57 protein-coding genes and 4 tRNA genes (2 of these 61 cut by a window edge) are annotated in these 56,514 nt (G+C 68.6%); 48 read left to right on the forward strand and 13 right to left on the reverse strand.

The genetic code is table 11. The annotated features are described in order from the left end of the window. From ABQ271_RS06890 to ABQ271_RS06900, 3 genes are all read right to left on the reverse strand, one after another. Positions 1-559, reverse strand: the 5' end (the start) of a protein-coding gene (locus ABQ271_RS06890) for a thiolase family protein (protein ID WP_349310730.1). The gene continues 644 nt to the left of window position 1, outside the view; only the first 559 of its 1,203 coding nucleotides appear in the window; its start codon is at positions 557-559; its stop codon lies beyond the left edge, outside the window. A gap of 72 nt (positions 560-631) precedes the next feature. Next, the gene (locus ABQ271_RS06895) at positions 632-1,828 is read right to left on the reverse strand and encodes a ribonuclease D (protein ID WP_349310731.1); all 1,197 of its coding nucleotides are present in this window, start codon (positions 1,826-1,828) and stop codon (positions 632-634) included. Further along, a complete protein-coding gene (locus ABQ271_RS06900) occupies positions 1,821-2,402 on the reverse strand; it encodes a DUF3000 domain-containing protein (RefSeq protein ID WP_349310732.1) in 582 nt (193 codons plus the stop codon). The genes ABQ271_RS06895 and ABQ271_RS06900 overlap by 8 nt, the downstream gene beginning before the upstream one ends. Before the next feature lie 25 nt (positions 2,403-2,427). Between ABQ271_RS06900 and ABQ271_RS06905 the strand changes: the two genes are divergently transcribed. Next, positions 2,428-3,648, forward strand: coding sequence for an alpha/beta fold hydrolase (locus ABQ271_RS06905; RefSeq protein ID WP_349310733.1), 1,221 nt, complete (start codon positions 2,428-2,430; stop codon positions 3,646-3,648). Here the strand turns inward: ABQ271_RS06905 and ABQ271_RS06910 are convergent. Further along, complete coding sequence (locus ABQ271_RS06910) at positions 3,620-4,324, reverse strand: dihydrofolate reductase family protein (protein WP_349310734.1); 705 nt, start codon at positions 4,322-4,324, stop codon at positions 3,620-3,622. The two genes, ABQ271_RS06905 and ABQ271_RS06910, sit on opposite strands and share 29 nt — an antisense overlap. Before the next feature lie 67 nt (positions 4,325-4,391). Here ABQ271_RS06910 and zapE point away from each other — a divergent pair, with 67 nt between their 5' ends. From zapE to ABQ271_RS06930, 4 genes are all read left to right on the forward strand, one after another. After that, positions 4,392-5,423, forward strand: coding sequence for a cell division protein ZapE (gene zapE, locus ABQ271_RS06915; protein WP_349310735.1), 1,032 nt, complete (start codon positions 4,392-4,394; stop codon positions 5,421-5,423). 165 nt (positions 5,424-5,588) lie between these two features. Next, positions 5,589-6,857 carry an ammonium transporter gene (locus tag ABQ271_RS06920; RefSeq protein WP_349310736.1) on the forward strand — a complete coding sequence of 423 codons (1,269 nt, stop codon included), beginning with the start codon at positions 5,589-5,591 and terminating at the stop codon, positions 6,855-6,857. 168 nt (positions 6,858-7,025) lie between these two features. Beyond that, a complete protein-coding gene (locus ABQ271_RS06925; protein ID WP_349310737.1) occupies positions 7,026-8,309 on the forward strand; it encodes an ABC transporter substrate-binding protein in 1,284 nt (427 codons plus the stop codon). 30 nt (positions 8,310-8,339) lie between these two features. Continuing rightward, positions 8,340-8,810, forward strand: a complete 471-nt coding sequence (locus tag ABQ271_RS06930) for a type II toxin-antitoxin system PemK/MazF family toxin (protein ID WP_349310738.1) — start codon at positions 8,340-8,342, stop codon at positions 8,808-8,810. A gap of 44 nt (positions 8,811-8,854) precedes the next feature. On the opposite strand, the gene ABQ271_RS06935 is transcribed toward ABQ271_RS06930, so the two are convergent. Beyond that, a tRNA-Val gene (locus tag ABQ271_RS06935) sits at positions 8,855-8,927 on the reverse strand. Between the two features lie 160 nt (positions 8,928-9,087). Between ABQ271_RS06935 and ABQ271_RS06940 the strand changes: the two genes are divergently transcribed. The 3 genes from ABQ271_RS06940 to ABQ271_RS06950 all read left to right on the forward strand — a co-directional run bounded on the left by ABQ271_RS06940 (position 9,088) and on the right by ABQ271_RS06950 (position 9,384). Continuing rightward, positions 9,088-9,159, forward strand: a tRNA-Gly gene (locus ABQ271_RS06940). Between the two features lie 55 nt (positions 9,160-9,214). Continuing rightward, a tRNA-Cys gene (locus tag ABQ271_RS06945) sits at positions 9,215-9,288 on the forward strand. 24 nt (positions 9,289-9,312) lie between these two features. Beyond that, positions 9,313-9,384: transfer RNA gene (locus ABQ271_RS06950), tRNA-Val, on the forward strand. 67 nt (positions 9,385-9,451) lie between these two features. Here the strand turns inward: ABQ271_RS06950 and ABQ271_RS06955 are convergent. Then, the gene (locus ABQ271_RS06955) at positions 9,452-9,766 is read right to left on the reverse strand and encodes a hypothetical protein (protein ID WP_349310739.1); all 315 of its coding nucleotides are present in this window, start codon (positions 9,764-9,766) and stop codon (positions 9,452-9,454) included. Positions 9,767-9,903: 137 nt separating this feature from the next. On the opposite strand from ABQ271_RS06955, the gene ABQ271_RS06960 reads away from it, so the two are divergent. Next, a complete protein-coding gene (locus ABQ271_RS06960; RefSeq protein ID WP_349310740.1) occupies positions 9,904-10,254 on the forward strand; it encodes a YnfA family protein in 351 nt (116 codons plus the stop codon). Positions 10,255-10,269: 15 nt separating this feature from the next. Here ABQ271_RS06960 and ABQ271_RS06965 read toward each other — a convergent pair whose 3' ends face one another. Next, positions 10,270-11,313 (reverse strand): NAD(P)-dependent alcohol dehydrogenase, encoded by a 1,044-nt coding sequence (locus ABQ271_RS06965; RefSeq protein ID WP_349310741.1) that lies wholly within the window; start codon positions 11,311-11,313, stop codon positions 10,270-10,272. Positions 11,314-11,389: 76 nt separating this feature from the next. Between ABQ271_RS06965 and ABQ271_RS06970 the strand changes: the two genes are divergently transcribed. Both ABQ271_RS06970 and ABQ271_RS06975 read left to right on the forward strand, forming a co-directional pair. Then, complete coding sequence (locus tag ABQ271_RS06970; RefSeq protein ID WP_349310742.1) at positions 11,390-11,902, forward strand: ACT domain-containing protein; 513 nt, start codon at positions 11,390-11,392, stop codon at positions 11,900-11,902. 1 nt (position 11,903) lies between these two features. Continuing rightward, a complete protein-coding gene (locus tag ABQ271_RS06975) occupies positions 11,904-12,560 on the forward strand; it encodes a DNA alkylation repair protein (protein ID WP_349310743.1) in 657 nt (218 codons plus the stop codon). A gap of 4 nt (positions 12,561-12,564) precedes the next feature. On the opposite strand, the gene ABQ271_RS06980 is transcribed toward ABQ271_RS06975, so the two are convergent. Beyond that, on the reverse strand, positions 12,565-13,731 hold the full coding sequence (locus ABQ271_RS06980; protein WP_349310744.1) for an SLC13 family permease: 1,167 nt from the start codon (positions 13,729-13,731) through the stop codon (positions 12,565-12,567). A gap of 154 nt (positions 13,732-13,885) precedes the next feature. Between ABQ271_RS06980 and thrS the strand changes: the two genes are divergently transcribed. Further along, positions 13,886-15,895: a threonine--tRNA ligase gene (gene thrS / locus ABQ271_RS06985; RefSeq protein ID WP_349310745.1), complete on the forward strand. Its 2,010-nt coding sequence runs from the start codon at positions 13,886-13,888 to the stop codon at positions 15,893-15,895. Beyond that, a complete protein-coding gene (locus tag ABQ271_RS06990; protein WP_349310746.1) occupies positions 15,892-16,440 on the forward strand; it encodes an HIT domain-containing protein in 549 nt (182 codons plus the stop codon). The genes thrS and ABQ271_RS06990 overlap by 4 nt, the downstream gene beginning before the upstream one ends. Positions 16,441-16,459: 19 nt before the next feature. Here the strand turns inward: ABQ271_RS06990 and pdxY are convergent, their stop codons facing one another. Together pdxY and ABQ271_RS07000 are read right to left on the reverse strand one after the other, a co-directional pair. After that, positions 16,460-17,311, reverse strand: coding sequence for a pyridoxal kinase PdxY (pdxY, locus tag ABQ271_RS06995; protein WP_349310747.1), 852 nt, complete (start codon positions 17,309-17,311; stop codon positions 16,460-16,462). Then, positions 17,308-18,660, reverse strand: coding sequence for an aminotransferase class I/II-fold pyridoxal phosphate-dependent enzyme (locus tag ABQ271_RS07000; protein ID WP_349310748.1), 1,353 nt, complete (start codon positions 18,658-18,660; stop codon positions 17,308-17,310). The genes pdxY and ABQ271_RS07000 overlap by 4 nt, the downstream gene beginning before the upstream one ends. A gap of 40 nt (positions 18,661-18,700) precedes the next feature. Here ABQ271_RS07000 and pdxS point away from each other — a divergent pair, with 40 nt between their 5' ends. From pdxS to ABQ271_RS07050, 10 genes are all read left to right on the forward strand, one after another. Beyond that, positions 18,701-19,591, forward strand: coding sequence for a pyridoxal 5'-phosphate synthase lyase subunit PdxS (gene pdxS / locus ABQ271_RS07005; RefSeq protein WP_349310749.1), 891 nt, complete (start codon positions 18,701-18,703; stop codon positions 19,589-19,591). Next, the gene (gene pdxT / locus ABQ271_RS07010; RefSeq protein ID WP_349310869.1) at positions 19,585-20,175 is read left to right on the forward strand and encodes a pyridoxal 5'-phosphate synthase glutaminase subunit PdxT; all 591 of its coding nucleotides are present in this window, start codon (positions 19,585-19,587) and stop codon (positions 20,173-20,175) included. The genes pdxS and pdxT overlap by 7 nt, the downstream gene beginning before the upstream one ends. Before the next feature lie 58 nt (positions 20,176-20,233). Beyond that, positions 20,234-20,992 carry a YebC/PmpR family DNA-binding transcriptional regulator gene (locus ABQ271_RS07015; protein ID WP_349310750.1) on the forward strand — a complete coding sequence of 253 codons (759 nt, stop codon included), beginning with the start codon at positions 20,234-20,236 and terminating at the stop codon, positions 20,990-20,992. A 55-nt stretch (positions 20,993-21,047) separates the two neighbouring features. Next, positions 21,048-21,608, forward strand: coding sequence for a crossover junction endodeoxyribonuclease RuvC (gene ruvC, locus ABQ271_RS07020; protein WP_349310751.1), 561 nt, complete (start codon positions 21,048-21,050; stop codon positions 21,606-21,608). A gap of 47 nt (positions 21,609-21,655) precedes the next feature. Further along, entirely contained in the window at positions 21,656-22,267 is a 612-nt protein-coding gene (gene ruvA / locus ABQ271_RS07025; RefSeq protein WP_349310752.1) for a Holliday junction branch migration protein RuvA, read from the forward strand. After that, entirely contained in the window at positions 22,260-23,291 is a 1,032-nt protein-coding gene (gene ruvB, locus ABQ271_RS07030) for a Holliday junction branch migration DNA helicase RuvB (protein WP_036308922.1), read from the forward strand. Before ruvA ends, ruvB begins: the two co-directional genes overlap by 8 nt. 76 nt (positions 23,292-23,367) lie before the next feature. Continuing rightward, positions 23,368-23,817 (forward strand): preprotein translocase subunit YajC, encoded by a 450-nt coding sequence (locus ABQ271_RS07035; protein WP_349310753.1) that lies wholly within the window; start codon positions 23,368-23,370, stop codon positions 23,815-23,817. Positions 23,818-23,856: 39 nt separating this feature from the next. Next, entirely contained in the window at positions 23,857-25,572 is a 1,716-nt protein-coding gene (secD, locus tag ABQ271_RS07040) for a protein translocase subunit SecD (RefSeq protein ID WP_349310754.1), read from the forward strand. Continuing rightward, positions 25,572-26,561 carry a protein translocase subunit SecF gene (gene secF, locus ABQ271_RS07045; RefSeq protein ID WP_349310755.1) on the forward strand — a complete coding sequence of 330 codons (990 nt, stop codon included), beginning with the start codon at positions 25,572-25,574 and terminating at the stop codon, positions 26,559-26,561. The genes secD and secF overlap by 1 nt, the downstream gene beginning before the upstream one ends. 69 nt (positions 26,562-26,630) lie before the next feature. After that, entirely contained in the window at positions 26,631-28,898 is a 2,268-nt protein-coding gene (locus ABQ271_RS07050) for a bifunctional (p)ppGpp synthetase/guanosine-3',5'-bis(diphosphate) 3'-pyrophosphohydrolase (protein ID WP_349310756.1), read from the forward strand. On the opposite strand, the gene ABQ271_RS07055 is transcribed toward ABQ271_RS07050, so the two are convergent. The 3 genes from ABQ271_RS07055 to ABQ271_RS07065 all read right to left on the reverse strand — a co-directional run bounded on the left by ABQ271_RS07055 (position 28,877) and on the right by ABQ271_RS07065 (position 31,147). Next, positions 28,877-29,428, reverse strand: coding sequence for an SAM-dependent methyltransferase (locus ABQ271_RS07055; protein WP_349310757.1), 552 nt, complete (start codon positions 29,426-29,428; stop codon positions 28,877-28,879). The two genes, ABQ271_RS07050 and ABQ271_RS07055, sit on opposite strands and share 22 nt — an antisense overlap. A 92-nt stretch (positions 29,429-29,520) precedes the next feature. Beyond that, on the reverse strand, positions 29,521-30,774 hold the full coding sequence (locus tag ABQ271_RS07060) for a DUF349 domain-containing protein (protein WP_349310758.1): 1,254 nt from the start codon (positions 30,772-30,774) through the stop codon (positions 29,521-29,523). Between the two features lie 70 nt (positions 30,775-30,844). Then, a complete protein-coding gene (locus ABQ271_RS07065; RefSeq protein WP_349310759.1) occupies positions 30,845-31,147 on the reverse strand; it encodes a dioxygenase in 303 nt (100 codons plus the stop codon). A 126-nt stretch (positions 31,148-31,273) separates the two neighbouring features. Between ABQ271_RS07065 and ABQ271_RS07070 the strand changes: the two genes are divergently transcribed. The 25 genes from ABQ271_RS07070 to ABQ271_RS07190 all read left to right on the forward strand — a co-directional run. Next, entirely contained in the window at positions 31,274-32,593 is a 1,320-nt protein-coding gene (locus ABQ271_RS07070) for a replication-associated recombination protein A (protein ID WP_349310760.1), read from the forward strand. Further along, positions 32,586-33,506 (forward strand): tetratricopeptide repeat protein, encoded by a 921-nt coding sequence (locus ABQ271_RS07075; RefSeq protein ID WP_349310761.1) that lies wholly within the window; start codon positions 32,586-32,588, stop codon positions 33,504-33,506. The genes ABQ271_RS07070 and ABQ271_RS07075 overlap by 8 nt, the downstream gene beginning before the upstream one ends. 166 nt (positions 33,507-33,672) lie before the next feature. Continuing rightward, on the forward strand, positions 33,673-34,302 hold the full coding sequence (rpsD, locus tag ABQ271_RS07080) for a 30S ribosomal protein S4 (RefSeq protein WP_349310762.1): 630 nt from the start codon (positions 33,673-33,675) through the stop codon (positions 34,300-34,302). 88 nt (positions 34,303-34,390) lie between these two features. Further along, on the forward strand, positions 34,391-34,612 hold the full coding sequence (locus ABQ271_RS07085; RefSeq protein WP_349310763.1) for an ATPase: 222 nt from the start codon (positions 34,391-34,393) through the stop codon (positions 34,610-34,612). Positions 34,613-34,679: 67 nt separating this feature from the next. Then, the gene (alaS, locus tag ABQ271_RS07090; RefSeq protein WP_349310764.1) at positions 34,680-37,346 is read left to right on the forward strand and encodes an alanine--tRNA ligase; all 2,667 of its coding nucleotides are present in this window, start codon (positions 34,680-34,682) and stop codon (positions 37,344-37,346) included. Beyond that, the gene (ruvX, locus tag ABQ271_RS07095; RefSeq protein WP_349310765.1) at positions 37,343-37,795 is read left to right on the forward strand and encodes a Holliday junction resolvase RuvX; all 453 of its coding nucleotides are present in this window, start codon (positions 37,343-37,345) and stop codon (positions 37,793-37,795) included. Before alaS ends, ruvX begins: the two co-directional genes overlap by 4 nt. 19 nt (positions 37,796-37,814) lie before the next feature. Continuing rightward, positions 37,815-39,191 (forward strand): endolytic transglycosylase MltG, encoded by a 1,377-nt coding sequence (gene mltG / locus ABQ271_RS07100; protein ID WP_349310766.1) that lies wholly within the window; start codon positions 37,815-37,817, stop codon positions 39,189-39,191. Continuing rightward, positions 39,191-40,021, forward strand: a complete 831-nt coding sequence (locus tag ABQ271_RS07105; RefSeq protein ID WP_349310767.1) for a shikimate dehydrogenase — start codon at positions 39,191-39,193, stop codon at positions 40,019-40,021. Before mltG ends, ABQ271_RS07105 begins: the two co-directional genes overlap by 1 nt. Before the next feature lie 4 nt (positions 40,022-40,025). Then, complete coding sequence (aroC, locus tag ABQ271_RS07110) at positions 40,026-41,252, forward strand: chorismate synthase (protein WP_349310768.1); 1,227 nt, start codon at positions 40,026-40,028, stop codon at positions 41,250-41,252. Continuing rightward, positions 41,239-41,784 carry a shikimate kinase gene (locus tag ABQ271_RS07115; protein WP_349310769.1) on the forward strand — a complete coding sequence of 182 codons (546 nt, stop codon included), beginning with the start codon at positions 41,239-41,241 and terminating at the stop codon, positions 41,782-41,784. Before aroC ends, ABQ271_RS07115 begins: the two co-directional genes overlap by 14 nt. Beyond that, positions 41,781-42,860 (forward strand): 3-dehydroquinate synthase, encoded by a 1,080-nt coding sequence (gene aroB, locus ABQ271_RS07120; protein WP_349310770.1) that lies wholly within the window; start codon positions 41,781-41,783, stop codon positions 42,858-42,860. Before ABQ271_RS07115 ends, aroB begins: the two co-directional genes overlap by 4 nt. Continuing rightward, positions 42,857-43,402 carry a GNAT family N-acetyltransferase gene (locus ABQ271_RS07125; protein ID WP_349310771.1) on the forward strand — a complete coding sequence of 182 codons (546 nt, stop codon included), beginning with the start codon at positions 42,857-42,859 and terminating at the stop codon, positions 43,400-43,402. The genes aroB and ABQ271_RS07125 overlap by 4 nt, the downstream gene beginning before the upstream one ends. Positions 43,403-43,411: 9 nt before the next feature. Continuing rightward, entirely contained in the window at positions 43,412-43,858 is a 447-nt protein-coding gene (gene aroQ / locus ABQ271_RS07130; RefSeq protein ID WP_349310772.1) for a type II 3-dehydroquinate dehydratase, read from the forward strand. Positions 43,859-43,948: 90 nt separating this feature from the next. Beyond that, entirely contained in the window at positions 43,949-44,509 is a 561-nt protein-coding gene (gene efp / locus ABQ271_RS07135) for an elongation factor P (RefSeq protein ID WP_349310773.1), read from the forward strand. A 7-nt stretch (positions 44,510-44,516) separates the two neighbouring features. After that, positions 44,517-44,924, forward strand: coding sequence for a transcription antitermination factor NusB (gene nusB / locus ABQ271_RS07140; RefSeq protein ID WP_036308954.1), 408 nt, complete (start codon positions 44,517-44,519; stop codon positions 44,922-44,924). 225 nt (positions 44,925-45,149) lie between these two features. After that, the gene (pyrR, locus tag ABQ271_RS07145; RefSeq protein ID WP_349310774.1) at positions 45,150-45,680 is read left to right on the forward strand and encodes a bifunctional pyr operon transcriptional regulator/uracil phosphoribosyltransferase PyrR; all 531 of its coding nucleotides are present in this window, start codon (positions 45,150-45,152) and stop codon (positions 45,678-45,680) included. Beyond that, a complete protein-coding gene (locus ABQ271_RS07150) occupies positions 45,677-46,648 on the forward strand; it encodes an aspartate carbamoyltransferase catalytic subunit (RefSeq protein WP_349310775.1) in 972 nt (323 codons plus the stop codon). Before pyrR ends, ABQ271_RS07150 begins: the two co-directional genes overlap by 4 nt. Beyond that, positions 46,645-47,952, forward strand: coding sequence for a dihydroorotase (locus ABQ271_RS07155; protein WP_349310776.1), 1,308 nt, complete (start codon positions 46,645-46,647; stop codon positions 47,950-47,952). Before ABQ271_RS07150 ends, ABQ271_RS07155 begins: the two co-directional genes overlap by 4 nt. Then, positions 47,949-48,473: a hypothetical protein gene (locus ABQ271_RS07160; RefSeq protein WP_349310777.1), complete on the forward strand. Its 525-nt coding sequence runs from the start codon at positions 47,949-47,951 to the stop codon at positions 48,471-48,473. Before ABQ271_RS07155 ends, ABQ271_RS07160 begins: the two co-directional genes overlap by 4 nt. After that, positions 48,470-49,633 (forward strand): glutamine-hydrolyzing carbamoyl-phosphate synthase small subunit, encoded by a 1,164-nt coding sequence (gene carA / locus ABQ271_RS07165; RefSeq protein ID WP_349310778.1) that lies wholly within the window; start codon positions 48,470-48,472, stop codon positions 49,631-49,633. Before ABQ271_RS07160 ends, carA begins: the two co-directional genes overlap by 4 nt. Continuing rightward, the gene (gene carB / locus ABQ271_RS07170; protein ID WP_349310779.1) at positions 49,626-52,913 is read left to right on the forward strand and encodes a carbamoyl-phosphate synthase large subunit; all 3,288 of its coding nucleotides are present in this window, start codon (positions 49,626-49,628) and stop codon (positions 52,911-52,913) included. The genes carA and carB overlap by 8 nt, the downstream gene beginning before the upstream one ends. Further along, on the forward strand, positions 52,910-53,773 hold the full coding sequence (gene pyrF, locus ABQ271_RS07175) for an orotidine-5'-phosphate decarboxylase (RefSeq protein ID WP_349310780.1): 864 nt from the start codon (positions 52,910-52,912) through the stop codon (positions 53,771-53,773). Before carB ends, pyrF begins: the two co-directional genes overlap by 4 nt. Continuing rightward, positions 53,766-54,662, forward strand: a complete 897-nt coding sequence (gmk, locus tag ABQ271_RS07180; protein ID WP_349310781.1) for a guanylate kinase — start codon at positions 53,766-53,768, stop codon at positions 54,660-54,662. Before pyrF ends, gmk begins: the two co-directional genes overlap by 8 nt. A gap of 84 nt (positions 54,663-54,746) precedes the next feature. After that, complete coding sequence (locus tag ABQ271_RS07185; RefSeq protein WP_349310782.1) at positions 54,747-55,586, forward strand: ABC transporter ATP-binding protein; 840 nt, start codon at positions 54,747-54,749, stop codon at positions 55,584-55,586. Then, positions 55,583-56,514, forward strand: partial view of an aliphatic sulfonate ABC transporter substrate-binding protein gene (locus tag ABQ271_RS07190; protein ID WP_349310783.1) — the 5' portion only. It continues 91 nt past the right edge of the window; 932 of the gene's 1,023 nt are visible here — the first part of the coding sequence; it begins with the start codon at positions 55,583-55,585; the stop codon falls past the right edge of the window. The genes ABQ271_RS07185 and ABQ271_RS07190 overlap by 4 nt, the downstream gene beginning before the upstream one ends.

The following is a 56,514-nucleotide window of genomic DNA, read 5'->3' on the forward strand; positions in this document are numbered from 1 at the left end:
AGGCGGCCTGCGCCTTGTGCTGGCTGAGCATGCCAAACCGGTCGGAACGCTCTTTGGTCAGCTGCGGGTAGCGATCGAAGATGCGCTCTGCCGTCACCCCCATGTTGAGAGCGCCGGGGTCGACCATCTTCTCCGCGACGAAGCGCGGGTTGGGATCGGCGTTCCCCCCGATCGGGTAATGCCCCATGTGCTCGACGCCACCCGCGAGTGCGACGTCGTACATGCCGACCCCGATGGATGCGGCCATTGTCGTGACGCTCGTCATGGCGCCCGCACACATCCGGTCGATGGCGAAACCGGGAACGGTCTGGGGAAGCCCCGCGAGGATCGCCACCGAACGGCCGAGGGTGAGGCCCTGTTCGCCCGTCTGACTGGTCGCGGCGATCGCGACGTCGTCGACGCGATCAGCCGGAACCGCGTGGTTCCGCTCCATCAGGCCGATCGTCGCCTTGACGGCGAGGTCGTCGGCTCGGGTGTTCCAATACATGCCCTTTTCGCCGGCACGCCCGAACGGGGTGCGTATTCCGTCGACGAAATAGACGTCCGAAAGCTCGGCCACACTGCCTCCAATGATTGGGTTCCCACCCAGCCTAGGGACGCTGTCGAGCCGCGAAAATCGGTTGGTTCGAACCTACGAAGCCGTCTCAGATGCCGCGTCGGCGCTCTGCACGGAATCGACAAAGGCTGCGGCGATCAGCTGTGCAGTCTGTTCAATCTGCCACGAGCGCGCGCCGAGTTCGCGGAGGGCCTCGCTGATGGATGGCGCGTCCACCTCAGCCGGCGGATTCCACGCCACACGACGCAGGAGATCCGGAGTCAGCAGGTTCTCTGGGGGCATGTGAAGTTCTTCGGCTTTCGCCTCGACGAGGGGTCGAGCGGCTTTCAGCCGCGCGTCCGCCGCGGGATTTCGATCCGCCCACGCCCGGGGCGGCGGCATCCCGTCGCCGGAGCCGCGCTCCGAAGGAAGGGCAGGGTCGTTCCGTCCCGTCTCGATCGCGGCCCACCAGCGGTCCAGCTGGCTGCGGCTGGCGCGACCCGTGAAGTCCTTGACGCGAGCGAGGTCCTGCTTGGTGGCTGGGTCGGCGATGACTGCAGCGACGAGCGAGCGATCGGGCACGAGGCGACCGGGGGAGACGTCCTCCGTCCGCGCGAAGTCCTCTCGCGCCGCCCAGAGTGCGCGGGCGACGGCGAGGGCGCGACGGCCCCGCACCGTGTGAAGGCCGCTGAGGCGACGCCACGGCTCTTCGCGAGGCGGCTTGGGTGCGCGCGTACGAACGGCTTCGAATTCTTCTTCCGCGAACGCGGTCTTGCCCTGCTCCTCGAGTTCGGTCGCGAGGGCGTCGCGGACGTCGATGAGGTGCAGCACATCGAGGGCGGCGTACTCCAACCAGCCCTGCGGAAGCGGGCGCGTCGACCAGTCCGCGGCCGAGTGCGCCTTGGCGAGGGAGATTCCGAGAGTCTCCTCGACGACCGCCCCGAGTCCGACGCGCTCGTGGCCGAGGAGGCGGGCGGCGAGTTCGGTGTCGAAGATCCGAGGCGGCTCGAGCCCGGCTTCGCGGAGCGACGGAAGATCCTGGCTCGCGGCGTGAAGCACCCACTCCTCGCCGCCGATGGCCGCCTGCAACGCCGACAGATCGCCGATTGCGGGCGGGTCGAAGAGGAAGACCTCGCTTCCTCGTCGGAAGACCTGGATCAGGTACGCACGCTGCGAGTATCGGAACCCCGATGCACGCTCCACGTCGACAGCGACAGGGCCGTGCCCCACCGCTAGGCGCGACGCTGCGGCCGCCGCCGCATCCTGATCGGCGATGACCTCGTATTCAGCCACGTGTACTCCGCTGCCCGCCGAAAACGGCGATGTTCTCCGAGCCCGGGGGAAGACCGGCCAACATGCAGACCAGCTCACCCCAGGCATCCATATGACTGCTCAGGCTTCCTTCGGGAGACCACGATGCGCGAAGCTCGATCTGCGCACCGTCACCCTCCGCAGCCAGCGTTCCGAAACCCTTCGACAGGGTCTTGGTCGCCGTGCCGGATGCCGCGTGGAACGTCGCTCCGCGCGCGGCGAGGGCATCGACCAGCCACGACCAGGCTACGTCGGCGAGGAGCGGGTCGGTACCGATCTCCGATTCGAGCGGTGCCTGCGCGAAACAGACGATCCGCCAGGCGCTGCCCCAGGCATCCGGTTCCGACTCGTCGTGCAGGATGACGATGCGTCCCGTCCCATAGGGGGACTCGCCGTCGTCGTCGGGGCGCACGTCGCCCGCGAACGCGATTGCATCGGGCGCGAGCGAGGCCGGGGCTGCGATTTCGCGGACGATGAAGTCGTCGCGGAAGCGCAACTCGCGCAGCGCGGCGCTGACGACGAGGAATTCCGGCGTCCCGGACGGGGGTTCGGTCACGGCGTCAGACTAGAGTGAGGGCACCATGAAGGCTTCCAGGCGCGCCGTTCCCGACGACGCCCGGTCGGCGACGATCGTCGCGCTTCGCAGCACGATCGTCGCTCTGGCTACCGCTTTCGTCAGCGCGACGGGCCTTCTCGCCCTTCTTGCCGGGCGCGTCGCACGCCGGGTCGTCACCCCTTCGGCGCGCACTCCCGACACCACGATCGTCGACGTCGACATCGTCGCGCAGACGATCACTCTGTCCCGCTCCGACGACACCGTCCTGCCCGGGCGTTACGGCCTCTTCACGACGGGTACCAAGAGTTACGTCAAGCTCGGCACGGTGCTGACAGCCCGCGGCGACACGGTCACCCGAAAGCTGCTGACCGAGATCGACGAGAACGACCGGCTCACCGCCGCCGCCGCCTTCAGCGGGTGGTACTTCGCCGAGCCGGGCGAACTTCACCTCCCCTTCGAGCGTGTGATGGTGCCGACGGCTCTCGGTCCGTGCCCCGCCTGGGTTTTCCCGGCAGGCCAGCCCACGGACGTCTGGGCGGTCCACATCCACGGCCGCGGCACCACGCGTGCCGAGACCCTGCGTGCCGTGCCGGTCTTCCACGCAGCGGGGATCACCTCGATCCTCACGTCGTATCGCAACGACACCGACGCCCCGCGGAGCAGGGGCGGGAGCTCTGCTCTGGGCGCGACCGAGTGGCGCGACGTCGACCGGGCGATCGGCTACGCCCGTCGTTCTGGCGCACGACGCATCGTGTTGATGGGCTGGTCGATGGGAGGCGCCATCGCCATGCAGCTCGCGATGAATTCGGCTCACCGCGACCTCATCGAGGGTGTCGTGCTCGACTCGCCGGTCGTCGATTGGCGCCAGGTGCTCACCCACCACGCCGACTCGAGCGGCATCCCGCGTCCGCTCACGCGGGCCGCGCTCGGGGCACTGACCCGCCCGTGGGCGTCCGCGGTGACGGGAGCGGCCGATCCGATCCCCTGGGGCAGGCTCGACGTCCTGGCCCGTTCCGGGGAGTTGGTCACGCCGACCCTGATCCTCCACAGCGACGGGGACGACTTCGTGCCGGCGCAGGCGTCTCGAACGCTACGGGATCGGCGGCCCGACCTCGTCGAGCTCGAGGAGTTCGAGCGCGCTCGCCACACCAAGCTCTGGAACTACGACGAAGAGCGGTGGTCGTCCCGCATCCGCGAGTGGCTGGACACTCAGGGACTCAGCGGCGGCGCAGCCTCAAGTAGCTGAACCCATCGTCGTCCACGAGAACGCCTGCGGGCCGGGTGTCGATGGGTCGTCGGAGGGGCAGGAACGGACCCGCGGTCGGCACGAGGTGGGGCGCCGCGGTCACGCAGTATTCGTCGATGAGATCGTCGGCGGCGAATTGCGCGGCCAGCATCGGACCGCCCTCGCAGACGATGTGCCGAAGTCCGCGCTCGGTGAGCGCCGAGAGGATGCCGGTCGCCGTCATCCGTCCATCGGTCGCGGCGACGCGAACCACCGTGACGCCGTGGGAAGGCGGTGGCGCTTCGGTGCCGGGGGGCATGACCAGCAGGACCTGGTCGTCAGGTCCGTCGGGGTCGGGGTCGAGGCGGTGCCCGGCGAGGTCACCGGAGCTCGTGATGACGGCCAAGCGCGAGCGACGGGGGAGGAGGTAACCCTCCGCTCGAACTGTCTCCGCGCCGACGATGATCGCGTCGGCGCTGGCACGGATGACGCCCAGGATCGCTCGATCGGCCCGGTTGGTGAGTGTGTTGCTCGTCCCATCGGGGCCGACAGCGGAGCCGGTGAGCGACGTGATCATGTTGAGCCGGACCCAGTCCGTCTCGATTGGCGCGTAACGGTGGGCGAGCCAGCGGCGTCCCTCCGGACTCGCGGCGTCCATACGCTCGCCGGACGACGGCAGCACCTCTGTCACCCACACGCGGCCATCCTCGCATGTCGCTCGTCCACGGGAGGGGGCGATCCCCCCCGGCGGCTAGGCTGGGGGAGTGTCCCTCACCTCCGCCGGAACCACTCATCTGAGCGAACGCGACCCGAAGGTGAGCGGCGCCGAGATGGTGGCCGCGCTCGTTCCGCCGCCGCAGTTCGACGGCGCGACGTTCGCGACGTACCGCACCGACGACGCGTATCCCTCGCAGCAGGAGGCCAAGGACCTGCTCGAGGTGTTCAGCTCGAAGCGGTCGGCGCCGGCATCCCGCGGCGGATTCTTTCGTCGCGGCAAGCGCGAGGCCCCTCTGAAGCCGGGCGTGTACCTCGACGGCGGATTCGGTGTGGGCAAGACGCACCTCCTCGCGGCGATCTACCACGACATGCCCGCACGTCGGAAGTACTTCGGCTCGTTCATCGAGTACACCGCCCTGGTCGGCGCGCTCGGTTATCAGAAGACCGTGGAGCTCTTCCGCGGCGCGGACCTCCTCTGCATCGACGAGTTCGAACTCGACGATCCGGGTGACACGATGGTGATGACGCGCCTCATTGCGGAGCTCGTCCCGACCGGCACCAAGCTGGCCGCGACCTCGAACACTCCGCCCAACGCCCTCGGTGAAGGTCGTTTCGCCGCGCAGGACTTCCTCCGCGAGATCCAGGCGATGGCCGAGCACTTCCAGACCATCCGCATCGACGGCACGGACTATCGCCAGCGCGCCGTCGACGGTCACGCGGTGGTGCTCGACGACGCCGCGTACGAGAGCGCGATGACGGATGCCGCGACATCCGCCCTCGTCTCGGATGACGACTTCGGGGCGTTCATCCGCCACCTCGCGTCGGTGCACCCGTCTCGCTACATCCGTCTCATCGAAGGCATCGGGACGATCGGACTCCGCGACGTCGTCGGTTTCGACGACCAAGCTGCGGCCCTCCGCTTCGTGGCGTTCGTCGACCGCGCCTACGACGCGCAGATCCCGATCCGTGCGACGGGGGTTCCCGTCGACCAGGTGTTCCGGGCGGACATGCTCGAGGGGGGATACCGCAAGAAGTACCTGCGCGCGGTTTCTCGTCTCGTTGCTCTCACCCACTCGTAAGCAGGGTCACGCGCTTCTCGAAGGGCCGGGAAACCTGATGTTTACCTGGTCGCCACCCTCGTAACCGACGCGAAACATGCGCGCGCCCCCGGGCGAAACCGCGGACGTCGACACTGGGGGCACCCGACGCTACACCTGCGTCCCTGCAGAGAGGTTCCCTTCGAGATGGATCAAGGCAACACCGCATTCATACTCATCGCGGCCGCACTAGTCCTGCTGATGACCCCCGGTCTGGCGTTCTTCTACGGCGGCCTCGTCAAGGCGAAGAGCGTCATCAGCATGATGATGATGTCCTTCGGCGCACTCGGCCTCATCGGCGTCCTGTGGGTGGTCTACGGCTACGCGATCGCCTTCCCGGGCGAGTCGGGGACCGTGTTCCCGTGGGCCATCGACGGTGGTGCGATTGGGCTGACGAACGCGCTCGAGCTCGGCGAGGGTGCTAGCTACCCGGAGCTCGCCTTCATCGCCTTCCAGGCGACCTTCGCGATCATCACGGTGGCGCTGGTCTCCGGTGCTATCGCCGATCGCGCCAAGTTCGGCGCATGGATGGTCTTCGCCGGCGTGTGGGCCACGGTCGTGTACTTCCCGGTCGCCAGCTGGGTCTTCAACTTCGGCCTCGCCGACGACGGCTCCTTCGAGTACGGCGGCTGGATCACGCACGGGCTCCAGGACGTCTTCGGCGTCGGCGTCATCGACTTCGCCGGTGGAACCGCCGTCCACATCAACGCGGGTGCCGCGGCCCTCGCCCTCGCGCTCGTCCTGGGCAAGCGCGTCGGATTCCAGAAGGGCGTCCACGTCCCGCACAACCCGCCGTTCGTACTCCTGGGTGCCGGCCTCCTGTGGTTCGGCTGGTTCGGGTTCAACGCCGGGTCCGAGCTGGCGGCCGACAACACCGCGGCTCTCGCGTTCGTCAACACGATCGCCGCTCCCGCCGCTGCCCTGCTCTCGTGGCTCCTCGTCGAGAAGATCAAGGACGGCAAGCCCACGTCGGTCGGCGCCGCCTCCGGTGCAGTCGCTGGTCTCGTCGCGATCACGCCGGCCTGTGGTTCGCTCGACCCGATCTGGGCGATCGTCCTCGGCCTCATCACCGGTGCCGCGTGTGCACTCGCGATCGAGCTGAAGTTCAAGCTCGGCTTCGACGACTCGCTCGACGTCGTGGGCATCCACCTCGTAGGTGGTCTCATCGGAACGCTGTACCTCGGGTTCTTCGCTCGCGGGACCGGCCTCTTCATGGGCGGTGACGCCTCGCAGCTGATCGTTCAGGCGATCGCCGCGTTCGCGGTACTGATCTACTCCTTCGTGCTCGCCTTCGTCATCGGCTTCGCGATCGAGAAGACGATGGGCTTCCGCGTGAAGAACGAGGACGAGATCGCCGGTATCGACACGATCGTGCACGGCGAGGCCGGGTACGTCCTGGAGGACGCTAAGGCCTGATCCGTCCGATCACACGGAGGGCGTCGCGGGCTACCCGCGGCGCCCTCCGTCGTCGTTCGTGACACGTTTCACTTTCTCCTTGTGCGGCCTCACGGCACTGGTCTACGTTGAGCGGGAAGCGCTTTCCCCCTTCTGTCTCCGTCCAGTGCTGGACGAGAAAGGACGACGATGTCCCGCATCCGTACGACCGCCGCCTGGGTGGCCGCCGCCGCCTTCACCGTCTCGCTGGTCGGGTGCAGTCCCGGTGCCTCCGACTCAGGCGGCTCCTTCGACCCTGACGAGAAGGTCTCCCTCGACTTCGCCTGGTGGGGAAACGACGATCGAGCCGCCCGCTACACGAAGCTCATCGAGGCGTTCAACGAAGAGCACCCCAACATCACGATCAAGACGACGTTCACCGACTTCCCGAGCTACTGGGAGCAACGGCAGGTGGAGGCCGCGAGCGGCAGCTTGCCCGACGTCTTCCAGTTCTCCGACAGCTACCTGCGGCAGTACGGCGAGAGCGGTGCGATCCTCGACCTGAACGAGGTGGCCGACCAGATCGACTTCACCACGTTCGACGACAGCCTGCTCGGCACGGGACGCCTGGACGGGACGCAGTATTCGCTTCCCACCGGGTACAGCCTCTGGGCGAACTTCGTCAACCAGGACCTCTTGGACGAGCACGGGCTCGACCTTCCCGCGGCGGGCTCGTCGTTCGACGAGTTCAGCGACTGGCTCGCCGAAGTCACCGAGAAGACCGGCGGCAAGCCCTTCGGAGGAACGGACTACACCCAGCGCATCCAGGTATTCGAACTCCAGCTCCGCGCGGAGGGCAAGGCCCTCTATACGGATGAGGGTGAGCTCGGGTTCACGAAGGACGAGCTGGCCGACTTCTGGGAATCCGGCGCCGACCTCCGCGATGGCGTGACCATTCCGCAGCAGCAACTCGAAGAGATCAGTCCGATCTCCGGCTTCGGCGCCGCGCGCACCATCAGTGAGATGAGCTGGAGCAACTTCCTCGGCGGGTACCTCGCCGATTCCGGTGCGTCATCGATTGCGATCGTCGCTCCGCCGACGGCGGATGCCGGTGCGAAGGACCTCTACCGACAGGGTGGGCTGCAGGTTGCCATCTCCTCACGCACCAAGCACCCCGAGGCGGCCGCGATCTTCCTGGACTACGTCGTCAACAGCCCCGAGGCGGGCTCGATCTTCGGCACCACACTCGGATTCCCGGCATCCAGCAGCAAGCTGGAGGGGACCAAGCTCGAAGGTCCCGACCAACAGGTGGCGGACTACATCGACTCGGTCGCCGACCGCATCGGCGACGCCCCGCCGCCGGCCGTCGTCGGCTACGGCTCGCTCGAGCAGAAGTTCTGGGACCTGGGTAAGGAACTGGGCCTCGGTACGAAGAGCGTGGATGCCGCGGTGAGCGAGTTCTTCAACGAAGCGGACGTGATCCTGAACAACTGAGCAGAAGCGGGCGAGGGCTAGGGTGACGGCGTGCCTTCACGCCTGATCTCAGCCCTCATCCGTCTGCTGCGACCGGCGCGGCGCCGAGGGTCGGCTTCCTCGACGACGCGCGTGATGCCCGCCGACGTCCGCGGGTTGCGCCTGAGCTACCGGCCGAGAGCCGACGGGGCCCCCGACGCGGGCGAGATCGTCTGGACGTGGGTTCCCTACGACGAAGCAGACGGTCGCGGAAAGGATCGCCCCGTCCTCGTGATCGGTCAGCACGGCAGGGACCGACTATACGCCGTACGACTCACGAGCCGGCGGCACGACCTCGACGACGAGCACCTCGCTCTCGGGGTGGGGGAGTGGGATGCCGCAGGCCGGCCGTCGTGGGTCGATCTCGGTCATTTGTACAGCGTTCCCCGGGATGCGATGCGTCGGGAGGGTGCCGCACTCGACCGCGCTCGGTTCGATCGCGTGACAGCGGCGCTGAAGGCTCGGTACGGCTGGTCGAGATGACCCCGCAGACGACGAAAGCCCCCGGAATTCCGGGGGCTTTGCGGTGGGCGATGCCGGACTCGAACCGACGACCTCTTCCGTGTGAAGGAAGCGCGCTACCAACTGCGCCAATCGCCCGAATGACACTCGGGCCGATGACCGAGCATACCGGATCACGGCACGGGGGCCGAACCGCGAGGGGGGCGGAGGCGAGACACGCGCGGGGTCGTCTCGGTTTGGCGCTGGCGCAAGGATCGTCTAATGTTTAACGAGTGCCGGAGAGATCCGGAACGAAAATGCGGATGTAGCGCAGTGGTAGCGCATCACCTTGCCAAGGTGAGGGTCGCGAGTTCGAATCTCGTCATCCGCTCGAGTGTGGGGATCTTCCTCCGGGGAGATCACGTCACGTGGGTCAAACCACACACGGTGGCGTGGCCGAGTGGCTAGGCAGCGGCCTGCAAAGCCGTCCACACGGGTTCGAATCCCGTCGCCACCTCCACTCACAACTCAACAGCCTTTACAGGCGCGATTGGCGCAGCGGTAGCGCGCTTCCCTGACACGGAAGAGGTCACTGGTTCGATCCCAGTATCGCGCACAGACAAACCCCCGGTTATCCGGGGGTTTTTTGTTGTCCCGGCACCGCGGATGCGTTCGCGGGACGGTCAGCCGGAGGCTTCGGCATCCTGTGACTCCGCCAGCTCGTGGAGGCCTGCGGGGGAGTTCGCCAGCGACATCAACCGAGCGACCCACTCGGGGTTCAGCGGGATGCGGGAATCGACTCGTCGTCGGAAGGCCAGACGTGCGGCGCGATTCATCCAGACGGTGGTCCGACCCACGCCTTCCCCCGGAGCTCGCGACCACGTGAACAGGAACGACTCCCCACGGCGGAGCTTGGCGTAGATGACGGCCTCGAGATGTGCGAGCGTGCGGTCATCGATATCGAATCGCGTCGTGGCGTTGTACGAGAGAAGTCCCATGGAAACCGACCCAGGTCTAGGCGTGAAAAATCGCGGAGCTGCGGTCTCCGTGGTCATCCTCTCATCCTCAGCTCTGTAGGCAGGCTACACACCCGATGTGTCGCAGATCCGTTATCGCGCGCTGACAGACTGGCCTCATGACCACTGCGCGGATCGTCGTCCTGTTCGTCATCGCCGCCATCGCGGAAATCGGTGGGGCGTGGCTCATCTGGCAGGCGGTCAGAGAGAACCGCGGCTGGTGGTTCGCGCTGCTGGGGATCGTCGCCCTCGCGGCGTATGGCTTCGTTGCCGCGTTCCAGCCCGATGCGAACTTCGGACGGGTCCTCGCCGCGTACGGGGGAGTTTTCGTCGCCGGATCGCTCGCCTGGGGGATCGTCGTCGACGGCTTCCGACCCACCACATGGGACTACGTCGGGTCGGGTGTGGCACTCCTGGGGGCCGCGATCATCATCTTCGCGCCGGTCTTCACCGACGCGACCGAGGGATGACCGCGGCCCGAAACGTCAGGGGACGATGACGGCGCGGCCGCGGACCGTGCCCGCGGCGAGCGCCTCGTACGCCTTCGGGCCGTCGTCGAGTGAGTAGCGCTGGATCTCGACTCCCACCTGCCCCGAGCGCGCGAGGTCGAGCACCTCGATCAGTTCGCTGCGCGAGCCCCAATACGGGATGCGAAGCGCCGCGTCATAAGCGACGGTGCCGAAACTGACGTGAGCCGTTCCGCCGCCGATGCCGACGATCGTGATGTCTGCGTCGAGCGCGGCTGCTCCTATCGCCGTCGCGATCGTCGGGTCCGCACCGACGAAGTCGAAGACGGCGTTCGCGCCCAGACCGTCGGTGAGCCGGCGAATCGCGTCGACGGCGCCGCCGTCGCTCATGACGGTGTGATGGGCGCCGACCTCCTTGGCCAGCGCGAGTTTCTCGTCGTTGACGTCCAACGCGATCACGGTCGCGGCCGACACCGCCCGCAGGATCTGAATCGCGACGTGTCCGAGACCCCCGGTGCCGATCACGACCGCCGTCGTTCCGGCGCCCAGCTTCGGAAGTGACGTCTTGACCGCGTGGTACGGGGTCAAGCCGGCATCCGTCAAGGAAACGTTCTGCACGGGGTCGAGGTCGCCGAGCGGAACGAGGTGTCGCGCGCTGTCGACGATCATGTACTCCGCCATTGAGCCGGGAGCCCCGAGACCCGGAGGCATGATCCCCTCCGCCTGGGCGTTCGTGCAGTAGTTCTCCTTGCCCTGCGCGCAGTTGCGGCAGCGGCCGCATCCCCAGGGGCCGTAGACGGCGACGGCGTCTCCGACGCTCAGGTGCTCGACACCTTCGCCGAGCTCCTCGACGATGCCGGCGCCTTCGTGCCCGAGGGTGAGCGGGAGGGGGTAGCCGGCAGCGGTGTACTGCTCCTCGCTGAGGCTCATCACGAACTCGTCCGAGTGGCAGACGCCGGCGGCGGTGACTTTGAGCAGCACCTGCCCGGGACCCGGCGAGGGCTTCTCGATCTCGACGACTTCGGGGTGGGATCCGATCTTCGTGTACTGGAGTGCCTTCATGGTCGCCACGCTACGCAGCCGTCCGCGCTCAGGGCAGGGCCCTGCGCGCGCGCAGCACGGACGATAGGATCCCGCCATGGCCCACCTCGTGCTCACTGTGGTCGGCGACGACCGTCCCGGACTCGTCAACGCCCTCGCCGAGCAGGTGTCCGCCGTCGGCGGGAACTGGGAGCGAAGCGAGCTCGCCGAACTCGCCGGCGCCTTCGCCGGCATCGTGCTCGTCTCGATCGACGACGAGAGCGAGGCCGACCTGATTGCCGCGCTCGAAGGACTCGACGGGATGCTGCGCGTCACCGTGCACGGCGGCCGCGTCGCCCCGGCCTCCGACGCCGTCGAACGCGCGCTGGAGGTGACCGTCCTCGGCAACGACCGTCCTGGCATCGTCCGCGATGTCACGGCCGCCATCGCCGCTCACGCACTGAGTATCGACACATTCCGAAGTCGCACGCTCGAGGCGCCCATGGCGGGCGGCACGCTCTTCGAGGCGACCGTCGCGTTCCGCGTCCCGGCGGGGGCGGATGCCGCGCTCGTGACGGCCGCCCTGGAGGAACTCGCGGGCGAGATCCAGGTGGACCTCACCGTCGTCTGACGTGGCTCGCGTCGACGAGGTCCGCGCCCGCCTGCGCGAGGTGGCGGATCCCGAACGCGCAGCGGGCCAGCAGGCGTACATGAAGTCCGACCTGCCGTTCCTGGGTGTGCGCGTGCCGGACACCCGTCGAGTCGCTCGCGCCGCGGCCGTGGGGGAGACGGATCCGTTCCGCATCCTCGCGGACGCGCGGGAGCTGTGGGACGCGGCATCCCATCGTGAGGAGCGCTACGCGGCGATGATGCTCCTCGCGGTTCCGCCTGCTCGCGGAGACCTCCGGATCGTGCCGATCATCGAGCACATGGTGCGGACGGGTCGTTGGTGGGACATCACGGACGAGCTGAGCGGCCGCATCCGTGAGCTTCTCGACGCCCATCCGAAGGACGGCGACGCTCTCGTCCGGGGCTGGTGCGTGAGCGAGGAGATGTGGCTGCGTCGTCTCGCGATCCTCAGTCAGCTGGGCCGCCGCGCGGGAACCGATCTGCACCTGCTGTCCGAGGCGCTGGACCCGAACCTCCGCGACGGCGAGTTCTTCATCCGGAAGGCGATCGGCTGGGCGTTGCGGGATGCCGCCCGCACCTACCCCGAGTGGGTGTCGGCGTACGTGGCCGCGCACGCGCTGAGTCCGCTGAGCCGCCGCGAGGCGCTCAAGCACCTCTGACGCGTCACGCGAGGAGGAGCGGGATCGTCGCCGCGCCCACGACGAGCGGAGCGGCGACGAGTCCCCAGAGGATGAACCGGCTCCACGGCAGGTGCACGTCTGCAGCCACGAGGCGCTGGTGCCAGAGGAGGGTCGCCAGCGACGCCCACGGCGTGATCAGGGGACCCGCGTTGACGCCGATCAGGAGAGCTGCGAGCCGGTGAGGCGTGTCGGCCGTCGATTCGAGGAGCAGATACGCGGGCAGGTTGTCGAGCGCGTTGGCGGTGACGAGGGCGGTGCCCGACATGCGGAGCAGATCGATGGGCTCGGACCCGGAGCCCGCGATGGCCGTCGCCAGCTGCCCGGACCCCCACGCTTCGAGCGCCGCGACCGCGGAGAAGAGGCCCGCGGCGAAGACGAGGAGCGACCACGGCACCAGGCGGATCGTGAGCGCCTTCGGTGAGCGCCAGCCGAAGAGGGCGAGGAGGGCAGCAGCGGCGACGGTGGCGGGGATCCAGGGCTCGAGCCCGCTCACGAGCAACGGCAGGAGCGCGATGACGACAACGGATGCCGCGACGAGCTGCGCGCGGTCGCTGACCCGCGGCGGCGGCGCGACGGTGAACGTCCCCACGAGCGACCGGCGGTGGAATGCCCACAGCAGCGCGACGGTGACGAGGATCGCGATAGCCGCGGACGGGCCGAGCAGGAGGAGGAAGGATGCCGGGTCCGCGGACCCCGGCATGCGAGCGAGCGCGAGCAGGTTCGTGAGGTTCGACACGGGCAGCACGAGCGAGGCCGTGTTGGCGAGCCAGACGGTGGTCAGCGCGAATGGCAGCGGCGGCAGGCCGTTGGCACGCGCCACGGCGATCACCACCGGCGTCAACAGGACGGCCGTCGTGTCGAGCGAGAGGAACGCGGTCGTGACGACCGCGAGCACCACGACGAGCACCCAGAGCAGTGCCGTCCGGCCACGGGAGAGGCGTGCGAGCCACGACGCGGTGACATCGAACACGCCTGCTTTCGCAGCGAGCTCGGCGACGATCGTCACCGCGACCACGAAGGCGAGGATCGGGAGCACCCGTTCCGCGACGCCGCCGAGGTCGGCGAGGGGCAGGATGCCGGTGACGAGAGCGGCGATCGCCCCCAGGAGCAGGACGAGTCCCGCGAGAGCGAGCTTCACGGCATCCATCATCGCGCCTGTCGGGCGCCCAGTAGACTCGCAGGATGCAGAACGGCCGGTCTTCCCACCTCGCCGGTACGCGAACGCCGCGGGCCTGAGCGGGCGGAGCGCGTCGTGCGCTCGAAGCTGACTACCCTGATCCGAGCCACTTCCTGGAGATCCTCCCTTGTCTGATCTGATCGCCCCGGCGGACGTCGAACTTCCCGCCGATGGTTTCGCCCTGTTCCCTGACCGCTCTGTCATCGCCCTCCGTATCGACGGTGAGTTGAAGGACCTCGCGACGGTGGTCGACACCGTCGACGGCGTCGAGCCCGTGACCGTGTCGAGCCCCGACGGACTGAACATCCTGCGGCATTCGACCGCCCACATCCTCGCCCAGGCGGTGCAACGCATCCGCCCGCAGGCCAACCTCGGCATCGGCCCTCCCGTCACCGACGGCTTCTACTACGACTTCGGCGTCGAGGAGCCCTTCACCCCGGAGGACCTGAAGGCGATCAAGAAGGAGATGGAGCGGATCGTCCGCGAAGGCCAGCGGTTCGTCCGCCGTGTCGTCACGGACGACGAGGCGCGCGCCGAACTCGCCGACGAGCCGTTCAAGCTCGAACTCATCGGTCTGAAGGGCGGCACGAAAGAGGCCGCCGAGGGTGCATCGGTCGAGGTCGGCGCCGGCGAGTTGACCATCTACGACAACGTCACCCGCGACGGTGAGACCGCGTGGAAGGACCTCTGCCGCGGACCCCACGTGCCGAACACCCGCATGGTCGGCAACGGGTGGGATCTCACCCGCATGGCCGGCGCGTACTGGCGTGGGAGCGAGAAGAACCCCCAGCTGCAGCGCATCTACGGCACCGCCTGGCCGTCGAAGGACGAGCTGCGGGCCTACCAGCACCGCCTCGAAGAGGCAGCGAAGCGTGATCACCGCAAACTCGGCAAGGAACTCGACCTCTTCTCGTTCCCGGAGGAGATCGGTTCGGGCCTGAGCGTCTGGCACCCTCGCGGCGGCATCGTCCGTGGCGAGATGGAGCAGCACGCGCGCCGTCGACACATCGAGGGCGGCTACACCTACGTGTACACGCCGCACATCTCGAAGGAGGACCTGTTCCTCACCTCGAACCACCTCGTCACCTACAAGGACGGGATGTTCCCGCCGATCGTCATGGACGAGGAGCGGGATGCCGACGGCAACATCACGAAGCAGGGCCAGGACTATTACCTCAAGCCCATGAACTGCCCGATGCACATCCTGATCTACAAGGAGCGCGCGCGCAGCTACCGTGACCTGCCGCTGCGTTTTGCAGAGAACGGGACGGTGTATCGCAACGAGCTCTCCGGGGCGCTGCACGGACTGACCCGCGTGCGCGGGTTCACCCAGGACGACTCCCACCTGTTCGTCACCCCGGAGCAGCTCGAGACCGAGGCCACTCGGGTCCTCGAATTCGTGATCTCCATGCTCCGCGACTTCGGACTCGAAGACTTCGAGCTCGAGCTGTCGATGCGCGACGACGAGAAGGAGAAGTGGATCGGCAGCGACGAGTTCTGGCAGTACTCGACCGACGCGCTCCGCAACGTCGCCCTCGCGAGTGGACTCAAGCTGACCGAGGTCCCCGGCGAGGCCGCGTTCTACGGTCCCAAGATCGACCTGAAGACGAAGGATGCCATCGGCCGCACCTGGCAGCTGTCCACCGTGCAGGTCGACCCGAACCTTCCGGAGCGTTTCGGACTCGAGTACACCGGACCCGACGGCGAGAAGCACCGCCCGATCATGATCCACCGGGCGTTGTTCGGCTCGATCGAGCGCTTCTTCGCGATTCTCCTCGAGCACTACGCGGGCGCGTTCCCGGTGTGGCTGTCGCCCGTCCAGGTCGTCGGCATCCCCGTCGCAGAGCAGTACGGCGACTACCTCGAGGAGATCGTCTCGCGGCTCCGTGCGAAGGGCGTGCGGGCTGAGGTCGACCATTCCGACGACCGCATGCAGAAGAAGATCCGCACGCACACCACGCAGAAGGTTCCCGTGCAGCTGATCGCGGGGGAGCAGGACCGCTCCGGCGGCACCGTGTCCTTCCGATTCCGTGACGGCTCGCAGACCAACGGCATCCCCGTCGACGAGGCGATCGACAAGATCGTCGCTGCGATCGCCGAGCGGCTGCTCGTCAACACCGCTGCGGACCTGGCATGACGGAGGACGGCGTCCGGATCGAGCCGGCATCCGAGCTCGCGGGCGTCCCCGACGAGTTCCAGCGCCTCTGGACGCCGCACCGAATGGCGTACATCCAGGCGGGTCCCGAACCGCTGAAGCACGACTGCCCGTTCTGCGCGGCGCCCGGCAAGTCCGATGAGGACGGCCTGATCGTCGCGCGCGGCGAGACGGCGTATGTGCTGCTGAACTTGTTCCCGTACAACTCGGGTCACCTGTTGGTGTGCCCCTACCGCCACTTCGGCACGTACGACGAGGCGACCCCCGAAGAGGTCGCCGAGATCGGTGCCCTCACGCAGGTCGCGATGCGTGTGCTGCGGAAGGTCGCGAACTGCGACGGCTTCAACCTCGGGATGAACCAAGGCGCTGTCGCGGGAGCCGGCGTCGCAGAGCATCTGCACCAGCACGTGGTCCCCCGCTGGGCGACTGATGCGAACTTCTTCCCCATCATCGCGAAGACGAAGGCGCTGCCTCAGCTTCTCGGCGAGGTGCGCCAGGCCGTGCAGGAGGGCTGGCCCGTCCTCTGACGGACCAGCCCCGTGGCGGTCACCGGACCTGCGTGACCTCGAACTGCATGCGCGGGTGGGCGTACGCCTCCTGCGATTCGATCAGCTGCAGCTCGCGGGCGCCCGCGTCGTAGGTGTTCTGGAGAAGATCGAAGACGCTCGACGTCGTCTTCGCGAGAGCGTCGGCGGCGTCGCCAGAGCTGCGGAAGTGGGCCGTGAACAGCGCTGCCGTCACGTCGCCCGAGCCGTTCGCCTTCATCGGGATGTGCGGGGTGCGGACGATCCACGCGCCGCCGTCGGTCACGGCCATCATCTCGATCGTCCCCTCGGGGCGGTCGGGACGCTCGACGCTGGTCACGAGGACGGTCGACGGACCCATCGCGCGCGCCGCGTCCACGGAGGCCAGGGTGGACTCGAGGTCGGTCGGCTCGGTGCCCGTCAGGAAGCCGAGCTCGAACTGATTCGGGGTGATCAGGTCTGCGGCGGGGACCACCCGCTCGCGCAGCAGGATCGGGATGGCGGGGGCCACGAAGCATCCGCTCTTGGCGTTTCCCATCACGGGGTCGCACGCGTAGATCGCGTTCGGATTGGCCGCCTTCACGCGCGCGACGGCGTCGAGGATGACATCGCCGATGCCCTCGCCGCCCTGGTACCCCGAGAGGACCGCGTCGATCTCGCCGAACGCGCCGCGCTCCTCGATGCCGGTGATGACGTCGGCGACATCCTGCGGGCTGATGAGCGGGCCGCGCCACGCGCCGTACCCGGTGTGGTTGGAGAAGTTGACCGTGTAGACGGGATACACCTCGACACCGATGCGCTGCAGGGGGAACACGGCGGCCGAGTTGCCGACGTGTCCGTAGGCGACGGCCGACTGGATGGAGAGGATCTTCACGGGGCGGGGCTCGCTTTCGGTGTGGGCGCGATCGCTCGCGCGGAGGCGGCGACGTCGGCGGCCAGCCGCGCGGCGTCGGAATCGGAGAGGTCGTGCACGGTCAGCCGCAGGCGGTGCGTCGCATCGGAGTCGGCGAGCACGAACTCGTCTCCGGGACGGGCGAGCCATCCGCGACGCATGAGCTGCTCGGCGACCCCGCGGGCAGGCGCGGGCACGCGGACCCACAGGCTGAGCCCGTCACCGACGACGGTGGGGAGCCCCGCGGAGGTGAGCAAGGCGGCGAAAGCCTCGTTGCGCTCCCGGTAGTGCCGGGCGGCGCTCTCTACGCCCGCCATCACATCGGGATCGGAGACGAGCGACAGCACGAGCCGCTGCAGCAGATGGCTCACCCACGTGGAGCCGGGACTGAGCCGTCGGGCGAGCCGGTCGGCGGTCTCGCGGTCGCTCGCCGTGACAGCGAGGCACATGTCGGGTCCGAGGAACTTCGACACCGATCGGATGAGGGCCCACCGGCGGTGGGAGGAGCCGATGATCGAGTGGTACCGCTCGCGGGAGAGCATCGAGAAGTGGTCGTCTTCGATGACCAGGACGTACGGATGCCGCTCCAGCACGGCCCGCAGCTCCGCCGCACGCTCGGCGGTGAGGCTCACCCCGGTGGGGTTCTGCGCGCGGGGGGTGCAGACGATCGCGCGAACGCCGGCGTCGAGCGCGGCCTGCAGGCCGGCCACCGTCATCCCGTACTCGTCGACGGGGATCGGAACCGGGCGGTATCCGCCGATCCGGACGGTGCGGAGCGCGGAGAGGAAGCAGGGGTCTTCGAGGCCGACGGCGTCGTCGCGGGTGAGGGCGTCCGCGAAGAGCCGTTCGAGCGCATCGACTGCGCCGCCGGTGATCGTGAGGTGCAGTTCGTCGCGTCCCGGCAGGTCGGTGGCGATCCAGGCGGCGGCCCACGATTCGAGGTCGGGATCGATCGTCGGCTCGCCGTACAGCACGGGTCGACCCTCCAGGGTGCGGAGGGCGCGGAAGGGATCGGGGATGAGTGCGGGATCGGGATTTCCCGTGCCGACGTCGCGCAGGACGGTGTCGGCGGCGAATCCCTCCTGCGCGATGTCGGACCGGGCAGCCACGCGAGTGCCGGCGCGGCCGGCGGTCTCGACGGCGCCGGCGGCGGCGAGCTGACGGTACGCGGCGACCACCGTGTTGCGGTTGACGCCGACCGCGTCGGCGAGGGTCCGAACCGGGGGAAGAGCGGCGCCCGGGGCGAGTGCGCCGCGGTCGATGAGTGAACGGATGCTGTCCGCGATCTCCGCGGCGGTGTCGCCGTGGATCGCCAGGACGTCGTTCGTCATGCGGACGAGTCTATGTCTCGGACATGCTAACTTTTGGCCTATGCCAGAATCGACCACCGGAACCGCCCGCGTGAAGCGGGGCCTCGCCGAGATGCTCAAGGGCGGCGTCATCATGGACGTCGTCACCGCCGACCAGGCCAAGATCGCCGAGGACGCCGGCGCCGTCGCCGTCATGGCGCTCGAGCGGGTGCCCGCCGACATCCGTTCCCAGGGCGGTGTCGCGCGCATGAGCGACCCCGACCTCATCGACGACATCATCGCCTCCGTCTCCATCCCCGTCATGGCCAAGGCCCGCATCGGTCACTTCGTCGAGGCCCAGGTGTTGCAGGAGCTCGGCGTCGACTACATAGACGAGTCCGAGGTGCTGTCCCCGGCCGACTACGTGAACCACATCGACAAGTGGGGCTACACCGTGCCCTTCGTCTGCGGTGCCACGAACCTCGGCGAGGCGCTTCGGCGCATCACCGAAGGTGCCGCGATGATCCGATCCAAGGGCGAGGCGGGAACGGGTGACGTCTCGGAGGCGATGAAGCACATCCGTAAGATCCGCGGCGAGATCGCGGCCCTCGCCGCCCTCCCGAAGGACGAGCTGTACGTCGCGGCCAAGGAGCTTCAGGCGCCCTACGACCTCGTCGCCGAGATCGCCGAGACCGGGGCTCTCCCCGTCGTCCTGTTCGTCGCCGGCGGCGTCGCGACCCCCGCCGACGCGGCGATGATGATGCAGCTGGGCGCGGACGGCGTGTTCGTGGGCTCGGGCATCTTCAAGAGCGGCAACCCGGCCGAACGCGCGGCCGCGATCGTGAAGGCGACGACGTTCTTCGACGACCCGAAGGTCGTCGCGGACGTGTCCCGCGGCCTCGGCGAGGCCATGGTCGGCATCAACGTGTCGGACCTCCCCGCGCCGCACCGTCTGGCCGAGCGCGGCTGGTGACCTCGCCGCGGGTCGGGATCCTCGCGCTCCAGGGCGACGTCCGTGAGCACGCCCGCGTGCTGGCCGGGCTCGGCGCCGAGGTCGTCCTCGTGCGCCGCCCCGAGGAGCTCGCCACCGTCGACGGGCTCGTCCTCCCCGGCGGGGAGTCGAGCGTCATCGACAAGCTCTCCAGGTCCTTCGGCATGCGGGAGCCGATCCGCGAGGCGATCGCGGGCGGGATGCCGGTCCTCGGCACGTGTGCCGGTCTCATCCTGCTCGCCGACCGCCTCGTCGACGGCATCGCCGGCCAGCAGACGTTCGGCGGGCTCGACGTCGCCGTGCAGCGGAACGCGTTCGGCGCGCAGACGGAGTCGTTCGAGACCGAGCTCGACGTGCCCGCCATCGGTGCTCCGCCGATCCGGGCCACGTTCATCCGTGCCCCCGTCGTGACGGATGCCGGCTCGGCGGAGGTGCTCGGACGCCTGCCGGACGGGCGGATCGTCGCCGTCCGCCAGGGAGCGCTCGTCGGCATCTCCTTCCACCCCGAGCTCGACGGCGACACCCGCTTCCACGAGCTGTTCCTCGCGGGCGTGGGCGACGCGTAGCGGACCGGCGTGACCGCGGTCCTAGACTGGACCCTGCGCTTTTTCCGAGAGGAGTCCCGTGAGCGGACATTCCAAGTGGGCAACCACCAAGCACAAGAAGGCCATCATCGACTCGCGCCGTGCGAAGTCGTGGGCGAAGCTCATCAAGAACATCGAGGTCGCCGCCAAGCTGGGCGGTGCCGACCTGCAGGGCAACCCGACGCTGTTCGACGCCGTGTTGAAGGCCAAGAAGACGTCGGTCCCGAAGGACAACATCGATCGCGCGATCAAGCGTGGCGCGGGCATCGGCGGCGAGTCGGTCGAGTACACCTCGATCATGTACGAGGCGTACGGGCCGAACGGTGTGGCGCTCATGGTCGAGTGTCTGACGGACAACAAGAACCGTGCCGCCGCAGAGGTCCGGACGGCTCTCACCCGTAACGGGGGCACCCTCGCCGACCCGGGTTCGGTCGCCTACAACTTCGCGCGCAAGGGCGTCATCGTCGTCTCCAGCGAGGGCACGACCGAGGACGACGTCATGCTCGCCGCTCTCGAGGCCGGCGCCGAGGAGATCGAGCCGCACTCGGAAGGCTTCGAGGTCGTCACCGAGGCATCCGATCTCGTCTCGGTCCGCTCCGCCCTGACCGACGCGGGGATCGAGTACGAGTCCGCCGACGTCGAGTTCGTCCCCAACCTCAAGGTCGAGATCGACGCCGACACCGCACGCAAGATCTTCCGCCTGATCGACGCCCTCGAGGACAGCGAGGACGTGCAGAACGTCTACGCCAACTTCGACCTGACCGCAGAGGTCCAGGCCGAGCTCGAGGACGACGAGTAAGCACCTCCGGGCGCGCCGACGAGCGGATGCCGCAACCCCCGCCTAGCGTGGGGGAGTGGCATCCGCTCTTCGCGTTCTCGGGATCGACCCCGGCCTGACCCGGTGCGGCATCGGCGTCGTGGATGTGCGTGCCGACCGCTCGGCCTCGCTCGTGCACGTGGGAGTCGTCCGGTCATCGCCTGAGGCCCCCATCGAGCAGCGGCTCGCCGCGATCGCCGCCGGCATCCGCCTCGTGCTCGTCGAGCATGAGCCGCACGTGGTCGCCGTCGAGCGGGTCTTCGCCCAGCAGAACCGCAGCACCGTGATGGGGACGGCCCAGGCAAGCGGCATCGCGCTCCTCCTGGCCGCCGAGCACGGTCTGCCGGCTGCGACGCACACGCCATCCGAAGTGAAGGCCGCGATCACCGGCTACGGCAACGCCGAGAAACTGCAGGTGCAGACGATGGTCGCCCGCGTCCTCAGACTCGACGCTCTGCCTCAGCCTGCCGACGCGGCCGACGCCCTCGCGATCGCGCTCTGCCACGCATGGCGGCGAGGGTCGGCAGCACCGGTCGGCGGCCCCCTGACACCGGCTCAGCGCGCGTGGGCCGAGGCCGAGAAGGCGACCCGGCGCTGATGCGTGTCGCTCGAACATACGTCCGAACCCTCCCGTAGGCTCGCCGCATGATCTCTTCCCTGCGCGGCCGTGTGCTGCACCTCGAACCCGACTCCGTCGTCATCGACGTGCACGGAGTCGGTTACGCGGTTGCCGTCACCGCGCAGCACGCGAGGCAGTTGCACCTCGGCGACGAGGTCTTCCTGCACACGGCGATGATCGTGCGTGAAGATGCGATGTCGCTCTTCGGGTTCGAGGAGCGTTCGGAGCTCGATGTATTCGGGCAGCTTCTCAGCGTCTCGGGCGTCGGCCCGAAGTCCGCGCTCGGCGTGCTCTCCGCCCTCTCCGTCGACCAGATCGCGACGGCCGTCGCCGACGAGGACGACGCCCCCTTCCGACGGGTATCGGGCATCGGCCCGAAGACGGCGAAGCTCATCGTCGTGCAGTTGGCCGGCAAACTGATCGCGCCGACGCGCGCGGCCTCGGGCGCGCCCGTCCCGCAGGGGCTCGGTGCGCAGGTCGCCGCCGCACTCGTCGCCCTGGGGTGGAGCGAGCGCGTCGCTGTCGACACCGCGGATTCGGTGCTCGCCGACGCTCCCGCGGGCGCGACCGTCCCGGCGCTTCTCAAGCTCGCCCTCGCCCACCTCGGCCCGTCTCGCGCGGAGCGCACCGGTGTCTGACGCCCGCGACCAGCGTCTTCCCGAAGACGAGACCGAACTCGCGGTCGAGGGCGCCCTGCGTCCCGGCTCGCTCGCGGAGTTCATCGGCCAGATGAAGGTTCGGGCGCAACTGCAGCTGTTGTTGGATGCCGCCCGCATCCAACAGCGTCCCGCTGACCACATCCTTCTCTCCGGTCCGCCCGGACTCGGCAAGACGACGCTCGCGATGATCGTCGCGCACGAGAGCGAGCGGCCCCTCCGGATGTCGAGCGGTCCCGCGATCCAGCACGCGGGGGACCTCGCCGCGCTCCTGTCGAGCCTCGTGCCGGGGGAGGTTCTCTTCATCGATGAGATCCACCGGATGGCGCGATCGGCGGAGGAGATGCTCTATCTCGCGATGGAGGATTTCCGGATCGACATCATGGTCGGCAAGGGGGCCGGTGCCACCAGCATCCCGCTCGATCTCGCTCCGTTCACTCTCGTCGGCGCCACCACCCGTTCGGGCCTGCTGCCCAACCCGCTCCGCGACCGGTTCGGGTTCACCGCTCACCTCGAGTACTACGAGCCGAGCGAACTCGAGCAGGTCATCGCCCGCTCGGCGGTGATGCTCGACGTCGATGTGCCGGCGGCATCCCGTGCCGAGATCGCACGGCGCTCACGGGGGACACCTCGCATCGCGAACCGGCTGCTGCGCCGGGTGCGCGACTACGTCATCGTGCACGGCGGGTCGTCGACTCAGGCCTCCACGAGTGACGTGTCGGCTGCGCTGGAGCTCTACGACGTCGACGATCTCGGGCTCGACCGGCTCGACCGGGCCGTGCTCGACGCCGTGGTCCGGCGCTTCCGCGGCGGCCCTGTCGGTCTCAACACGCTCGCCGTCACCGTCGGCGAGGAGGCGGACACGATCGAGTCCGTCGTCGAGCCCTACCTCGTCCGGATTGGATTCATGGGGCGGACGCCCCGAGGTCGAGTGGCGACGCCCGAGGCCTACGCGCACCTGGGGATACCCCGTCACGACGGGGCGCTCACCCTCGATGACCTATAATCCTTGAAGGCTCCGGCCTCCCACCCTCTTCGCCGCATCGCTGCGGTGTGCCCTCCCGAAAGGCGGACCCTCGTCCATGTTGCTTCTTTCCCAGCAGAACACCCAGCAGGCCACCGGAGGAAACTTCTTCATGGACTACGGCCTGCTCATCCTGCTGGCGGCTCTGCTCGTCTTCATGTTCGTCAGCTCGCGTCGTCGGACGAAGAAGATGAAGGAGCAGCAGGAGCAGAAGGCTCAGCAGATGGTTCCGGGCGTGAAGGTCCTGCTCCAGGGCGGTCTGTACGGCACCATCGTCGAGTACGACCCCACTGATCTCTCCAAGCCCGCCCACGTGGAGCTGGCCCCCGGCATGGTCGTTGAGGTCCACAGCCAGGCGATCCTCCGCATCGTCGAGGACGAGGAGCCCGTCGTCGACGAGGACGAGCAGGTCGCCGGTGACGACGTCATCGTCTCGCGCGACGAGACGATCCTCGACTCGCGTCCCGTCGACAGCACGCCCGACGCGGACGACAAGCCCAAGGCCTGATCTCCTCCGCTTCGGCGGTCCCTGAAGAAAGTTCCCTCCGTGGCTTCATCCACCCCCGTCCGCCGCGCCTGGCGCGCACTCATCGGACTCCTCGCCCTGACCGCCGTCCTCTTCGGGGTGAACGCTGCGGGCGTCATCCTCTTCGAGAAGAGTTCGTGGGTGCCCGAGTTGGCGCTCGACCTCCAGGGCGGCACGCAGATCATCCTGCAGGCGCAGACCCGGGAGGGCGCTCAGCCCACAGCGGATCAGATGCAGCAGGCGGTCTCGATCATCCGTCAGCGCGTGGATGCCTCGGGTGTCGGCGAGACCGACATCACGACGCAGGCGGGCAACCAGATCGTGGTGCAGCTTCCGGGCATCGCCGACGAGGAGACGCGCGACCGCATCGGCCGTTCGGCGCAGATGCAGCTGCGGGCCGTCCTTTACACGGCGGCCCCGAGCAACACGTTCGTCGGTGACGACGGCAAGCAGACGCCGTACCCAACTCCCGGTCCGTCCCTCAACGCGACCCCGACGCCGGCGCCCACGAACGGCAGCGACCCGGCGTGGGCCACGGAAGAGCTGCAGGCGCAGTTCCTGGCCTACGACTGCGCGAAGCCCGCGAACGATCCGGCGCAGGAGCCGGCCGACAAGCCGCTCATCACGTGCGAGTCGAACGGTTCGGCGAAGTACCTCCTGGGACCGGTGGAACTCACCGGCTCTGCGATCTCCGACGCGACCAACGGACTCAACTCGCAGAACGGTCAGTGGGCCGTGAACATCGTCTTCAACGGTGCCGGCACCAAGACCTTCGGAGACATCAGCCAGCGACTGTTCAACCTGCAGTCGCCGCAGAACCAGTTCGCCTTCGTCCTCGATGGCGAAGTCATCTCGGCTCCCTCCATGAACGCCGTCATCACCGACGGAAAGCCGCAGATCACTGGAAACTTCGATCAGGACACGTCCAAGACGCTCGCGGATCAGCTGAAGTACGGCGCCCTGCCGCTGAGCTTCGAGGTCCAGAGCAGCAACTCGATCTCCGCGACGCTCGGATCGCAGCAGCTCCTCATCGGTCTCGTCGCCGGGCTCATCGGTCTGGCGCTCGTCGCGATCTACTCGCTGACCGTCTACCGGGCCCTGGGTTCGGTCATCATCGCCTCGCTCGCGGTGATGGGCGTCCTGACCTACATCACCCTCTGCATCCTCGCGTGGCGAATGGGCTTCCGGCTCTCGCTGGCCGGTGTGGCCGGCCTCATCGTGACGATCGGCTTCACGGCCGACTCGTTCATCGTGTACTTCGAGCGCATCAGGGATGAACTCCGCGACGGCAAGTCGATCACCGGTGCCGTCGAAGACGGCTGGGATCGCGCCAAGCGCACGATCTACATCTCGAAGTCGATCAACATCCTCGCCGCCGTCGTGCTGTACATCCTGGCCGACTCGACGGTGAAGGGCTTCGCCTTCACGCTGGGTCTGACCACCGTCATCGACGTGCTGATCTTCGTGCTGTTCACGCACCCGGTGATGCAGCTCCTGGCGCGCACGTCGTTCTTCGGCGGCGGACATCCGCTCTCGGGGCTCGACCCGACCGCGCTCGGCGCCGTCTACCGGGGCCGTGCGCAGTTCCGTGCGCCCGTCGCAGCCGGCGGCAAGTCGCAGGCGGAGAAGCGCTCGGCGCGATCCCGCAGCGAAGCGGTACGCCGACAGACCATCGCAGAGCGGAAGCTCGCGGAGCAGAGCGGCGATAGTCGCTCGGCAGGGGAGGGGAACGACTGATGCGTTCCATGAGTGATTTCGGTAACGACCTCTACACGGGCAAGGTCTCCTTCCCGTTCGTCGGCCGCCGCCGTCTCTGGTTCCTGATCGCGGCGATCCTCGTGATCGGTTCGGCGCTCGTGCCGGTCTTCCGTCCGGTCCAGTTCTCGATCGAGTTCACCGGCGGATCGCAGTTCACCGTGAACGACGTCGCCAAGCCCGACCAGTTGCTGGCGACCAAGGCGGTCCAGTCGGTCGTCCCGGATGCCGCGCCGCGCGTCACGACGGTCGGCGACGACAGCCTCCGCATCCAGACCGACCAGATGGGTGAGATCGAGACCCGCGAGGTCACCTCGGCTCTCGTCGAGGCGTACGGGGTGTCGGACAAGAGCGTCAGCTCGTCGTTCATCGGGCCGAGCTGGGGGGAGAGCGTGACCCGTCAGTCGTTGTGGGGTCTGGCGATCTTCCTCGTTCTGACGTTCCTCATTCTGGCGCTCTACTTCCGCACCTGGAAGATGTCCGTCGCGGCGATGATCGGCCTTGTCGACGTGCTCGTGGTGACGGTCGGCGTGTACGCGCTGTTCGGGTTCGAGATCTCTCCTGCCGCCGTCATCGGCTTCCTGACGATCCTGTCGTACTCGCTTTACGACACCACGGTCGTGTTCGACAAGATCAGAGAGAACACGTACGAGGACGGGGAGAAATCCGGTCGCACCTTCGGGGAGTCGGTCAATCTCGCGGTGAACCAGACCCTCGTCCGGTCGATCAACACCACCGTCGTCGCGGTGCTCCCGACGGGTGCCATTCTCTTCATCGGCGCCCTGTGGCTCGGTGCGCAGACGCTGACCGACATCTCACTCTCGATCTTCGTGGGAACGATCGTCGCGGCCTACTCGACGCTCTTCGTTGCTGCTCCGCTGTACTCGCTTCTCCGCGAGAACGAGAACGGCCTCAAGACGCGCGACCAGCGGGTTGTCGAGGCCCGCTCGGCTGCTGTCGCCGCGGTCTGAGCGGGATGTGCGCGGGCGTAGGATTGACCTCCAGCTCCACGCGCTGGCGCACTGACGGGAGGCGATCGCATGGCTGAAGCGGTCACACCGACAGGCGCCGCAACGGGCGGACAGTCACTCCGGCGACTCGTTCCTCGCATCTTCTCGCGGGCGCCTTCGCGCGACGCCCTCGAAGAGCTCATGCGGACGGTGCGGATGCACCACCCCAAGGGCGACATCGCCGTCGTCGAGCGGGCATACCGGACGGCCGCCAAGGCTCACGCGTCGCAGAAGCGACAGAGCGGTGAGCCGTACATCACGCACCCGCTCGCCGTCGCTCAGATCCTCGCGGAGCTCGGACTGGGACCGCGCGCGATCGCCGCGGCGCTCCTGCACGACACCGTCGAGGACACGGACTATTCGCTCGATCAGCTGACTGCGGACTTCGGCGACGAGGTCGCGATGCTCGTCGACGGCGTCACCAAGCTCGACAAGGTCAAGTACGGTGACGCCGCCCAGGCCGAGACCGTCCGCAAGATGATCGTCGCGATGTCCAAGGACATCCGCGTCCTGCTCATCAAGCTGGCCGATCGCTTGCACAACGCGCGCACGTGGGGCTTCGTTCCGCCGGAGAAAGCGGCGAAGAAAGCTCGTGAGACTCTCGAGATCTACGCGCCGCTGGCTCATCGGCTCGGCATCCAGACCGCGAAGAGCGAGCTCGAGGATCTCTCCTTCGCCGTACTGCACCCGAAGCTGTACGCAGAGATCGATTCGCTGGTGAAGCAGCGCACACCGCAGCGCGAGCAATACGTGCACACGGTCATCGACGCCGTCGAGTCCGACCTCCGCGATCTGCGGATTCGCGGCCGGGTCATGGGCAGGCCGAAGCAGCTGTACTCGGTGTACCAGAAGATGGTCCTCCGGGGGCGCGAGTTCGACGACATCTACGACCTCATCGGCATCCGCATCATGGTCGGCACCGTCCGCGATTGCTACGCCGTGCTGGGGTCGATCCACGCGCGGTGGACCCCGATCCCCGGTCGGTTCAAGGATTACATCGCGACGCCGAAGTTCAACCTGTACCAGTCGCTCCACACAACCGTGATCGGGCCCGGCGGTCGGACCGTCGAGATCCAGATCCGCACCCACGAGATGCACCAGCAGGCCGAGTACGGCGTGGCGGCGCACTGGAAGTACAAGGAGCAGATCGCCGGCGGCAAGCTCGAATCGAAGGCCGTGGATCAGGACATGGCGTGGCTCGCGCACATCTCCGACTGGCAGGCCGAGACCGCTGATCCCGGCGAGTTCCTCGACTCCCTCCGCTTCGAGATCGGTGCGAAAGAGGTCTACGTCTTCACGCCGAAGGGGCGCGTCGTCGGCCTTCCGGCGGGCGCGACTCCGGTCGATTTCGCATATGCCGTCCACACCGAGATCGGCCACCGGACGATGGGTGCGAAGGTCAACGGCAGGCTCGTCCCGCTCGAGTCCGAACTGCATTCGGGTGACGTCGTCGAGGTGTTCACCTCGAAGAATCCGGATGCCGGGCCGAGCCAAGACTGGCTGGCTTTCGTCAAGAGCACCCGGGCGCGCAACAAGATCCGCGGCTGGTTCACGAAGGAACGCCGTGACGAGGCTGTCGAGCAGGGCAAAGATGCCATCGCCCGCGCCATGCGCCGACAGAACCTGCCGCTGCAGCGGTTGATGAACCAGGACTCCTTCACCGCCGTGGCGAACCAGCTGCGCTACGAGGACGTCACCGCCCTGTACGCCGCCGTCGGCGAGGGGCACGTCTCGACGCAGTCGGTGATCGAGAAGGTCACTGCTCTCGTGCGCTCCGAGGAGGAGGAGACCTCCACCGGTCCGATCGATCTGCCGTCGGTCGGGCGGTCGAAGGCGCCGCGCGGCGGAGACTCGGGCGTTCTCGTCCGTGGTGCTCCCGACATCCTCGTCAAACTCGCCAAGTGCTGCACGCCGGTCCCGGGGGACGAGATCGTCGGATTCGTGACCCGCGGCAGCGGAGTGTCGGTGCACCGCGCAGACTGCACGAACGTGGGAAGTCTCAGAGATCAGCCGGACCGTCTCATCGATGTGTCCTGGGCGCCGACGTCCAAGAGCGTCTTCCTCGTGCACATCCAGGTGGAAGCTCTGGACCGTGCGGGTCTGCTCAGCGACATCACGCGGGTCCTCAGCGAGCATCACGTGAACATCCTGTCGGCATCCGTGCAGACGACGAACGATCGTCTCGCCCTCAGCCGGTACGTCTTCGAGATGGGGGACACCGTCCACCTCGACCGCGTGCTGAACGCGGTTCGCCGGATCGACGCGGTGTACGACGTCTACCGCGTCACGTCGTCCTGACGTCGTCGAAGCTCGGCGGTTGCCGCGCGCTTGTGGTGGACGGGGCCGGCCCGGTCCACCCACACCAGCGCGGCATCCAGCAGGTCCGGCTGCCATGCGAGCATGTCGTCCACGAGATGCGAAGGCGCGGCATCCGCTATCGCTTCTCGAACGAGGTCGACGAGGGTCCGAACGGGTGTCGTCACCGCGACGCCGCTGATGATCATGACGTCGTCCGAGGGAAGAGCGACGTCGCGGAAGCGGATGCGGGCGTCCACAGGAAAGGCTGCTCGTCTCCTTCCCGCTCGCTGAAGGCTGTGCACGAGCGGCGGATCGGGGATCGCGCCGTGCACCCAGGCGGCACTTGCATGGGTGACCGCTCGATGAATCCCGGCGACCGAGCGGAATGACGCCGCCCGGAGCTCGCGGGTCTCGACGGCATCCGCAGGCATGAAAGCCTCGCCGATCTCGACCAGGTCGCCGTCCAGCCGAGCGGCCGTCAGCTCCGCAGTAGAGAGTCGGTCATCGGCGAAGTAGAGGAACGGCCACATGAGGGCAGTCTGCGACACCGAACGCGACCGCGCGCCGCGTCAGCCCACTCTGTGGACAACGCGACGCGCGGAGGGTCGTGCGAGTGGACCGCTCAGCCGCCGAGCGCTCGGAGCCAGCTCTTTCGGGCTTCGAGGGCGTCCTTCGCCTTCGCGATCGCCGACGCGTCCTTCGTTGCCTCGGCTGCGGTCAGTTCGTCCTCGAGCTTCGTGATGGCGTCCTGAAGCTGGCTGGTCATGTCGTTCTGACGAGCCTTCGTCTCGGGGTTGTTGCGCTTCCAGTCCTCGTCCTCGCGGGCCTTGAGGGCGGTCTCGACCTTGCGGAGCTGGTCGTCGAGCCCACGCTCGGTGTCGCGGGGGAAGACGCGGCCGATCTCATCCCAGCGGCGCTGGATGTTCGTCAGGAGGGAGCGCGCCTTGGCGTTGTCCTTCTCCTTCGCCACACCGGCAGCCTCTTCGAGGAGTGCGCGCTTGGCGTCGATCTTGTCCTTGGATGCCTCGACATCCGCGCTCTCACGTTCAGTGCGCGCACCGTAGAGAACGTCTCCGGCCGCCTTGAAACGCGCCCAGAGAGCGTCGTCGGCCTTCTTGCCGGCGCGACCCGCGGACTTCCACTGGTCGAGCAGAGTCCGGTACGACGCGATCCCGTCCTCACCCTGGGGGGCGAGGGCTTCGGCACGCTCGACGAGACGAGTCTTGGCGTCGCGGGCGGCCTTGTGCTGATCGTCCAGGGTCGAGTAGAACTCGCGACGGTTCTTGTCGATGATGGCCCGCGCGTCGCGGAATCGCTTCCACAACTGCTGCCCGACGGCCTTCGGGAGGCGAGGTCCGTTGCTCTGGTGCTCCTGCCAGCGGGTGAACAGTGCCGCGACATCCGCCGTGGCCTGCTTCCACTGGATGGAACGGGGATCCTTGGCGGCGATCGCCTCGATCTCGGCGACGATGACCTCGCGCTCGGCGACCGCGGCATCCACGGCTGCGCGCTGTGCCTGCGCCTCTTCGGCGCTCGCTTCGGACAGGGCAGCCTCGAGAGTCGTGACCCGCGCTTCCAGAGACGCCAGGTCGCCCACGGCGGCAGCACCCGTCAGACGCTCGCGGATGGTCCGGGCGGTGCCGCGCAGATCGGATGCGGAGGCGCCGCCGCGGCGGTGACGCACCTCGAGGAGCGACACCTCGGAGGCGAGGTCGGCGTACTTGCGCTCGAAGTAGGCGAGTGCCTCTTCAGGAGTGCCGTCGGGGTATTGGCCGACGACACGCCACTCTTCGCCCTCGCGGACGGAAACGGTGCCGTCGTCGTCGACGCGGCCCCACGGCTGGGTCTCGGCGGATTCGGGGGTGGCGGAACTCACGGGGGTCACCTCGTCGGCGGCATGCGCCGCATGGGGGGTCGGATTAGTGACTCAGCCTAGTACGCGGCGGTCACGGGGTCGGGGTCGGCGACGGCGAGGTCGACGGGCTGGGGGAGGGAGTCGGCGCCCCGCTCGTGCTGGGCGCCGGAGTGGGGGACGGCGCCGGGCCGGGAGTGCCGGGGCCGACCGTGTAATAGGCGACCTGTCCGCCGAGGATCGCGAGGAGGAGCACCCCACCAGCCACACCGGCGATGATGTTGTCCCGACGACGCCGGGTGATCACGGCGGCGTGAAAACGGCGTCGTGCCTCGTAGACGCGGGCGCGCTCGCGCTCCTGTGCGCTGTCGCGCCCCTTGTTTCTGCCCGCTGCCACGGCGATCCTTCCGTCGAGGCTGAGCGTGAGCGCAGCCTCCTGCAGATTATTCGGCCCTCGTCGCGGAGACAAAACCCCGCATCGCGACGGGGCCGGGATGTCGGTGGGGGCGATTAGCCTGGACGGATGGCACAGAGTGACGCGCTTTTCCGTGGAGCGACGCCTCTTGCCGTGAGGATGCGTCCCGCCTCCCTCGACGAGGTCGCCGGACAGACCCACCTGTTGCGGCCGGGCTCGCCCCTCGTCGCCCTGGCCGACCCCGATCGGGCGACGACGGGTGCCGTGTCGGTGATCCTCTGGGGACCTCCCGGGACGGGCAAGACGACGCTGGCGCAGGCGATCGCCCGGACGTCCGGCCGTCGATTCGTCGAACTCTCCGCAGTGACCGCCGGCGTGAAAGACGTCCGGGAGGTGATGCAGGAGGCGATGACGCAGCGCGATCTCTACGGCGCCTCGACGATCCTCTTCCTCGACGAGATCCATCGCTTCACCAAGGCGCAGCAGGACGCACTGCTGCCCGGCGTCGAGAACGGGTGGGTCATCCTCATCGCCGCGACGACCGAGAACCCCTCGTTCTCGGTGATCTCCCCGCTGCTGTCGCGCTCACTGCTTCTGACGCTGCAGCCCCTGACCGATGAGGACCTGGGGATGCTGGTCGACCGCGCGGTCAGCGATGCGCGGGGCCTCGCCGGCGCTGTGGAGCTCTCCGACGACGCCCGCGCGGCTCTCGTGCATCTCGCTTCGGGTGACGCGCGTCGCGCGCTGACGTCCCTCGAGGCAGCAGCATCCATGGCGGAGCCCGGTGACGACGCACCGGTCATCACGGCCGAGCACGTGGCCCAAGCGGTCGACCGAGCGTTGCTGCGTTACGACCGGCAGGGCGACGAGCACTACGACGTCATCAGCGCCTTCATCAAGTCCATCCGCGGATCCGATCCGGATGCCGCCATCCACTACCTTGCCCGCATGATCGAGGCCGGCGAGGATCCCCGGTTCATCGCACGGCGCCTGGTCATCTCCGCCGCGGAGGACATCGGGCTGGCCGATCCTCAAGCGCTGCAGATCGCGGTTGCGGCGGCTGACGCCGTGGCGTTCATCGGGATGCCGGAGGGCCGCATCCCGCTCGCGGAAGCGACCGCGTACCTCGCGACGACCGCGAAATCCAACGCTGCGTACAACGCCATCAACGCCGCGATCGCGGACGTCCGCGCGGGCGGATTCGGCCGGGTTCCGGTGCACCTGCGGGATGCCCATTACGCGGGCGCGAAGCGCCTCGGTCACGGCAAGGGGTACATCTACCCGCACGACCTCGAGGTCGGGGTCGCGACCCAGCAGTACCTGCCCGACGAACTGCGCGGCCGACGGTACTACGAGCCCACAGGGCGTGGCGTCGAGCGCGACATCTCCGCTCGACTCGAGAAGATTCGGAAGATCCTCGGTGACTGACGCAGCGCGGACGCCCGACGAGTGGGAACGGCGCATCGAGGCCGCCTGGGCGGAAGCGGACGACCGTCAGCCGGACGAACTTCGATCGGCGATGGCTGCCGTACTCGCAGAGCTGCCCGAGGGCGACGCGCGTTCCCTGTTCGAGCGCGCCTCTGTCGAGGACTTCCTCGGGGAAGAAGTTGCGGCGATCCCGCTCTACCGGGAGGCGCTCGCGGCCGGGCTCGCCGCGCCGTTCGAAAGCCAGGCCGTCATCCAGCTCGCGAGTTCGCTGCGGAATGTGGGGGATGCCTCCGGTGCCATCTCGGTTCTGAAGGGGATATCGCCCACCGACCCACTCGCGCGAGCAGCCGAGGGGTTCCGCGCGCTGGCTCTGTATGACGACGACAAACCCGTGCGCGCGTTGCGCGCGGCGCTCGACGCGCTCTCCCACGAGGTACCGATGTACGGTCGCGCCCTCCGGTCTTATGCGTCGGACCTTCGGGTGCGTCCCCGCATCCGCGTCATCGCGGTCGCGCTCGTGGTGAAAGACGGATACGTGCTGGGCGAGGAGTACGCGGCATCGCCCTCCCGCCGCGCATTCCTGCGCGCCCCGGGCGGGGGAGTGCAGCCCGGGGAGCGCGCCAACGCTGCCCTCCGTCGCGAGATCGCCGAAGAACTGGGAGCCAGCGTCACAGAGGCGAGCCTGCTCGGCGTGATCGAGAACATCTTCGACAACGAGGGGCGTCAAGGACACGAGATCGCCTACGTGTTCGCAGTGCGCAGCCCCGAGTTGGAGTCGCTTCCGCGCGACAGCCGGTTGCCGGTGCTCGACGGTGACACGTCGGTCGGCTGGTACCGCCTCGATGACCTCCACCCGGATGCGTTCCCCTTCTACCCGCCCGGTGCGCTCGATCTGGCTCGCGGCCAGGGATGATCGCCCCCTTCTGTTAGGCTTAACCGGCTCGAAACCGTGTTTTCGGGCATCCTCTTCTCTCTTTCCCACCTTTCGGCGTGCCCCGGCGTGCAGTCCGCAAGGGCGAGAGAAGGCGATACGCCCGTGAGCCGTGAAAGACATGGCCACGTCATGGAAGGAAGATTTCGTGGCAACGAAGTCCCAGGACCGCCGCAAGGTGCGCCTCTCGCGCGCCCTCGGCATCGCACTGACCCCCAAGGCCGCCCGCTACCTCGAGAAGCGTCCCTACGCTCCCGGTGAGCACGGCCGCACCAAGCGCAAGCAGGACAGCGACTACGCCGTCCGTCTCCGCGAGAAGCAGCGTCTGCGCGAGCAGTACGGCATCCGCGAGAAGCAGATGCGCAACACGTTCAACGAGGCCCGCCGCACGGAGGGTCTGACGGGTGAGAACCTGGTCGAGCTCCTCGAGATGCGTCTCGACTCGCTCGTGCTCCGTTCGGGCTTCGCCCGCACGACCGCACAGGCGCGTCAGCTCGTCGTGCACCGTCACATCCTCGTCGACGGCCAGCTCGTCGACCGCCCGTCCTTCCGCGTGAAGCCGGGCCAGACGATCCACGTCAAGGCCAAGAGCGAGGCTCTGGAGCCGTTCCAGGTCGCAGCCGCCGGCGGTCACGCCGAGGTCCTGCCCCCGGTTCCCGGCTACCTGTCGGTCGAGCTCGACAAGCTGCAGGCCCGTCTCGAGCGTCGCCCCAAGCGCGCCGAGGTTCCGGTGACCTGTGAAGTCCAGCTCGTCGTCGAGTACTACGCCGCGCGCTAAGCGCAGCATGCGCCGCTCGGATCGAGCGGTTCGAAGGGGCGTCGGGTTCACCCGGCGCCCCTTCTGCTTTGCACCTAACATGGACCCCATGAAGAAAGTCCTCTGGTTCCTGATGGGCATCGCCGGCGGTTTCATCGCCGCTCACCTGATCAACAAGGACCCTCGAGGCCAGGAAGTCCTCGCCGAGGTCGATCTCCGCATCTCCGAGTTCACGGACCGGATGGCCGACGCGTACCGGACCCAGGAGGCCAAGATCGAGGGCCTCGTGGCGGACGCGAAGGATGCTGCGGCCGCCCAGCTCGACGACTGACCTACCCCCATCTCCCGGCCGCGACCCACGGGGCGCGGCTGATCACGCATGCAGTTGAGGACACACGATGAAGACCGCTGAGATCGCCCGGCGTTACCTGGACTACTTCGAGAAGAAGGGGCACACGATCGTGCCCTCGGCATCCCTCGTCAGCGATGATCCGGCTCTCCTGTTCACGGTCGCTGGCATGGTCCCTTTCATCCCGTATCTCTCGGGCGATGTGCCCGCCCCCTACAAGCGCGCGGCGGACAACCAGAAGTGCATCCGCACGAACGACATCGAAGAGGTCGGCAAGACCCCGCGTCACGGCACGTTCTTCCAGATGCTCGGCAACTGGTCGTTCGGCGACTACTTCAAGAAGGACGCGATCCGTTACGCGTGGGAGTTGCTCACGACTCCCGACGAGGACGGCGGCCTCGGGTTCGACCCGAAGGACCTCTGGGTCACGGTCTACGAAGAGGATGACGAGGCGATCCAGCTCTGGCTCGAGCACTCGACCCTCCCCGAGGAGCGCATCCAGCGCCTGGGCAAGGACACGAACTACTGGACCACGGGCCTTCCAGGCCCGGCGGGCCCCTGCTCGGAGATCTTCTTCGACCGCGGCCCCGCCTACGGGATCGACGGCGGTCCGGCGACGGACGACGATCGGTACGTCGAGATCTGGAACCTCGTCTTCATGCAGTACGAGATCACGAACGTGCGATCCAAGTACGAGTTCGACATCATCGGTGATCTGCCGGCTCAGAACATCGACACCGGGATGGGCCTCGAGCGTGTCGCGTTCATCAAGCAGGGCGTCGACAACATGTACGAGACCGACCAGGTCCGTCCCGTGCTCGACAAGGCGGTCGAACTCTCCGGCAAGCGTTACGGCGAGAACCACGAGGACGACGTCCGTTTCCGCGTGGTGGCCGACCACATCCGGTCCTCGCTCATGCTGCTCTCCGACGGCGTGACGCCGGCGAACGACGGCCGTGGGTACATCCTCCGGCGGCTCATGCGCCGCGCCATCCGTTCGATGCGGCTGCTCGGCGTCGACGGCCCCACGTTCGCCGAGCTGTTCGCCGTCTCGCGCGACGCGATGAAGGAGTCCTACCCCGTCGTCGAGACCGACTATGCGCGGCTTTCGCAGTATGCGCTGGCCGAAGAGGCGACCTTCCTCCGCACCCTCGCAAGCGGCTCGGAGATCCTCGACACGTCCATCGAGTCGGCGAAGTCGACCCAGTCGAGTGCGCTCAGCGGATCGCAGGCGTTCCTGCTGCACGACACCTACGGCTTCCCGATCGACCTCACGCTCGAAATCGCCGAAGAAGCGGGCCTCACGGTCGACCGCGCCGGGTTCGACACGCTCATGAAGGAGCAGCGCGACCGCGCGAAGGCGGATGCCCGCTCGCGCAAGGGCCAGCTGGCCGACACGAGCATCTACCGCGATTTCCGTGCGCTCGGCGAGACGGTCTTCACCGGGTACACCGACCTTGAGACGGAATCGCGGATTCTCGGCATCCTCGTCGACGGCGCACCCGCCGATCGCGCGTCGCAGGGACAGATCGCGGAAGTGATCGTCGCCGAGACCGCTCTCTACGCGGAATCGGGCGGACAGGTCGCCGACAAGGGCGTCATCGTGGGCCCCGGCTACGAGCTCGAGGTCCTCGACGTCCAGAAGCCCGTCCCGGGTCTCATCAGCCACACCGTCGAGGTGACGACCGGTGAGGTCGCCGTCGGACACGTCGCGACGACGGTGGTGGATGCCGCGAACCGCCGCGCGGCCGCGCAGGCGCACTCCGCGACCCACCTCGTGCACGCCGCGCTCCGCGACACGCTCGGCAAGAGTGCGACACAGGCGGGCTCGCTGAACCGTGCCGGCTACCTCCGCTTCGACTTCTCGTGGGGGCAGGCGCTGTCGCCCGAGACGCGCAGCGAGATCGAAGAGATCGCCAACAACGCCGTCCGTGACGACCTCGAGGTCACCACCCGTGTCGTGTCGCTCGACGAGGCGAAGGCTGCCGGTGCGATGGCGCTGTTCGGCGAAAAGTACGGCGACACCGTCCGCATGGTCGACATCGGCGGCCCGTGGTCGCGAGAACTCTGCGCGGGCACCCACGTGTCCTCGAGCGCGCAGGTCGGGCTCATCAACCTCGTGGGGGAGTCGTCGGTGGGCGCCTCCAACCGACGCGTCGAGGCTCTCGTCGGCCAGGATGCGTTCCGCGAGCTCGCCGCCGAACGAGCGATCGTGTCGCAGTTGACGTCGGGCCTGAAGATCCCGCGGGATCAGCTTCCTACTCGCATCGCGGAGCTCCAGGCGAGCCTGAAGGCCGCCGAGAAGAAGATCGCCCAGTTCGAGGCGAAGGCACTCGGTGAGCGTGTTCCGGCCCTCGCGGCTTCGGCGGTCTCCGCCGGCGCGTACCGTGTCATCGCCCAGTCCGTGGGCACGGTGGGGTCCGCAGATGACCTGCGCTCACTGGCGCTTCAGATCCGCGAACGTCTGGGTTCCGACGCCGGTGTGGTCGCCCTCGGCGGGGAGGCGGGCGGACGTCCGGTTGTCATCGTCGCCACGAATGAAGCTGCCCGCGCCGCGGGAGCGAAAGCCGGGTCACTGGCCAAGACCGCCGCGGGAGTCCTCGGCGGTGGCGGCGGTGGACGTGACGACGTCGCGCAGGGCGGCGGGACGGATGCGTCGGCCCTGCCCACGGCGCTGAAGAGCATCGTCGCGGCACTGGAGGGTGCGACCGCGTGACGGGCTTCCGCCGCGGGGTGCGCCTCGGCATCGACGTCGGACGCGCTCGCGTCGGCGTCGCGCGGTGCGACCCCGACGGGATGCTGGCGGTGCCGGTGGAGACTGTCCCCCGGTCCGAGACCTCGGTCGCCCGGATCGTCGAGATCGCTCGCGAGTACGGCGCGATCGAAGTCCTCGTGGGTCTACCGATCAGCCTCGCGGGCTCCGAGACGGCCTCCACGGCCGACGCGCGCGACTTCGCGGACGAACTCCACGCATCTCTCGACGTGCCCGTTCGCCTGGTCGATGAGCGGCTGAGCACGGTGTCGGCGAATGCCGTCCTCCGGCAGAATGGGCGTTCGCAGAAGTCATCTCGTAGGATTGTCGACCAGATCGCCGCGGTCGTTCTCCTCCAGCAGGCGATCGACGTCGAGAAGAGCACCGGTAACCCGTCCGGTGCGGCGCTGTAGGAGACGCAGGAGTCCACCGATGACCGAGACCCCGTCGCGCGACGACCGCCCCGGCGCACCCTCTCCGGAGCCGTCCGCTCCGGCTGAGGAAGACGCTCCCTCATCGCGCCGCGCCGCGCGGGAAGCGCTGCGCCAGAGCCCGGGAACCGCTCCGGACCCGGCAGTGGATGCGGCATCCGTCGCCCCTTCTCAGCCGGCTGCGGCGGAGCGGACGGTCACGTCCTCCACTGCGCCGCTCGAAGCGCTCTTCGAGGACGAAGGCCTGAAGGCCCCGTCGGCATCCGCGAGTCCGCCGGACCGTGACCGGCGAAAGAGTCGGATCGCCGCGTGGGGTGTTTTCGCTGTCGTGATCGCGATCATCGGGGGCCTCGTCGGCGGCGGCTTCGTGGTCTTCCACACCTATGAGGACCAGATCCGCAAGGTCATGGGGTGGGAGGAGCCGAAGGATTACGAGGCAGGCATCGCCGAGGGCGAAGCGAGCGTCACCGTCCTCTCGGGTCAGACCGGGGCGGACATCTCGCGCGCGTTGTTCGACGCCGGCGTCACGAAGACCACAGACGCGTTCTACTCGTACCTCATCGAGAGCGGTGAGGACCCCAACGTCCTGAAGCCGGGGGTCTACTCCCTGCAGAAGAAGATGACCTCCAAGGCCGTGTTCGCGGCACTGCTCGACCCCGCGAACAAGCAGGAGTACACCGCGCAGCTGCGCGAAGGGCTGACGGTCGCGCAGTCCGTCCCGCGAATCGCGGAAGGCGTCGGCCTCCCTCTGAAGGACGTGGAGGCGGCGGTGAAGGATCCCGGTGCCTACGGCGTGAAGGCGCAGAGCCTCGAGGGGTGGCTGTTCCCGGCGACCTACACCTTCGACCCGGACGTGACAGCCAAAGAGGTCATCCAGACGATGGTCGACCGGACGGTTTCCGCGCTGGACGACGCCGGTGTTCCCGCAGACCAGCGAGAGAAGATCCTGACGGTCGCGTCGATCATCGAGAAGGAAGCGCGGAACGAAGACGACTTCTACAAGGTGTCGCGCGTCATCCAGAACCGTCTGGACCCGGCGATCAGCGACACCAATGGACTCCTCCAAATGGACTCGACGGCCCAGTACCCGTTCGCGGATCGCGAGGGCGGAACCAGCTCGCGCGCCGAGGAACTTGCAGATGACAACGGCTGGAACACGTACAAGAAGGCAGGGTTGCCGATCACACCGATCGCCAACCCCGGTGAGCTCGCCATGAAGGCGGCCCTGAATCCCGCCGAGGGGCCGTGGCAGTACTTCGTCACGGTCAACCTCGACACGGGCGAGACCGTCTTCTCGGCGACGTTCGCAGAACACGAGAAAGCCGTCGCCCAGTACCAGAAGTGGTGCCGAGACAACCCTGACGGCGGCTGCTCCTGATGACGGCCGCCCTGGAGGTCTGGGGCGACCCGATCGGGCACAGCCTGTCGCCCGCCATGCACACCGCGGCGTACGCGTTCCTCGGCTGGGACTGGACGTACGGCCGTCGCCGCGTCGACGAGAGCACCTTCGCTGCGGAGCTCGCCTCGCTGGATCCCGCCCACCGCGGACTCTCCCTCACCATGCCCCTGAAGCACGCGGCGTTCGCGGCCGCGTCCGAGCGAGACGCTCGATCGACCCTCACGGGGGCAGCGAACACCCTCGTCCGGTCGGTCGGGGGCTGGCGGGCCTTCCACACGGATGCCGGGGGCATCGTCTCGGCGCTCGGCGAGCAGGGCGTCGTGACCGCCGAACGGGCGCGCATCGTCGGTGCGGGAGCGACGGCATCCGCGGCACTCGTGGCGTTGGCGGAGCTGGGTGTTCGCGAGGTCGAGGTGGCCGCACGAAGGCCTGACGCCGCGGCCGAACTGATCGCACTGGGGGAGCGGGTCGGTGTGCGTGTGACGGCTGTTCCTCTCAGCGGCGGGCATCCGCACGAGATGGATGTGACGGTCGCCACACTGCCGGGCGGAGTCTCCATCCCGATCGCCGTCGCCGATGCCCTCGCAGCGACCGGCGGCGTCCTGATGGACGTCGTCTACGGGCACTGGCCCACCGACCTGTCGCAGGCGTGGGAGCGCGCGGGGCGTCTCGCGCGAGGCGGGGAGGGGATGCTCCTGCACCAAGCCGTGCTGCAGATCCGCGCGTTCGCCACCGGCGACGTGGCGGACCCCCTGCCGCGGGAGGACGAAGTCGTGGCGGTCATGCGCCGCGCGCTCGTGGGAGACTAGGGCAATGCTCCGCGTCCTGACCGCCGGCGAATCCCACGGCCCCGAACTCGTCGCCATCATGGAGGGCCTGCCCTCCGGCGTCCCCGTCTCGCTCGACGCGATCCGCGCCGACCTGGCTCGACGCAAGCTCGGCTATGGCCGCGGCTCGCGGATGAAGTTCGAGGAGGACGAGCTCGCCCTCTCCGGCGGCGTCCGCCACGGCCTGTCGCTCGGGAGCCCCATCGCTCTGCGCATCGGCAACACCGAATGGCCGAAGTGGGTCGAGGTCATGAGCCCTGAACCCATCGACCTGACCGAGCGTTCGCGTGGCCGTGGCGCGGCGCTCACACGTCCTCGTCCCGGTCACGCCGATCTTGTCGGCATGCAGAAGTACGACTTCGACGAGGCCCGTCCGATCCTCGAGCGCGCGAGCGCCCGGGAGACGGCCGCGCGCGTCGCGCTGGGCGCCATTGCGCGGGGATTCCTGTCCGAGCTCGGCATCCGCCTCGTGAGCCACACGCTCTCGATCGGCCCCGTCCAGGTGCCCGAGGGTTCCGAACTGCCCGGCCCCGACGACGTCGACGCACTCGACGCCGATCCGCTCCGGTGCTTCGACGCCGCGACGTCCGAGCGGATGGTCGCCGAGGTCGACGCCGCGAAAAAGGACGGCGACACGCTCGGCGGCATCGTCGAAGTCCTCGCCTACGGCCTGCCGCCGGGGCTCGGGTCTCACGTCCACTGGGACCGTCGCCTCGACGGGAAGCTGGCCCAGGCTCTCATGAGTATCCAGGCGATCAAGGGCGTCGAGGTCGGCGACGGGTTCGAGACCACGCGCCGGCGAGGGTCCGCTGCCCATGACGAGCTCTTCGTGACGACCGACGGCATCACCCGTGCCTCCGACCGCGCCGGTGGCACCGAAGGCGGCATGTCCACCGGAACCGTCCTTCGTGTCCGCGCCGGCATGAAGCCGATCGCCACCATCCCGCACGCGCTGCGGACGGTCGATGTCGCGACCGGTGAGACCGCCGCGGCCCATCACCAGCGTTCCGACGTCTGCGCCGTTCCGGCTGCGGGCGTCGTCGCCGAGGCGATGGTCGCGATCGTGCTCGCCGACGCTGTGCTCGAGAAGTTCGGCGGGGACAGCATCCGCGAGACCCGGCGCAACGTCGAGACCTACCTCGCGGCGATCCCCGAGACGCTGAAGACGACTCCTGCGTCGGAGGCGGCCCTCCTCGCGCATGACCTCGCCTGACCCGCGCGCGATCGTGCTCATCGGCCCCATGGGGGCCGGGAAGACGAGTGTCGGCAAGCGCGTCGCGAAGCGGCTCGGGCGGGTCTTCCGCGACACCGACGCCATGATCGTGCGCGCCCACGGACCGATCGCCGAGCTGTTCGCCGCGCACGGCGAGCCCCACTTCCGCACTCTCGAACGGGATGCCGTCGCGGAGGCTCTCCAGAGCGGCGGCGTCGTCTCGCTCGGCGGCGGGGCGGTGCTCGACGAGGCCACGCGGGAGCGACTCCGGAGCCACCGGGTGGCGCTTCTCACCGTCGCCCCGCGTGTCGTCGCGCGCCGCCTCGGGGCAGCGGCATCCCGGCCTCTGCTGGCAGGCGACGACGAGACGCCCATCCAGAGGTGGGAGCGCATCTACGCCGAACGCCGCCCCGTCTACGAATCCGTCGCCGACGCGACCTTCGACACGTCGTCGGGGCCGCTCGAGAACATCGTGATCGCCATCGCGGACTGGGCAGAGCCCGCCGCCGACCCCTCGGGAGTCACCCCATGACCCACACCACCATCAGCGTCACCGGCACGACCCCCTACGACATCCACGTGGGCCGAGGCCTGCTGGCGGGCGTCCGAGACCACCTCGCGCCCACGGTGAAGAAGGTGCTGATCGTCCACACGCCGCGCCTCGGTGCGAAGGCCTCCGACCTCCGTGACCTGCTCGTCGCGGACGGGTCGCTCGAGGTGCTCATCGCCGAGGTGCCGGATGCCGAGGACGCCAAGCGCATCGAGGTCGCCGCCTTCTGCTGGCAGGTCATGGGGCAGGCCGACTTCACCCGGACAGACGCCGTCATCGGCTTCGGCGGGGGAGCCGTGACGGATCTCGCCGGGTTCGTCGCGGCATCCTGGCTCCGGGGCGTGCAGATCGTGCAGATTCCGACGACCGTGCTCGGGATGGTGGATGCGGCTGTCGGCGGCAAGACCGGGCTCAACACCGCCGAGGGCAAGAACCTCGTGGGTGCCTTCTGGGCGCCGCGCTCGGTGATCTGCGACCTGGACGTCCTCGACACGCTCCCGCGCAACGAGATCGTGGCCGGTTTCGCCGAGGTCGTGAAAGCGGGATTCATCTGGTTCCCCGAGATCCTCGACATCGTCGAGCGCGATCCCGAGGCGGCGATCGACCCGACCAGTGACGAGTTCCGCCGCTGCGTCGAGCTCGCCATCGAGATGAAGGCGCGCGTCGTGAGCGAGGACTTCCGCGAGGCGGGCGTCCGGGAGTACCTGAACTACGGACACACCCTCGGCCATGCGATCGAGCACGCAGAGCGCTACCGCTGGCGTCACGGCGCCGCGATCTCGATCGGCATGATGTACGTCGCGGAACTGTCGCGCCTCGCCGGCCGCCTGTCCGATGAGGACGTCGCCCGGCACCGTCGCATCTTCGACCTCCTGGGCCTTCCGACGACGTACCGGATGGACGGGTGGCAGCACCTGCTGGGCGTCATGCAGCGCGACAAGAAGTCCCGCGCCGGAATGCTCCGCTTCATCGTCCTCGACGCGATCGGCAAGCCGACCGTCATGCAGGCTCCCGACGAGTCGCTGATGTTCGCGGCCTACCAGGAGATCGCCGGGTGACGGATGCCGCGGTCCGCCGCATCCGGTTGCAGGAATGGCGCGAGGTCCGCGACATCCGCATCCGGGCGCTCCGGGACCCGGCCGCCCCGATCGCCTTCCTCGACTCCGTTGACGCCGCGCTCGCCCGGAGCGATGACTTCTGGCAGATGCGGGCGGCGGGCGCCGCGATCGGCGAGAACGCGGCGCAGTTCGTCGCCGTCGTCGCCGGCGACGCGGGGGAGACGTGGGTCGGGTCGGTGTCGGTGCTCCTCCGGGCGCCGGGTGACACCGACACCGTCGGTCGCGCCGTGAGCGCGCCGCAGGCGGACCTCGTCGGGGTCTTCGTCGATGCCGACCACCGCGGGCAGGGCGTCCTCGACGCGCTCGTGGAGGCAGCATCCGCGTGGGCCGTCGCCGTGGGCGCGGACGGGCTCACCCTCGAGGTGCACGTCGACAACGCCCGCGCGCAGGCGGCCTACCGCCGGCTCGGGTTCATCCCGACGGGACTCGTGGTCGATGTCGACGCCGGCCGCGAGATCCAGATGCACCGCCCGGCCGAGTAGGGTGCTCTCGTGCCGACATCCCGCCGCCTGCTGCTCGTCAACGGCCCGAACCTGAACCTCCTCGGCATCCGCGAACCCGACGTGTACGGGCACGAGACGATCGCCGATGTCGAAACACTCGTCGAGCGGACCGCGGCTGAGCACGGCTTCGAGGTCCGCTCGGTGCAGAGCAATCACGAGGGCGTCCTCATCGACGCGATCCACGCAGCCCGGGGCGACTGCGCGGGGATCGTCATCAACCCCGGCGGACTGACGCACACCTCGGTCGTGCTCCGCGACGCGCTGTCGGGCGTGGCGCTGCCCGTCGCCGAGGTCCACATCTCGGATGTGATGGCTCGCGAGCCCTTCCGCCACCACTCCTATGTCGCCGATGTCGCCGTCGTCCACGTCGTCGGGCGCGGCGTCGCAGGCTACGCGGAGGCGACCCGCGCGCTCATCGCGACGCTCGCGGGCTGACCGTTTCCCGGGGCGGATGCCGCGGCATCCCGTAGAATCGATCGTCGGCCGCTCTGGCCCCGCATACACCGAACGGAAAACCGCACTCTCATGGCATCCACTGCAGACATCAAGAACGGCGTCGTCCTGTCCATCGACGGACAGCTCTGGAACGTCATCGAGTTCCAGCACGTGAAGCCCGGCAAGGGTGGCGCGTTCGTCCGCACGAAGCTCAAGAACGTCGTCTCCGGCAAGACCGTCGACCGCACGTACAACGCCGGCGCGAAGATCGAGATCGAGAACGTCGACCGCCGCGACTTCACCTACCTCTACAACGACGGCGAGAACTTCGTGTTCATGGACGTCGCCGACTACGACCAGCTGAACGTCTCGGCCACGGTCGTCGGCGACGCCGCGCACTACCTGCTCGAGAACCAGCAGGTCCAGATCGCGCTGAACAACGGCAACCCGCTCTACATCGATCTCCCCGCCTCCGTCGTCCTCGAGATCACGTACACCGAGCCGGGCCTGCAGGGCGACCGCTCGTCGGCCGGCACCAAGCCCGCGACGCTCGAGACGGGACACGAGATCCAGGTTCCGCTGTTCGTCGAGCAGGGTACGAAGGTCAAGGTCGACACGCGCACCGGGGACTACCTCGGCCGCGTGAGCTGACCCGTCGATGAGCGCACGGAGCAAGGCGCGCAAGCGCGCCCTCGACATCCTCTACCAGTCCGACATCCGCGGCGATGACCTCGCCGTGACGCTCGCCGCCGAGGCGAAGCGTGCGGCGAGCGAACCGGCCCGCGAGGCGTCGTGGCTGTACGCCCGCGAGATCGTGGACGGCGTCATCGACGCGCAGAGCGAGATCGACGAGCAGATCGTCACGCACGCTCGCGATTGGAAGCTCGAGCGGATGCCGGCGCTCGACCGCGCGATCCTCCGCATCGGCGTGTGGGAGATCCTGCACAACGACCAGGTGCCCACCGCCGTCGCGATCGACGAGGCCGTGGAACTCGCCAAGGAGTTCTCGACCGACGACTCCGGCTCGTTCGTCCACGGCGTGCTCGGACGCATCGCGCGCTCCTGACCCGAGGCCCGGTGACCCCGGCACCTGCACCGACAAACGGCATCCCGACAGAGACACGCGACTTCGCGTCGTTTCTCGACCGGGATGCCGTTTCTCGTCGGAGCGGGCGGGTCGGGCGCGGGGTGAGCGCGGACGGATGCCGCGGCCGACCGCCCGGCCCCGCTAGAGTGGTCTCGTACCAGCAACCTTTAACACCGTCCTGTGAGGCGGAGAAGGGAGCGGCGGATGACTTCGCGCATCGTTCTGCATGACGCTGACATCGCCCGAGCACTCACGCGCATCTCTCACGAGATCCTCGAGTCGAACAAGGGCCCCGACGGGCTCGTGCTCCTCGGGATCCCCACCCGTGGTGTCACCCTCGCGGAACGCATCGGCGCTCTGATCGCGTCGTTCACCGGAGCCGACGTCCCGGTGGGTTCTCTCGATGTGACGATGTACCGCGACGATCTGCACCGGAACCCGACGCGGACGCCGCGCCCGACCGAGATCCCGGCCGAGGGGATCGACGCGAAGACCGTCGTGCTCGTCGACGACGTGCTCTTCTCCGGCCGGTCCATCCGCGCCGCGCTCGATGCGCTGCAGGACATCGGTCGCCCCGCCGTCGTGCGACTCGCCATCCTCGTCGACCGCGGCCACCGCGAGCTGCCGATCCGCCCGGACTTCGTCGGCAAGAACCTGCCGAGTGCCCGGGAGGAGCGCGTCAACGTGCGCCTCGCCGACGTCGACGGCGCCGAAGAGGTGACGATCGCGTCATGAGACACCTTCTCGACACCCGCACCCTTGCCCGCGAGGACGCGCTCCGCATCCTCGACGTGGCCGAAGACATGCGCGACACGCAGTCCCGCGAGATCAAGAAGCTCCCGACGCTCCGCGGCAAGACGGTCGTCAACCTGTTCTTCGAGGACTCGACCCGTACCCGCATCTCCTTCGAGGCTGCCGCGAAGCGCCTCTCCGCCGATGTGATCAACTTCTCGGCCAAGGGGTCGTCGGTCTCGAAGGGGGAGTCCCTGCAGGACACCGCGCAGACCCTGCAGGCCATGGGGGCCGATGCGGTCGTCATCCGTCACGGCGCATCGGGCGCACCGCACACCCTCGCGACGAGCGGCTGGATCTCCGCAGGCGTCCTGAACGCGGGGGACGGCACGCACGAGCACCCGACCCAGGCGCTCCTCGACGCCTTCACGATCCGCAAGCGCTTCTTCGGGGAGGACAGCCGGGGTCGCGACCTGACCGGCTTGCACGTCGCGATCGTCGGCGACATCCTGCACTCGCGCGTCGCTCGCTCGAACGTGTGGCTGCTGACGACGCTCGGCGCGACGGTCACTCTCGTGGCGCCCCCCACTCTCGTCCCCCAGGATGTCTCGGCGTGGCCGGTGACGATCGCCTACGACCTCGACGAGGCGATCGCGACGGCCCCGGATGCGGTAATGATGCTCCGCATCCAGCTGGAGCGGATGAACGCGGCCTATTTCCCCACTGAACGGGAGTATTCGCGCCGCTGGGGATTGGATGCCGCGCGAGTGGCCGCTCTTCCGAGCGCTAGCATTGTGATGCACCCCGGACCCATGAACCGGGGTCTGGAGATCTCCGCCGACGCCGCCGATTCGCCACGCTCGACCGTGCTCGAACAGGTCGCGAACGGTGTCTCGGTCCGCATGGCGGCGCTCTACCTGCTCCTGGCGGGGGAGCGACCCACCACCCACCCACAGGAGGAGGCCCGATGAGCGAGAGCATCCTCATCCGCGGGGCGCGGATCCAGGGCGGCGGCGTCGCCGCCGACATCCTGATCAAGGGCGGTGTCATCACCGAACTCGGCTCGGGGCTGAGCTCTGCCGGTGCCCGGACAGTGGATGCCGACGGCCTGATCGCGCTGCCGGGCCTGGTCGACCTGCACACCCACCTGCGCGAACCGGGCTATGAGGCGTCCGAGACGATCCTCAGCGGATCCCGCGCGGCGGCCGCGGGTGGATTCACCACCGTCTTCGCCATGCCGAACACGTCGCCCGTCGCCGACACGGCGGGCGTCGTCGAGCAGGAGCTCGCCCTGGGCGAGGCCGCCGGCTACGCGCACGTGCAGCCGATCGGTGCGGTCACCGTCGGGCAGAAGGGCGAGCGGCTCGCCGAACTCGGCGCGATGGCATCGTCGCGTGCCCGCGTCCGGGTGTTCAGCGACGATGGCTTCTGCGTCTTCGACCCGCTCATCATGCGGCGCGCGCTCGAGTACGTGAAGTCGTTCGACGGCGTCGTCGCGCAGCACGCGCAGGACCCGCGTCTCACCGAGGGCGCCCAGATGAACGAGGGCACCGTCTCGGCGGAACTCGGTCTCACCGGCTGGCCCGCCGTCGCGGAGGAGTCGATCATCGCCCGCGACGTGCTCCTCGCTGAGCACGTCGGGTCACGGCTGCACGTGTGCCACCTCTCGACGGCCGGTTCGGTCGACCTCATCCGGTGGGCGAAGAAGCGCGGCATCACCGTCACCGCCGAGGTCACCCCGCACCACCTGCTGCTCACCGAGGACCTCGTCCGTGGGTACGACCCGCGCTTCAAGGTGAACCCGCCGCTCCGCCGCGATGAGGACGTGCTCGCGGTCCGCGAAGGTCTCGCCGACGGCACGATCGACATCGTCGCGACCGACCACGCGCCGCACCCCGCCGAGGCGAAGACCTGCGAGTGGCAGGCCGCCGCGAACGGGATGGTGGGGCTCGAATCCGCCCTCCGCGTCGTCCACGCGGCCATGGTCGAGACGGGGCTGCTCGACTGGGCCGACGTCGCCCGCGTCATGTCGACGACCCCGGCGCGCATCGGCCGACTGGCGGATGCCGGCACCCCGATCGCGGTCGGAGCCCCGGCATCCCTCGCCCTCTACGACGCCGCTCCGGTCCGCACCTTCCGCACGGACGACCTTCAGGGGCGTAGCGTCAACTCGCCCTATCTCGGACGCGACCTGCCGGGTGAGGTGCGAGCGACGTTCTTCCGCGGCAGGCAGACCGTCGCGGACGGCGCCGTCGTCGACGAGGTCGCCCCGTGACCCGCGAGGCCGCCAGCCTCGTCATGGCGGCGGTCGCGGCTCTCCTCATCGTGATCGGCCTCGTCGCCTGGCGACGACGATCGAAGCGGGATGCGGGCCTGACCGTCCCCGTGGGCGATGCCCCGGACGGCGCCACGACGGTGCTGCGTTCGGAAGGGCTGTACGTCGCGACGACGCGTCACGACGACGCCCTCGAGCGTCTCGCCATCCGCGGGCTCGCCTTCCGTTCCCGTGTCGACGTCACCGTGACCGACCGCGGGGTCGCGCTCGACCTCACCGGCCAGCCGCGGATCTTCCTCGCGGCGGGCGCACTCGTCTCGGTCGGTCAGGCCACGGTCGCGATCGACCGTGTCGTCGAGCGGGACGGACTTGTCCGTCTCGTCTGGACGACGCCGGAGGGCACGATCGTCGACAGCTACCTCAGACCGCAGGATGCCTCGGCCCGCTCGCTCACCGACGCGATCCGTCCGCTCCTGACCACCTCCCTCTCCTCCCCGCACACTCCCGGAAGCGACGCATGAGTATTCAGAGATTCCAAGCTCCCGAACCCGCCGTCCTCGTCCTCGAAGACGGTTCCCGACACCCCGGACACGCCTATGGCGCACGCGGCACCACGCTCGGCGAGGTCGTCTTCGCGACGGCGATGACCGGATACCAGGAGACGATCACCGATCCCTCCTACGCCGGGCAGATCGTCCTCCAGACCGCCCCGCACATCGGCAACACCGGCATGAACGCCGAGGACCCCGAGTCCCGGCGCATCTGGGTGTCGGGCTATATCGTCCGCGACCCCTCGCGCATCGTGTCGAACTGGCGCGCCGACCATTCCCTCGAGGACGCCCTCGTCCGCGATGACATCGTCGGCATCAGCGGCATCGACACGCGCGCGGTCACCCGTGTCCTGCGCTCGACGGGTTCGATGCGCGGCGGCGTCTTCTCAGGGGATGCCGTGTCCCTGACCGACGACGAGCAGCTGCGCATCGTGCGCGAAGCGCCGGAGATGAGCGGTCAGAACCTGTCTGCGGACGTCTCCGTTCCGGCCGCCGAGGTGACCCCCGCCGTCGGCGAGAAGGTCGGCAACCTCGCGATCCTCGACCTCGGCGTCAAGCAGGCCACGGTGAACAACCTCGCCGCACGGGGCTTCGAGGTGCACGTCCTCCCGCAGTCGATCTCGTTCGCCGACATCCAGGCGATCGACCCGGTCGCGGTCTTCTACTCGAACGGCCCCGGTGACCCGGCGGCATCCGATCGTCACGTCGCGCTGCTGCGCGAAGTGCTGGATGCGGGGCTGCCCTTCTTCGGGATCTGCTTCGGCAACCAGCTGTTCGGCCGCGCCCTCGGGTTCGGCACGTACAAGCTGCCGTTCGGACACCGCGGCATCAACCAGCCCGTCCTCGACAAGACGACCGGTCGCGTCGAGATCACCGCTCACAACCACGGTTTCGCCGTCGACGCGCCGATCGAAGGCATCATCGACAGCCCCCACGGCTACGGCCGCGTCGAGGTCAGCCACGTCGGCCTCAACGACAACGTCGTCGAGGGACTCCGCGCCCTCGACCTGCCGGCGTTCAGCGTGCAGTACCACCCCGAGGCCGCCGCCGGCCCGCACGACGCCAACTACCTGTTCGACCGCTTCCGCGACCTCGTGATCGCCACCCAGGAGAGCAAGAAGAATGCCTAAGCGCGACGACATCCACAGCGTCCTCGTCATCGGTTCCGGCCCGATCGTCATCGGTCAGGCCTGCGAGTTCGACTACTCCGGCACTCAGGCGTGCCGCGTGCTGCGCGAGGAGGGCGTCCGCGTCATCCTCGTGAACTCGAACCCGGCCACGATCATGACCGACCCCGACTTCGCCGACGCGACCTACGTCGAGCCGATCACGTGGCAGGTCCTCGAGACCATCATCGCGAAGGAGCGGCCCGACGCGATCCTTCCCACCCTGGGTGGTCAGACCGCGCTGAACGCCGCGATTCAGCTCGACCAGCACGGCGTCCTCGAGAAGTACGACGTCGAGCTGATCGGGGCGAACCTCGAGGCGATCAACAAGGGCGAGGATCGCCAGATCTTCAAGCAGCTCGTGCTCGACTCCGGTGCCGACGTCGCCGACAGCCGGATCTGCACGTCGATGGACGAGGTCCTCGCCGGCGCTGCCGAGCTCGGCTATCCGCTGGTCGTCCGCCCTTCGTTCACGATGGGCGGGCTGGGTTCGGGCTTCGCCTACGACGAGCAGGACCTCCGCCGCATCGCCGGCGCGGGACTCCGGGACTCGCCGACGCACGAAGTGCTCCTGGAGGAGTCGATCCTCGGGTGGAAGGAGTACGAGCTCGAGGTCATGCGCGACAACGCGGACAACGTCGTCGTGGTCTGCTCGATCGAGAACGTGGACCCTGTCGGCGTGCACACAGGCGACTCGATCACGGTCGCTCCCGCACTCACGCTCACCGACCGCGAGTACCAGAAGCTCCGCGACATCGGCATCGACATCATCCGCGCCGTCGGCGTCGACACCGGCGGATGCAACATCCAGTTCGCGGTGGACCCGGCATCCGGTCGCATCATCGTCATCGAGATGAACCCGCGCGTCTCGCGGTCGTCGGCTCTCGCGTCGAAGGCGACGGGCTTTCCGATCGCCAAGCTCGCCGCGAAGCTCGCGATCGGCTACCGCCTCGACGAAGTGCAGAACGACATCACGAAGGCGACGCCGGCGAGCTTCGAGCCGACGCTCGACTACGTCGTCGTCAAGGTGCCGCGGTTCAACTTCGAGAAGTTCCCCGCCGCCGACACGACGCTCACGACGACCATGAAGTCGGTCGGCGAGGCGATGGCGATCGGGCGCAACTACGCGACGGCGCTGCAGAAGGCGCTGCGTTCGCTCGAGAAGCGCGGGTCCAGCTTCCATTGGGGGCCGGAGGAGCGTTCCGCCGAGGAGCTTCTCGAGATCGCGAAGACGCCCACCGACGGCCGCATCGTCGTGCTGCAGCAGGCTCTCCGCAAGGGCGCCACGCTGGAGCAGGCCTTCGAGGCGACGGCCATCGACCCCTGGTTCCTCGACCAGATGATCCTCATCAACGAGGTCGCCGAGTACATCCGCGAGGCCGACGCGCTGACCGAGGACATCCTGCGCCTCGCGAAGGACCACGGCTTCAGCGACGTGCAGATCGCGGAGCTCCGCGATCTCGGCGAAGCGGAGGTGCGCGGCATCCGTCACGGCTTCGGACTGCGTCCCGTCTACAAGACCGTCGACACGTGCGCGGGGGAGTTCCCGGCGCTCACGCCATATCACTACTCCTCGTACGACCGCGAGACCGAGGTGATGCCGAGCGAGGGCCGGAAGGTGGTCATCATCGGGTCGGGCCCGAACCGCATCGGCCAGGGTGTCGAGTTCGACTACTCGTGCGTCCACGCATCCTTCGCCCTGTCGGATGCCGGGTACGAGACCGTCATGGTCAACTGCAACCCCGAGACGGTCTCGACCGACTACGACACCAGCGACCGCCTCTACTTCGAGCCGCTGACCCTCGAGGACGTCCTCGAGGTGCTCCACGCCGAAGCGCAGTCCGGTGAGATCGTCGGGGTCATCTGCCAGCTCGGTGGTCAGACGCCGCTCGGCCTCGCGAAGGGCATCGAGGCTGCCGGCTACACGATCCTCGGCACGAAGCCCGCCGCCATCGACATCGCCGAAGAGCGCGAGCAGTTCTCGCAGCTGCTCGACCGGGCCGGTCTCACCGCGCCCCGGCACGGCACGGCGACGAATGAGGCCGGCGCCGTCGCCATCGCAGAGGAGATCGGGTACCCGGTGCTCGTGCGGCCCAGCTTCGTCCTCGGCGGGCGCGGCATGGAGATCGTGTACGACACCGCGAGCCTGCGCGACTACTTCGTCCGCATCGCGGACCAGGCGATCATCCGCGACGACGCTCCGCTGCTGGTCGACCGGTTCCTCGACGACGCGGTGGAGATCGACGTCGACGCCCTCTTCGACGGCGAGCAGCTCTACATCGGCGGCGTCATGGAGCACCTCGAAGAGGCCGGCATCCACTCCGGCGACTCGTCGTGCACTCTGCCGCCCATGTCGCTCGGCCGCGGCGAGATCGACCGCGTGCGCATCGCGACGCACGCGATCGCCGAGGGTGTCGGCGTCCGCGGCCTCCTGAACGTCCAGTTCGCCGTGTCCGCCGGCGTCCTGTACGTCATCGAGGCGAACCCCCGCGCCTCGCGCACGGTTCCGTTCGTGTCGAAGGCTCTCGGCATCCCGATGGCCAAGGCCGCGAGCCGCATCATGGCGGGCTCGTCGATCGCCGACCTGATCGCCGAGGGTCTGCTGCCCGAGCAGGACGGCTCGCGCGTGCCGCTCGACGCGCCGGTCGCCGTGAAGGAGGCCGTGCTGCCGTTCAAGCGGTTCCGGACCGCGGACGGTCGCACCGTGGACTCGGTGCTCGGGCCCGAGATGCGCTCGACGGGCGAAGTCATGGGCATCGACCGCGACTTCCCGACGGCGTTCGCGAAGAGCCAGGCCGCGGCCTACGGCGGGATGCCGACCTCTGGCACCGTCTTCCTCTCGGTTGCCGACGACGACAAGCGCGCTGTCATCCTGCCCGCCCACCGGCTGCAGGAGCTCGGCTACACGCTCATTGCGACGGAGGGCACGGCCGAGATCCTGGCCCGAAACGGCATCACGGTGAAGGTGGTGTCGAAGTACTCCGAGACGCAGGGCTCCGGCGAGCAGAACGTCGTCGACCTCATCAACGCGGGCGAGATCGACATCGTCGTGAACACCCCCTCGGGCGGGATCGCGCGAGCCGACGGGTACGAGATCCGTGCGGCTGCGGTGGCCGCAGACAAGGCGCTCTTCACCACGATGGCTGTGCTCGGGGCGGCGGTGTCGGCGATGCCGGTGCTCCGCGAGGGCTTCTCGGTTCGGAGCCTGCAGGAATACGCCGCCGACCGGAAGGCGTCGGTGTGACCTCATTCGGTTCGCGGCTGGCCGCGGCGGTCGACGCCCGCGGTCCGCTGTGCGTCGGGATCGACCCCCACGCGTCTCTTCTGGACGCGTGGGGGCTCCCGGCATCCGCCGCGGGGGTCCGGGAGTTCGGGCTGCGCGTGGTGGATGCCGCCCGCACCCGGGTGGGAGTCGTCAAGCCGCAGGTCGCGTTCTTCGAGCGGTACGGTTCTGCGGGATACGCCGCACTCGAGGAGGTCATCGGCACCGCCCGCGCCGCCGGTCTGATCGTGATCGCCGACGCCAAGCGCGGCGACATCGGGACGACGATGGACGGATACGCAGAGGCGTGGCTGTCGGCCGGATCGCCTCTCGAAGCGGATGCCGTGACAGTCAGTCCGTACCTCGGCCCCGACTCGCTCCGCGGCACGATCGCCACCGCCGTCCGCGAGGGCAAGGGCATCTACGTCCTGGCAGCGACGAGCAACCCCGAGGCCGCCGGACTGCAATCCGCCGAGCTCACGGCGGTCGATGCGGAGCGCGGCCAGACGGTCGCGGACTGGGTCGCCCAGCGCGCCGGATCCGCCAACTCGTCCGCTGTCGTCGGCGACGACCGCTTCGGTCCGGTGGGCTTCGTCGTCGGGGCTACAGTGGAGCGCGCCGATCTCGGTCTGACCGATGCGTCGCTGCAGCGTGCGTCTCTCCTCGCCCCCGGGTTCGGAGCACAGGGCGCGCGCCTCTCCGACATCTCCGAGCGATTCGGCGCCCTGGCGCCGCAGGTGCTCGCCAGTGCGAGCCGCAGCATCCTCGGTGCCGGTCCCGACGGGATCGCCGCCGCCATCGACACCCACAATTCAGAACTCCAGGACGCCCGACATGCCTGACTCCCGTACCCCTCCCGAGGTCGATCGCGCTGCGGCGTCACGCCGCGCCGTCGCCGCCCGCCGCGAGCGCGCCGCCCTGAAGCGCGACGTGTCGACCCGGGTCATCAGCCCGCAGGACCTCCTCCGCCGGGCGTGGGCCGAGCCGCAGTCGGCGGCAGCCGCGATGCGGGTGACCGAGTTCCTCACCGCGATCCCCGCGATCGGAGAGGGCAAGCGGGACCGCATCCTGGCCGACCTGCAGATCGCGCCGGTGAAGAAGATCGGCGGACTCGGCATCCGTCAGCGGACCGTCCTGCAGGACTACCTCGACCGCCGGCTGCCGGAGCCGAGCGCACGAGAGGCCCGGAGCCGCCTGATCGTCCTCGCCGGACCCACGGCGGTCGGCAAGGGCACCGTTGCGGCGCACATCAAGGAACACCACCCCGAGATCCTGCTCTCGGTCTCTGCGACGACGCGTCCCGCTCGACCGGGGGAGGTCGAAGGGGAGCACTACTTCTTCGTCGACGATGCCGAGTTCGATCGGCTGGTCCGTGACGGGGAACTCCTCGAGCACGCCACGGTTCACAACGCCTACCGGTACGGCACACCCCGTCGGCCGATCGACGCCGCCCTCGCGGAGGGGCGGACGGTCCTTCTCGAGATCGACCTCCAGGGCGCCCGTCAGGTGCGCGCCGCCGCGCCCGATGCGACCCTCGTCTTCCTCCTGCCGCCCAGCTGGGACGAACTCGTGAACCGCCTCGTCGGTCGCGGGACCGAGGGCGAGGAGGAGCGCGCGCGACGCCTGAAGACCGCCCGCATCGAGCTCGCCTCGCAGGGCGAATTCGACTATCGCGTCGTGAACGACGACGTCGCGCGGGCTGCTGCGGAGATCGCGCGACTCGCGAGCTGACCCCGAGGCGGCACCCGATGCCGCTTCATTTCACCGCGTTACGTTCGATGTGGTCGACAGGGCGCGGTCCGGGAGGCTGGACGCATGTCCGCCGTCCTCACCGCCTCCGACGCTGCCCGGAGCGCGCCCGCTCCCCGCGGCGCCGTCTCGCTGTCGGGCGTGAGTCGGACCTTCCCTGGAGCGGCCGCGCCCGTTCCCGTTCTTCGCGGAATCGACCTCGCGTTCGAACCGGGGGAGATCATCGCCGTCATCGGACCGTCGGGCTGCGGTAAGTCCACGCTCCTGCGCCTGCTCGCCGGCCTCGACGTGCCGACAGACGGCTCCGTGACCGTCGACGGCACGCCGCTCCGCGACACCGACGACCGCACGGCCGTCGCCTTCCAGGAGCCGCGCCTGCTCCCGTGGCGCTCCATCGCTCAGAACGTCGAACTCGGGATGCCGCGCGGCACGCCACGGGCCGAGGTCGCGTCCCGCGTCGCGGAACTCCTCGAACTCGTCGGGCTGACGGGCGCCGCCGGGCTCCGCCCCCGCGAGGTCTCGGGCGGCATGGCCCAGCGCGCCTCGCTGGCCCGTGCGCTCGCTCGTGGCCCCGAGGTACTCCTCCTCGACGAGCCGTTCGGTGCGCTCGACGCGCTGACGCGGCTTCGGATGCAGGACCTCCTCCTCGATATCCACTCCACCGAGCCCACGACCGTCGTGCTCGTCACACACGACGTCGAAGAAGCGTTGTACCTCGCCGATCGCGTGCTGCAGCTGCGCGCCATCGACGCGGGCTCCGAGGACTCCTCGATCGCACGCGCGATCGAGGTCCCCGGCATCCGTCCCCGTGACCGCGCCGATCGCGGTTTCACGAACCTTCGCGCCGAACTCCTCGACGGACTCGGCGTAGACACCCACCGCTCAACCCCTCAGGAGACCCGATGAGCACCCTCACCCGCCGCACCGTTCCCGCCCTCGCCGTGGGTGCCGTGGTGATGCTCATGGCGACGGGATGCCTCGCCGGCGAGAACGCCAGTTCGACCTCCGGTGAGAGCGGCAAGTGGTCGACCGACACGCTGTCGATCGACTTCGCCACCTACAACCCCCTCAGCCTCGTCGTGAAGGACCAGGGCCTCATCGAGAAGGCGCTGGGCGACGATGTCGACGTCGAGTGGACGCAGTCCGCAGGATCGAACAAGGCGAACGAACTCCTCCGCGCCGGCGCCCTCGACGTCGGTTCGACGGCCGGTTCGGCCGCGCTGCTCGCCCGGGCGAACGGATCGCCGATCAAGGTCATCGACGTGTACTCGCAGCCCGAGTGGTCGGCCATCGTCGTCGGCCCGGACAGCGACATCACGTCGGTCGCGGACCTCAAGGGCAAGAAGGTCGCCGCGACGAGCGGGACCGACCCTTACTTCTTCCTTCTTCAGGCACTCGAGACCGCTGGGCTCAGCGTCACGGACGTCGACGTGCAGAACCTGCAACACGCAGACGGACGTTCGGCGCTCGACGGCGGATCGGTCGACGCGTGGGCGGGCCTCGACCCGATCATGGCTGCCGCCGAGGTGGAGTCGGGCGACAAGCTCATCTACCGGAACGTCGACTTCAACTCCTACGGTTTCCTCAACGCGACGGAGGAGTTCCTCACCGACCACAAGGACGTCGCTCAGGTCGTCGTCGACGCCTACGAAGAGGCCCGTACGTGGGCGATCGCGAACCCGGAGAAGACCGCTGACCTCCTCGCCGACGTCGCCGGCATCGACCCGAAGGTCGCCACCACCGTGATCGCCGAGCGGTCGAACCTCGACGTGAGCGGCATCCCGGGCGACGCCCAGCTGGCCGTCCTCAAGAAGATCGCGCCGGTCCTCGTCGA

Origin of the sequence: Microbacterium sp. MM2322 (genome assembly GCF_964186585.1) — a bacterium.
Classification (GTDB): Bacteria; Actinomycetota; Actinomycetes; order Actinomycetales; family Microbacteriaceae; genus Microbacterium.

Coding starts and splice junctions, on each gene's coding strand:
- ABQ271_RS06905 (WP_349310733.1), top strand. CDS start 2,428: ATGAAGGCTTCCAGGCGCGCCGTTCCCGACGACGCCCGGTCGGCGACG.
- ABQ271_RS06920 (WP_349310736.1), top strand. CDS start 5,589: ATGGATCAAGGCAACACCGCATTCATACTCATCGCGGCCGCACTAGTC.
- ABQ271_RS06925 (WP_349310737.1), top strand. CDS start 7,026: ATGTCCCGCATCCGTACGACCGCCGCCTGGGTGGCCGCCGCCGCCTTC.
- ABQ271_RS06955 (WP_349310739.1), bottom strand. CDS start 9,766: ATGGGACTTCTCTCGTACAACGCCACGACGCGATTCGATATCGATGAC.
- ABQ271_RS06960 (WP_349310740.1), top strand. CDS start 9,904: ATGACCACTGCGCGGATCGTCGTCCTGTTCGTCATCGCCGCCATCGCG.
- ABQ271_RS06965 (WP_349310741.1), bottom strand. CDS start 11,313: ATGAAGGCACTCCAGTACACGAAGATCGGATCCCACCCCGAAGTCGTC.
- ABQ271_RS06970 (WP_349310742.1), top strand. CDS start 11,390: ATGGCCCACCTCGTGCTCACTGTGGTCGGCGACGACCGTCCCGGACTC.
- ABQ271_RS06980 (WP_349310744.1), bottom strand. CDS start 13,731: ATGATGGATGCCGTGAAGCTCGCTCTCGCGGGACTCGTCCTGCTCCTG.
- ABQ271_RS06990 (WP_349310746.1), top strand. CDS start 15,892: ATGACGGAGGACGGCGTCCGGATCGAGCCGGCATCCGAGCTCGCGGGC.
- ABQ271_RS07000 (WP_349310748.1), bottom strand. CDS start 18,660: ATGACGAACGACGTCCTGGCGATCCACGGCGACACCGCCGCGGAGATC.
- pdxS (WP_349310749.1), top strand. CDS start 18,701: ATGCCAGAATCGACCACCGGAACCGCCCGCGTGAAGCGGGGCCTCGCC.
- ruvA (WP_349310752.1), top strand. CDS start 21,656: ATGATCTCTTCCCTGCGCGGCCGTGTGCTGCACCTCGAACCCGACTCC.
- ABQ271_RS07035 (WP_349310753.1), top strand. CDS start 23,368: ATGTTGCTTCTTTCCCAGCAGAACACCCAGCAGGCCACCGGAGGAAAC.
- secF (WP_349310755.1), top strand. CDS start 25,572: ATGCGTTCCATGAGTGATTTCGGTAACGACCTCTACACGGGCAAGGTC.
- ABQ271_RS07050 (WP_349310756.1), top strand. CDS start 26,631: ATGGCTGAAGCGGTCACACCGACAGGCGCCGCAACGGGCGGACAGTCA.
- ABQ271_RS07055 (WP_349310757.1), bottom strand. CDS start 29,428: ATGTGGCCGTTCCTCTACTTCGCCGATGACCGACTCTCTACTGCGGAG.
- ABQ271_RS07070 (WP_349310760.1), top strand. CDS start 31,274: ATGGCACAGAGTGACGCGCTTTTCCGTGGAGCGACGCCTCTTGCCGTG.
- ABQ271_RS07085 (WP_349310763.1), top strand. CDS start 34,391: ATGAAGAAAGTCCTCTGGTTCCTGATGGGCATCGCCGGCGGTTTCATC.
- alaS (WP_349310764.1), top strand. CDS start 34,680: ATGAAGACCGCTGAGATCGCCCGGCGTTACCTGGACTACTTCGAGAAG.
- mltG (WP_349310766.1), top strand. CDS start 37,815: ATGACCGAGACCCCGTCGCGCGACGACCGCCCCGGCGCACCCTCTCCG.
- ABQ271_RS07105 (WP_349310767.1), top strand. CDS start 39,191: ATGACGGCCGCCCTGGAGGTCTGGGGCGACCCGATCGGGCACAGCCTG.
- aroC (WP_349310768.1), top strand. CDS start 40,026: ATGCTCCGCGTCCTGACCGCCGGCGAATCCCACGGCCCCGAACTCGTC.
- ABQ271_RS07115 (WP_349310769.1), top strand. CDS start 41,239: ATGACCTCGCCTGACCCGCGCGCGATCGTGCTCATCGGCCCCATGGGG.
- aroB (WP_349310770.1), top strand. CDS start 41,781: ATGACCCACACCACCATCAGCGTCACCGGCACGACCCCCTACGACATC.
- efp (WP_349310773.1), top strand. CDS start 43,949: ATGGCATCCACTGCAGACATCAAGAACGGCGTCGTCCTGTCCATCGAC.
- nusB (WP_036308954.1), top strand. CDS start 44,517: ATGAGCGCACGGAGCAAGGCGCGCAAGCGCGCCCTCGACATCCTCTAC.
- pyrR (WP_349310774.1), top strand. CDS start 45,150: ATGACTTCGCGCATCGTTCTGCATGACGCTGACATCGCCCGAGCACTC.
- ABQ271_RS07150 (WP_349310775.1), top strand. CDS start 45,677: ATGAGACACCTTCTCGACACCCGCACCCTTGCCCGCGAGGACGCGCTC.
- ABQ271_RS07155 (WP_349310776.1), top strand. CDS start 46,645: ATGAGCGAGAGCATCCTCATCCGCGGGGCGCGGATCCAGGGCGGCGGC.
- carA (WP_349310778.1), top strand. CDS start 48,470: ATGAGTATTCAGAGATTCCAAGCTCCCGAACCCGCCGTCCTCGTCCTC.
- carB (WP_349310779.1), top strand. CDS start 49,626: ATGCCTAAGCGCGACGACATCCACAGCGTCCTCGTCATCGGTTCCGGC.
- gmk (WP_349310781.1), top strand. CDS start 53,766: ATGCCTGACTCCCGTACCCCTCCCGAGGTCGATCGCGCTGCGGCGTCA.
- ABQ271_RS07185 (WP_349310782.1), top strand. CDS start 54,747: ATGTCCGCCGTCCTCACCGCCTCCGACGCTGCCCGGAGCGCGCCCGCT.